Origin of the sequence: Flavobacterium sp. ABG (assembly GCF_001027725.1) — a bacterium.
GTDB classification, from domain to species: Bacteria; Bacteroidota; Bacteroidia; order Flavobacteriales; family Flavobacteriaceae; genus Flavobacterium; species Flavobacterium cupriresistens.
The window spans coordinates 230687-288357 of the sequence record NZ_LEKS01000006.1 but is presented as its reverse complement, the minus strand read 5'-3'; the positions used below and the strand labels follow the sequence as shown (position 1 = coordinate 288357).

General features: G+C 34.7%; 44 protein-coding genes (2 of these 44 running past the window's edge). 23 read left to right on the top strand and 21 right to left on the bottom strand.

The annotated features are described in order from the left end of the window. From AB674_RS08860 to AB674_RS08845, 3 genes are all read left to right on the top strand, one after another. Positions 1-1080: the final stretch of a glycoside hydrolase domain-containing protein gene (locus AB674_RS08860; protein WP_240478072.1), read on the top strand. It extends 1929 nt beyond the left edge of the window; only the last 1080 of its 3009 coding nucleotides appear in the window; its start codon lies off the left edge, out of view; it ends in the stop codon at positions 1078-1080. 802 nt (positions 1081-1882) lie between these two features. Further along, a complete protein-coding gene (locus AB674_RS08850) occupies positions 1883-4978 on the top strand; it encodes a DUF5107 domain-containing protein (RefSeq protein WP_047775740.1) in 3096 nt (1031 codons plus the stop codon). A 26-nt stretch (positions 4979-5004) separates the two neighbouring features. After that, on the top strand, positions 5005-7191 hold the full coding sequence (locus tag AB674_RS08845) for a M1 family metallopeptidase (RefSeq protein ID WP_047775738.1): 2187 nt from the start codon (positions 5005-5007) through the stop codon (positions 7189-7191). A gap of 368 nt (positions 7192-7559) precedes the next feature. On the opposite strand, the gene AB674_RS08840 is transcribed toward AB674_RS08845, so the two are convergent. The 10 genes from AB674_RS08840 to AB674_RS23210 form a co-directional block, all read right to left on the bottom strand. Continuing rightward, positions 7560-8210: a sugar-binding protein gene (locus AB674_RS08840; protein ID WP_047775736.1), complete on the bottom strand. Its 651-nt coding sequence runs from the start codon at positions 8208-8210 to the stop codon at positions 7560-7562. A gap of 158 nt (positions 8211-8368) precedes the next feature. Then, entirely contained in the window at positions 8369-9442 is a 1074-nt protein-coding gene (locus AB674_RS08835; protein ID WP_047775734.1) for a glycosyltransferase, read from the bottom strand. Between the two features lie 66 nt (positions 9443-9508). Then, positions 9509-10804 (bottom strand): HlyD family secretion protein, encoded by a 1296-nt coding sequence (locus AB674_RS08830; protein ID WP_047775733.1) that lies wholly within the window; start codon positions 10802-10804, stop codon positions 9509-9511. A gap of 2 nt (positions 10805-10806) precedes the next feature. Next, positions 10807-12996 (bottom strand): peptidase domain-containing ABC transporter, encoded by a 2190-nt coding sequence (locus AB674_RS08825; protein WP_047775731.1) that lies wholly within the window; start codon positions 12994-12996, stop codon positions 10807-10809. A 1-nt stretch (position 12997) separates the two neighbouring features. Continuing rightward, positions 12998-13879, bottom strand: coding sequence for a thiopeptide-type bacteriocin biosynthesis protein (locus AB674_RS08820; RefSeq protein WP_047775730.1), 882 nt, complete (start codon positions 13877-13879; stop codon positions 12998-13000). A 6-nt stretch (positions 13880-13885) separates the two neighbouring features. Then, positions 13886-16111, bottom strand: a complete 2226-nt coding sequence (locus AB674_RS08815; RefSeq protein WP_047775728.1) for a lantibiotic dehydratase family protein — start codon at positions 16109-16111, stop codon at positions 13886-13888. Continuing rightward, entirely contained in the window at positions 16108-17349 is a 1242-nt protein-coding gene (locus tag AB674_RS08810) for a lanthionine synthetase LanC family protein (RefSeq protein ID WP_047775727.1), read from the bottom strand. Before AB674_RS08810 ends, AB674_RS08815 begins: the two co-directional genes overlap by 4 nt. 194 nt (positions 17350-17543) lie before the next feature. Continuing rightward, complete coding sequence (locus AB674_RS08805; protein ID WP_047775725.1) at positions 17544-19193, bottom strand: S41 family peptidase; 1650 nt, start codon at positions 19191-19193, stop codon at positions 17544-17546. Positions 19194-19414: 221 nt separating this feature from the next. Then, entirely contained in the window at positions 19415-19618 is a 204-nt protein-coding gene (locus AB674_RS08800; protein ID WP_047775724.1) for a hypothetical protein, read from the bottom strand. Positions 19619-19745: 127 nt separating this feature from the next. After that, on the bottom strand, positions 19746-19949 hold the full coding sequence (locus AB674_RS23210; protein WP_047775722.1) for a hypothetical protein: 204 nt from the start codon (positions 19947-19949) through the stop codon (positions 19746-19748). A gap of 326 nt (positions 19950-20275) precedes the next feature. Between AB674_RS23210 and AB674_RS08790 the strand changes: the two genes are divergently transcribed. The 5 genes from AB674_RS08790 (at position 20276) to AB674_RS08770 (ending at position 29324) form a co-directional block, all read left to right on the top strand. Next, positions 20276-20602: a helix-turn-helix transcriptional regulator gene (locus AB674_RS08790; protein ID WP_047775721.1), complete on the top strand. Its 327-nt coding sequence runs from the start codon at positions 20276-20278 to the stop codon at positions 20600-20602. A 1004-nt stretch (positions 20603-21606) separates the two neighbouring features. Beyond that, a complete protein-coding gene (locus AB674_RS08785; RefSeq protein ID WP_053004227.1) occupies positions 21607-24702 on the top strand; it encodes a SusC/RagA family TonB-linked outer membrane protein in 3096 nt (1031 codons plus the stop codon). 10 nt (positions 24703-24712) lie between these two features. Then, the gene (locus AB674_RS08780) at positions 24713-26410 is read left to right on the top strand and encodes a RagB/SusD family nutrient uptake outer membrane protein (RefSeq protein ID WP_047775719.1); all 1698 of its coding nucleotides are present in this window, start codon (positions 24713-24715) and stop codon (positions 26408-26410) included. A gap of 109 nt (positions 26411-26519) precedes the next feature. Continuing rightward, positions 26520-27860, top strand: coding sequence for a DUF3472 domain-containing protein (locus AB674_RS08775; RefSeq protein WP_047775717.1), 1341 nt, complete (start codon positions 26520-26522; stop codon positions 27858-27860). Positions 27861-27944: 84 nt separating this feature from the next. After that, entirely contained in the window at positions 27945-29324 is a 1380-nt protein-coding gene (locus tag AB674_RS08770) for a Gfo/Idh/MocA family protein (RefSeq protein WP_047775715.1), read from the top strand. Positions 29325-29897: 573 nt separating this feature from the next. Here the strand turns inward: AB674_RS08770 and AB674_RS08765 are convergent. From AB674_RS08765 to AB674_RS08750, 4 genes are all read right to left on the bottom strand, one after another. Beyond that, positions 29898-30299: an OsmC family protein gene (locus tag AB674_RS08765; RefSeq protein ID WP_047775713.1), complete on the bottom strand. Its 402-nt coding sequence runs from the start codon at positions 30297-30299 to the stop codon at positions 29898-29900. Next, positions 30299-32401, bottom strand: coding sequence for a LysM peptidoglycan-binding domain-containing protein (locus tag AB674_RS08760; protein WP_047775711.1), 2103 nt, complete (start codon positions 32399-32401; stop codon positions 30299-30301). Before AB674_RS08760 ends, AB674_RS08765 begins: the two co-directional genes overlap by 1 nt. A gap of 263 nt (positions 32402-32664) precedes the next feature. Beyond that, positions 32665-34194, bottom strand: coding sequence for a glutamine-hydrolyzing GMP synthase (gene guaA / locus AB674_RS08755; protein ID WP_047775709.1), 1530 nt, complete (start codon positions 34192-34194; stop codon positions 32665-32667). A gap of 181 nt (positions 34195-34375) precedes the next feature. Further along, complete coding sequence (locus AB674_RS08750; RefSeq protein ID WP_047775708.1) at positions 34376-35116, bottom strand: hypothetical protein; 741 nt, start codon at positions 35114-35116, stop codon at positions 34376-34378. A gap of 303 nt (positions 35117-35419) precedes the next feature. On the opposite strand from AB674_RS08750, the gene AB674_RS08745 reads away from it, so the two are divergent. From AB674_RS08745 to AB674_RS08675, 15 genes are all read left to right on the top strand, one after another. Then, entirely contained in the window at positions 35420-36337 is a 918-nt protein-coding gene (locus AB674_RS08745) for a DnaJ C-terminal domain-containing protein (protein WP_047775706.1), read from the top strand. Beyond that, a complete protein-coding gene (locus tag AB674_RS08740; protein WP_053004226.1) occupies positions 36327-36632 on the top strand; it encodes a chaperone modulator CbpM in 306 nt (101 codons plus the stop codon). The genes AB674_RS08745 and AB674_RS08740 overlap by 11 nt, the downstream gene beginning before the upstream one ends. Positions 36633-36798: 166 nt before the next feature. Then, positions 36799-37182 (top strand): RidA family protein, encoded by a 384-nt coding sequence (locus tag AB674_RS08735; RefSeq protein ID WP_047775703.1) that lies wholly within the window; start codon positions 36799-36801, stop codon positions 37180-37182. A 160-nt stretch (positions 37183-37342) separates the two neighbouring features. Continuing rightward, positions 37343-38578: a voltage-gated chloride channel family protein gene (locus AB674_RS08730; RefSeq protein WP_047775701.1), complete on the top strand. Its 1236-nt coding sequence runs from the start codon at positions 37343-37345 to the stop codon at positions 38576-38578. Positions 38579-38740: 162 nt separating this feature from the next. Continuing rightward, a complete protein-coding gene (locus AB674_RS08725) occupies positions 38741-39745 on the top strand; it encodes a DHH family phosphoesterase (RefSeq protein ID WP_047775699.1) in 1005 nt (334 codons plus the stop codon). A gap of 6 nt (positions 39746-39751) precedes the next feature. Then, positions 39752-40393 carry a gliding motility-associated peptidyl-prolyl isomerase GldI gene (gene gldI, locus AB674_RS08720; protein ID WP_047775698.1) on the top strand — a complete coding sequence of 214 codons (642 nt, stop codon included), beginning with the start codon at positions 39752-39754 and terminating at the stop codon, positions 40391-40393. Between the two features lie 15 nt (positions 40394-40408). After that, positions 40409-41485 carry a peptidylprolyl isomerase gene (locus tag AB674_RS08715; protein ID WP_047775696.1) on the top strand — a complete coding sequence of 359 codons (1077 nt, stop codon included), beginning with the start codon at positions 40409-40411 and terminating at the stop codon, positions 41483-41485. A 27-nt stretch (positions 41486-41512) separates the two neighbouring features. Then, positions 41513-42652 (top strand): peptidylprolyl isomerase, encoded by a 1140-nt coding sequence (locus tag AB674_RS08710; protein ID WP_047775695.1) that lies wholly within the window; start codon positions 41513-41515, stop codon positions 42650-42652. Between the two features lie 292 nt (positions 42653-42944). Further along, positions 42945-43841, top strand: coding sequence for an EamA family transporter (locus AB674_RS08705; protein WP_047775693.1), 897 nt, complete (start codon positions 42945-42947; stop codon positions 43839-43841). 84 nt (positions 43842-43925) lie between these two features. Next, entirely contained in the window at positions 43926-44282 is a 357-nt protein-coding gene (locus tag AB674_RS08700; RefSeq protein ID WP_047775692.1) for a DoxX family protein, read from the top strand. A 29-nt stretch (positions 44283-44311) separates the two neighbouring features. After that, complete coding sequence (gene aqpZ, locus AB674_RS08695) at positions 44312-45019, top strand: aquaporin Z (RefSeq protein WP_047775690.1); 708 nt, start codon at positions 44312-44314, stop codon at positions 45017-45019. A 44-nt stretch (positions 45020-45063) separates the two neighbouring features. Beyond that, the gene (locus tag AB674_RS08690; protein ID WP_047775688.1) at positions 45064-45306 is read left to right on the top strand and encodes a GlsB/YeaQ/YmgE family stress response membrane protein; all 243 of its coding nucleotides are present in this window, start codon (positions 45064-45066) and stop codon (positions 45304-45306) included. 381 nt (positions 45307-45687) lie between these two features. Continuing rightward, positions 45688-46515: a sterol desaturase family protein gene (locus AB674_RS08685; RefSeq protein ID WP_047775686.1), complete on the top strand. Its 828-nt coding sequence runs from the start codon at positions 45688-45690 to the stop codon at positions 46513-46515. A 120-nt stretch (positions 46516-46635) separates the two neighbouring features. Beyond that, entirely contained in the window at positions 46636-46914 is a 279-nt protein-coding gene (locus AB674_RS08680; RefSeq protein ID WP_047775685.1) for a DUF2805 domain-containing protein, read from the top strand. A gap of 111 nt (positions 46915-47025) precedes the next feature. Beyond that, the gene (locus tag AB674_RS08675) at positions 47026-48885 is read left to right on the top strand and encodes a peptidase M61 (protein ID WP_047775683.1); all 1860 of its coding nucleotides are present in this window, start codon (positions 47026-47028) and stop codon (positions 48883-48885) included. A gap of 286 nt (positions 48886-49171) precedes the next feature. On the opposite strand, the gene AB674_RS08670 is transcribed toward AB674_RS08675, so the two are convergent. From AB674_RS08670 to AB674_RS08640, 7 genes are all read right to left on the bottom strand, one after another. Beyond that, positions 49172-49486, bottom strand: a complete 315-nt coding sequence (locus AB674_RS08670) for a GIY-YIG nuclease family protein (protein WP_047775682.1) — start codon at positions 49484-49486, stop codon at positions 49172-49174. Positions 49487-50050: 564 nt separating this feature from the next. Then, a complete protein-coding gene (locus AB674_RS08665; RefSeq protein WP_047775680.1) occupies positions 50051-50494 on the bottom strand; it encodes a hypothetical protein in 444 nt (147 codons plus the stop codon). Between the two features lie 273 nt (positions 50495-50767). Beyond that, positions 50768-53122 (bottom strand): GH92 family glycosyl hydrolase, encoded by a 2355-nt coding sequence (locus AB674_RS08660; protein ID WP_047775678.1) that lies wholly within the window; start codon positions 53120-53122, stop codon positions 50768-50770. 815 nt (positions 53123-53937) lie between these two features. Further along, positions 53938-54534: a GNAT family N-acetyltransferase gene (locus AB674_RS08655; RefSeq protein ID WP_047775676.1), complete on the bottom strand. Its 597-nt coding sequence runs from the start codon at positions 54532-54534 to the stop codon at positions 53938-53940. A gap of 50 nt (positions 54535-54584) precedes the next feature. Further along, positions 54585-54941 carry a hypothetical protein gene (locus AB674_RS08650; RefSeq protein WP_047775675.1) on the bottom strand — a complete coding sequence of 119 codons (357 nt, stop codon included), beginning with the start codon at positions 54939-54941 and terminating at the stop codon, positions 54585-54587. 229 nt (positions 54942-55170) lie between these two features. Further along, the gene (locus tag AB674_RS08645; RefSeq protein WP_047775801.1) at positions 55171-56349 is read right to left on the bottom strand and encodes an AIR synthase related protein; all 1179 of its coding nucleotides are present in this window, start codon (positions 56347-56349) and stop codon (positions 55171-55173) included. A 156-nt stretch (positions 56350-56505) separates the two neighbouring features. Continuing rightward, positions 56506-57671, bottom strand: partial view of a carboxypeptidase regulatory-like domain-containing protein gene (locus tag AB674_RS08640; protein ID WP_047775673.1) — the 3' portion only. The gene runs 319 nt beyond the window's last position; only the last 1166 of its 1485 coding nucleotides appear in the window; its start codon lies beyond the right edge, outside the window — the gene reads right to left on this strand; the stop codon is at positions 56506-56508.

Here is a 57671-nt window from a genome sequence, read left to right as displayed (position 1 = left end):
GCCCAAACGGGAGCAACGGTAGTCAATATACACCATGCCAATGCCATTAATCCGTACATTAATTATCCTTTTATTGAATTCAAAAAAATGAAAGAGTACATTGATGAAGCACATCAAAAAGGATTAAAAGTAAAAATTTACAACACCGTAAGAGAGGTTTCTAATAAAGCTTATGAAACTTTTGCTTTAAGAAGTTTGGGTCACGAAATTTATTCTCCGGGTAAAGGAGGCGGATTCTCTTGGCTTCAAGAACATGTGGGTGATGATTATATCGCAGCCTGGTTTGTTCCCGAAATAAAAGATGCCGCCATTGTAAACAGCGGTATGAATCGTTGGCATAATTATTATGTAGAAGGAATGAATTGGCTGACTCAAAACGTTGGTATCGATGGTGTTTATCTTGACGATGTGGCTTTTGATAGAATTACCATGAAACGTATCAAAAGAGTGCTTACCAAAGACGGTCACCCCGGAATCATCGATTTGCACAGTGCCAATCAATACAATAAAAGTGATGGTTTTAATAATAGTGCCAATTTGTATATGGAGCACTTTCCATACATCAATAAACTGTGGTTTGGAGAGTATTTTGACTATGAAAAAAACAATCCTGACTTTTTCTTAACTGAAGTGAGCGGTATTCCTTTTGGATTAATGGGAGAAATGCTGCAAGATGGAGGAAATCCATGGAGAGGAATGGTTTACGGAATGACCAACAGAATGCCTTGGAGTCACAATGCAGACCCAAGACCAATTTGGAAATTATGGGATACTTTCGGCATTAAAGGTTCTGAAATGATTGGTTATTGGAGCGAAAACTGTCCGGTAAAAACAACTAACGAAAAAGTATTGGCAACGGTTTACAAAAAGAACGGTACAGCCTTAATTTCAATCGCAAGCTGGGCAGATGCTGATGTAAAAGTAAAATTAAACATCGACTGGAAAAAACTGGGAATCAATCCTGCCAAAGCGACAATTACAGCATTGGAAGTAGCTAATTTTCAGCCTGCGCAGACTTTTACGGCAAAGGATGAAATTCCGGTTGCTAAAGGTAAAGGGTGGTTGCTTATTGTTAAGTAATGCTTTATCCAGATTGAAACACGAATTGCACGAATTAACACAAATTGAAAATGGTTTTTTGCCACTGATTTCACAGATTGACCGCCCAGTTTGTCATTCTGAGGAACGAAGAATCTTCACCAGCAGCTCGACAAAGATTGTCGAGTTTCTTTCGGAGATTTCTCACCCGTAGAAATTGACAAGATTGCAAAAAATCTTTTTTAATCTTGTTATCCTGATAGCAATCGGAAATGACAATGCAAAAGTAAAAATTAAACACGAATTGCACGAATTAACACAAATTGAAAATGGTTTTTTGCCACTGATTTCACAGATTGACCGCCCAGTTTGTCATTCTGAGGAACGAAGAATCTTCACCAGCAGCTCGACAAAGATTGTCGAGTTTCTTTCGGAGATTTCTCACCATCGAAATTGACAATGTAAAAGCAAAACTTAAACACGAATTACACGAATTAACACAAATTGAAAATGTTTTCTTGCCACTGATTTCAAAGATTGACCGCCCAGTTTGTCATTCTGAGGAACGAAGAATCTTCACAAGCAGCTCGACAAAGATTGTGGAGTTTGTTTCGGAGATTTCTCACCCGTAGAAATTGACAAGATTGCAAAAAATCCTTTTTAATCTGTGAAATCTGTGGCAAAAGCAAAATCGTTTTTAGCACAGATGAAAAGATAAAATAACACGCAAATTTTGCAGATGCTAAAAAAAAATCTGCCAAATCTGCGTGAAAAACAAAAAAAAAATCTTTTTTAATCCTTTTAATCTGTGGCAAAAAAAACACGAAACAATAAATCGCTCCCTATGAAACTTAAACTATTCGTTCCCTTTCTGCTCTTCGGAAGCCTTATTTCAAATGCTCAAAACCAACCAACAATAAAAGAGTACCAAAAAGTATTCACCACCTATCCATTCTCAGATCCGGATCCGATTCCGAAACCGGATACCAAAATTTATCCGTACTTCCGTTTTGATGGTTTTACTGACAAACCGATCCAAAAAGAATGGAAGGTAATTGAATTGGAGAATGACTATATCAAATTAATGATTCTGCCCGAAGTAGGCGGAAAAGTTTGGTCAGCCGTAGAAAAAGCTACTGGAAAAGACTTCGTTTACAACAACCATGTAATCAAATTCAGAGATATCGCCATGCGTGGACCTTGGACAAGCGGTGGTGTAGAAGGCAATTATGGAATTATTGGACATACTCCCAATTGTGCTACTCCCGTTGATTTTATAACCATTAACAGAGCAGACGGAAGCGTGAGTTGTGTGATTCAGGTTTTAGATTTACTGACCCGTACGTCGTGGAAACTGGATATTAATCTGCCAAAAGACAAGGCTTATTTTACCACCAATTCGTTTTGGTTTAATTCAACCGAATTCGAACAGCCTTATTACACCTGGATGAATACGGGAATCAAAGCCGCCGGAAATCTGCAGTTTATTTATCCAGGCACTACCTACCTGGGGCATGACGGTGAGCACAATGCCTGGCCTATCAACAAACAAAATGGCAAGGAGGTCTCTTTCTATAAAAACAACGATTTTGGCGGTTATAAATCTTATCATGTTTTTGGAAAATATACTGATTTCTTTGGTGGTTATTGGCATGACGAAGATTTCGGAATGGGAAGATACAGCACTCACGATGATAAAGCAGGTAAAAAAATATGGATTTGGGGACTGTCACATCAAGGAATGATCTGGGAAAAATTATTGACCGATACCGACGGACAATATGTAGAAGTACAAAGCGGAAGATTGTTCAATCAGGCAAGCGAAAACAGTAGCTTCACTCCTTTTAAACAACGCTCTTTTGCACCCTACCAAACAGATTCCTGGACCGAATACTGGTTTCCTGTAAAGCAGACCAAAGGTTTCGTAAAAGCAAACAACTATGGTTCTGTAAATGTAAAAAATGAAAACGGCTGGCTGAAAATTTATTTTTCGCCACTTCAAAAAATAAAAGACAAACTGGAAGTTTTTGATAATGACAAGAAAATTTATTCTAAAGACATTTCGCTTTCGACCTTAGAAACCTTCAAAGACTCTGTTCAAGTTTCGGTTAATCCAAATAAAATAAGACTTACGCTTGGCGAAAATAAATTAGTCTGGAATTCAGATCCTGAAGACGGAAATCTAAGTCGCCCTTTAGAAACACCAAAAGACTTTGACAATAATTCTCTTTACGGATTGTATCTTCAAGGAAAAAATTACATTAGTTTTAAAGATTACATAAAAGCAGAAGAAAAATTATCAGCTTGCCTGAAAATAGATCCGAACTACGCTCCTGCTCTATCCGATCTGGCTTCTTTACAAATTAGAAAACTGCAATACAAGGAAGCAGTTGCAACCGCAAGTAAAGCTTTGGCAATAAATACTTACGATCCTGCTGCAAACTATTATTATGCTTTAGCGAATTTACATTTAGGAAATAATACGGATGCTAAGGATGGTTTTGACATTGCAGCCTCAAGTGTCGAATACCGCTCTGCCGCTTACACGCAATTGAGTAAACTTTATTTCAACGAAAATCAACAAGCAAAAGCAATCGAATACGCGGAAAAAAGTCTGCTAAACAATCCATATAATTTAGAAGGTTTACAATTGCTGGCTGTGATTTATCGCTTGCAAAACAATTCCGAAAGAGCCACAGCTTTATTAAATCAAATAAACTCCATTGATCCGTTGAATCATTTTGCAGGATTTGAAAAATATCTTTGGGAAAAATCAGCGGCTTCAAAAGTACATTTTACTTCACTTATTCGAAATGAAATGCCGGAACAAACTTATTTGGAATTAGGGATTTGGTATCAACAATTGAATCGCAAAGAGGAAGCTTTAAAAGTTTTTGCTCTTGCCGTTCCAAATGCTGAAATTATCTATTGGATGGCTTTTTTAGAAAATAAAGCCGTTGATTTAAGTAAAATACAACCCGGAACCAGTTTTCCTTTCCGTCCCGAAACTGCAGAAATTTTAGAGAAATTAATTCAAACCAACGGGCAATGGCAATTGAAATATCATTTGGCTTTAATAGAATGGAATCGCAATACGCTTTCAAAAGCTAAAGAATTATTTCTACAATGCGGCAGCCAACCAGCAGATCCGGCTTTTTATGCGGCAAAAGCGGCTTTAATGAAAGAAGACGCTCCATTGGTCGTATCGAGCCTGCAACAGGCAATTAAATTAGATAATCAGAGCTGGAGATATCCTAAATTACTGGCAGAGCATTATATCAATCAAAAACAATATGACAAAGCGCTGGCTATCGCAGCTCCTTTTTACAAACAGCATTCCACGAATTATATCATGGGAATGTTATACGCCAAAACTTTATTGTTAAACAAAAAATATGCAGAAGCAGATACCTTCTTAACCAAACTCGAAATTCTTCCGTTTGAAGGAGCAACTATAGGACGACAACTTTATCACGAAGCCAAACTCATGCAGGCACTAAACCAAATAAAAAACAAACAGTACAAAAAAGCTTTACAATTTATCGCCGATGCCAAGTTGTGGCCTCAAAATCTGGGTGTTGGAAAACCATATGAGGAAGATATTGATGAAAGACTTGAAAACTGGTTAGATTATCACTGTTATACTAGTCTTAATAATTTGGATTCAGCAAAACAATCCTTAGAAAAAATTCTTACTTTTAATCCAAAAATAGACAATACCGTTATGAATTTTTTACCGGCAAATCAGCTTGTGTCCGCTTGGGCAATTGAGAAAACTTCTTCAGCAGAAAAAGCAACAGCATGGTTAAAAAATCAAGCTTCGTTATATCCTTCCAACAAAATTATTCAATGGACCTTACAAGTATATACTAAAAAGCAATCAACTCCTTTGACCGAGGATGAAAAAGACGGTGAGGTTCGAATTATTGAAAAACTATAAAAACTACCCATATAAATTAAAATACCATGAATAAACATTTTTTAAAATACACCTTTTTTAGCATTGTCTTGTTGGGCTGCCAAAATATAGAGGCACAAAATACAGATCAGAACAAAAGCGATCTGTCGATTTACAGAGTTACACCGTTAAAAGTTCACGATATATTACACACCAAACTAGAAGTGTCTTTTGATTATGGAAAACGTTTTTTGTATGGAAAAGAATGGCTTACGCTAAAACCTCATTTTTACGAAACCGATGCGCTTACGCTAGATGCCAAAGGAATGGACATCAAAGAAATTGCAGTTATTGACGGAAAAAAAAGTATTCCTTTAAAATACAGCTATAATAACGAACAACTTTTTATTACGCTAAACAGAAAATACAAAAGCACAGAAAATTATACTATTTACATCGATTATACGGCAAAACCGGATCAATTGAAAGCCAAAGGAAGCAATGCCATCACAGATGCAAGAGGATTGTACTTTATAAATCCGGACGGAAAAGGAGACAAACCCGTTCAAATCTGGACACAAGGTGAAACAGAAGCCTCTTCGGCCTGGTTTCCTACTATTGACAAACCCAACCAGAAAACAACTTCTGAAATCGCTATGACGGTTGAGGGCAAATACACCACCTTATCCAACGGGAAATTAACCGCCCAAAAAGTAAATAAAGACGGAACGCGTACTGATACCTGGAAAATGGAATTACCGCATTCTCCTTATTTATTTATGATGGCTGTTGGTGATTTTAAAGTTTATAAAGACACTCCCTATAAAGGAAAAGAAGTAAGTTATTATCTGGAGCCAAAGTATGCGCCTTACGCCAAACAAATTTTTGGAAAAACACCTGATATGATGGCGTTTTACAGCAAAATGTTGGGCGTGGAATATCCTTGGGCAAAATATTCACAAGTAGTAGCCAGAGATTTTGTTTCGGGAGCAATGGAAAATACATCTGCCACTTTACATGGCGAATACGTACAAAAAACAGAAAGAGAATTATTAGACGATAACCAGGAGAGTACCATTGCTCATGAACTTTTTCACCAATGGTTTGGAGATTATGTAACCGCTGAATCCTGGTCAAACTTAACCATGAATGAATCTTTTGCCACTTTTGGTGAGGTACTTTGGCACGGACATGATGCAGGACAAGACGCAGAAGATAAATCTCGTTATGAAAAATTACAAAATTACCTGCGCTCTCAAAAAAATGGAGACAGTCCTGTTTTAGCTCGTTTTCATTATCAAAACCAAGACGATATGTTTGATAATATTAGCTATTCTAAAGGATCGATTATCTTGTATGCGCTAAAAAATCAAATGGGTGATGAAGCCTTTTTTAAATCCTTAAATCATTATTTAACGACAAATGCTTATAAATCGGGAGAATCACACCAACTGCGTTTAGCTATGGAAGAGGTTACCGGAAAAGACTGGAGTCCTTATTTTAATCAATGGTATTACCAAGGCGGAAACCCAATTTTAAATGTTGAATACGGATATGCTGACGGAAAAGCTACCATTGCCGTAAAACAAATACAAGACAACTCGGTTCAGACATTCAGCTTACCGCTAAAAGTAGATTTTTATGTGAATGGAACTAAAATTAGAAAAGAAATTTTGATTGACAAAAAAGAGCAAACTTTTAGTTTTGATGTACCGGCACAGCCCAATTTTACAGACCTGGATCCGGATAAAATCTTAGTTGGTAAAATTATTGACAACAAAAAAATAGCCGATTATCTTTTTCAATATAAAAATGCTCCCTCCTATTTTAACAGAATCGAAGCCGTAAAATTTGCTACTGCAGATAAAAGTCAGGATGCACAGCTTGTTTTGTTGGCAGGATTAGAAGACCAACAAGACGATGTGCGCGTTTTAAGTATTAAAGCAATTAGTTTAGAAGACAATCAGACTAAAAATGCAGCCTTAAAAAGCTTGCTTAACATTGCCAAAAACGACAAAAAGACAATTGCCAGAGCAGCTGCGATTATAAAACTTGCAAGCACCGTCAATCCGGAGTACAAAGGATTGATGCAGGAAAGTATCAAAAATCAATCCTACAACGTAATTGCGGCCGGTATCTGCGGACTAACTAAATTCTCAGCTGATGAGGCAGATAAAGCACTAAATTCTTTAGACGAGGATACTAAGAACCATGTAACTCCGCTAATCAAAAGGTTTAACAGTCAGAAATACTAAAAAACGACAGCAAAGAAATTAAAACCTAAGTAAGCGATCTTATTTAGTATTGTTTGTTTTTGAAGAGATTATCTCGCAATCCGTGAGATAATCTCTTTTTTTATAAAGTTTTTCCCCATCTGTCAGGCTGAGCGAAGCCGAAGCCCCCTTTACCTATCCAGCCTTCGACTTCGCTCAGGGTGACAATCGTACAGAAAAGAGAGTAGTATCAAAACGATACTCTTTAACAAATGCCTTTAACCGTAAAAGACGCAAACATTTGTTCTCCCCTTCGCGAAAAAACCTTGCGTAAGCCCTAGCACCCTTTCTGTTAAACTTGAAACCTGAAACTTGAAACCTGAAACCTGAAACTTAAAACAATCCACACCTTACCCCACCAAAACAAACCTCCCAAAAGAAGAAGCAATATGAAAATTAGGCGTTTCAGTATTAGGATTCACCCACGAAATCCAGGTGGCTTCATATTGTGAATTCACTTTTTCAGAAAATTTAGCTCTAAAAACACCGGTCTCAATTGTATTATTATGAATTAAATCTAAAGCTTTTAAAGACGCCATACTGATCTTGCCCTGCACGGTAAAAAAACCATCCTCTTTTGATGCTTCGAGCTTTAAATCGGTTCTAGACCAATTCCACTTAAAATCAAAATTGTGATTGGGAAAGGCTTCAAAATCCATTATTCTGGCCGCTGTATCCATCTCCAAACAATAATACGGGCTCATCGCTTCATTTTTCCTGAAAAATAGCTCTACCCTATCCGAATTTCCAATACTATCGATACTATCATCTTTTTGATCGATATGAATATCACCATCAAAAACCTTAAAATTAAAATACAGATTATCGAAATCCCACAGCGCTCGAAATTCGATTTTTGAAAAGGGATCTGTATTCCAAGGCGAACAAAAATCGGTTAGACAATTGGCTTTTTCCCAGCACTGAAAATCCAAATCTGAAGCATTTATTTTTACGTTTTGATTGGTAAATTTTACTTGATATTCTTTTAAAATTGTGCTCATATTTTTTTAGATTTTCAACTATCCGCTAACACCAATCACCTTTGTTGTTTTTTAAAATTTAAAGGCTTTAAAAAAGACACTTTAATTTCGTTTTTAAAACACTAATATAAGGCAAACTTTCGTTAAAATTAAAGCTGTTTTTCACGTTATTTTCAAGCTCAAAATTTAGAAAAAGATTGTAAATTATTATTTTTAAAGTAGTCCAACCATTCATGACCAATCTTATCCAATGAGAATTGCTCAACACTTTCTAAAGCGTTTTCCTTACATTTAAAATAAATTTCTTTATTGATAAACAAATGATTCATTGCTTCTTTAAGTTTTTCAAAATTTTGATCTTCTACTAATAAACCATTGTGGCCATGAGTTATAATTTCGCTGGGGCCTGTAAAACAATCAAACGAAATAACAGGTGTGCTGCAAGCAAGGGATTCTATTAGAACATTAGGAAATCCCTCATTTCTACTACATAAAACAGAAAAATAAGCATTCTTATAATACGGAAAAGGGTTTTCCAGGAAACCTTTAAATTCAACTAAATCTTCCACTTCTAATTCTGAACATAACCCTTTATATTTTGCTTCCTCAGTACCACTTCCAATAATTATAAATTTAACCCCTTCTTTACGCAAAATGGATTTTGAATAAGCAATTATTAATTGATCAAATTGTTTTATTCCGTTTAATCTGCCTACCGCTAAAATATAATCTGTACCCGCTTCCTCAATCAAATCGTATTTCAATTTATTAATTGATTCAATATTTACAGGATTATAGATATAATCAACCTTTTTACTTATTTTTCGTTGTAAAAGAGCCTCTTTTATATCCTTAGAAACTCCAACAATATTTTTATTTCCATATATCAATTTGGATAAAAAAAAGGATTTGGGAAAATAATAATCTATTAGTCCGCTATGCACCGTATAAACTACATTTTTCGGATACAGAAATCTTGACATAAAAAATTCTGCTAAATAATCAGATCTTAATCTAAAATCAATAATATAATCGAACTTGTTTTTCTTTATAAGTTTCCTCAATTCACCCGTACTTTCAATGATTGTTACTGAACCGGAATAATCATAGGTTATGAAATCCCATAGTAGAATATTATGCACCTCGATTCCTTTATTTTCAAAAAAAATCGACAATAAAGCATGTATTTTTTCAACACCACTGCTTCCTAAAGTATGACCAATAAGGGCAATTTTCTGTTTTTTTACTATCATATTGATGTTTTTTTTGCGTCATGTCCTCTGACAATATCATTGTTTTATGCCAAGAATTCGAAATTTCTAAACCTGCTTAAAAATACTCTTAAGCTGATTTAAAATCCGTTCCAGTAATCGCAAATCTTCGGTCACAATCTCAGCGCTCCCTCTCATTTCCTGTTGAAACACGATTTGCTTTTTGTATGAAGTCTTTAAGCCGTTTGGTAAGGAAACATCAATTAACAAATTACCTTCCTTATCAGGAACCAAAGAAATATTTTGAACTTTACCTCTCAAAACACCAAACTCCCGGTCCGGAAAATTAGCCAGCCGAATATTTACTTTCTGACCTGTTTTAATTTTTCCGGAATTAACAGGTGATGCTTTAACTTTTCCAACAAAAGTATTTTTTGCATGGGGAATAATCGAAAAGATATTGTCTCCCATATTAATTGTTTGATTCTCGTTCCAAACTTGTAAAAAGGTTATTATACCGTTAACTGATGATCTTAAGGTAAAATTTAGTTCCCAGTCTTTTATACTTTTTTTAAGTTGATAAAATGATTGTATGGTGTTTCGATCTAAATTAATTTCTTCTTTTGTACTGTTGATCTGAGAATTTTGTCCTAATTTTCTATTCTCAATCAAAGTAGACTTTAATTGAGAAATGGCGGTTAAAAGGCTTTTATAATTCTTTTGTGCCTGAAGATAGCTCAGCTTTTTAGTTTCTATTTCCTGAATAGAAACAATCCCTTTACTAAATAAAGTTTCAAATCTGGTAACTTCGTTTTTTTGAAGTTGTAGCTCATTTTCATTAATACTTTTTTGCTGCCCCAGAATTTTTAATCGTTCTTTTATCTGAATATTTTCAGAACTCTGTGCTCTGCTTTCTACTTCAAATGGATGCAAATTATCACTTAATTCCCTGACCTGATAATCTTTCTGAAAAACTGCAAAAGCGTTTTCAATTTCTCCTAATTGCGCATTTTTCATTAACCTAAAAGGAAATACTACTCCTAAGTCATTTATATCATGGTTCTCTATAATCTTTTTTAATAAAAAGACATCTTTATAATTGGCTGTATTTTCGATAATGGCAATCGTTTTATTTTTTGAGATTAACTCTTTGTCTTTTACCAGAATTGCTTCAATACGACCCGAGGATTTAGAAACAATTTTTTCGGGTGGAATAGTAGTTGTAATTACTATTTCAGAAGTTATTATGTCAGGATATTTTACAAACCAAGACACAAAAAAAAGCACTAAAATAATTACAAATATCAAGACAGTTCCCCAGCGAATCATCCAGTGAGGTACTTTACTCAGAATATCCTGTACTTCTTCGCTTCTTAATTCAAGTATTACATTACTATCTGTCATAATTAATTTGCTAACTGTAATTGATTGCGTACTAAATCAAAATAACTTCCCCTATACTGTACTAGCTCTTTATGGTTTCCAACTTCTATAATTTTTCCTTTATCCAAAACCACAATTTGATCGGCATTCATGACAGTACTTAATCGATGCGCTATCACAATTACTGTTTTATTTTTAAAGAAAATATCAAGTTTTTGCATAATTGCTTTTTCATTATTACTATCCAGTGCAGATGTTGCTTCATCAAAAAACAATATTTCAGGATTTTTGTAAACAGCTCTTGCGATCAATAATCTTTGTTTCTGTCCTGTACTCATCCCTAAACCTTCCGTACCAATTTTCGTATTATATCCAAGAGGCAATTCACCGATATATTCTTTAATATTAGCGACATCAGCGGCATAAATCAGCTTTTCTCTGTCCACTTTATCCACTCCAATGGCAATATTGTTAGCAATAGTATCGCTAAAAATAAATCCTTCTTGCATTACAGCTCCAATATTACCACGCCATGCTTTTTGCGAAATATCTTTAAGAGCAGAACTCCCAATATTTACCTCTCCTTTCTCAGGTTCATAAAATTTAAGTAATAATTTCATTAAAGTGGTCTTCCCGCTTCCGCTGGTACCTACTATTGCTGTTACTTTATTAGCCGGAATAATAAGATTAAGATTTTCCAGAACTGAAATATCAGAACCGATATAGCGAAACGAAAGATTTTTTATTTCGATATCCACATTATACGGAACATCATTGGTTTGATTAGCCTCTTGCTGCGTTTCGTCCTCTTTACTATGAATTTCAGATAATCTCGACAATGATATTTTAGCATCTTGCAATTCCCGAACAAAATTAATAAGCTGCATAATAGGTCCGTTTAAACTTCCAACAATCGAACTTATGGCCAACATCATTCCTAATGTAATTTCTCCATCAATAACCAATTTAGCTGAAAGAAACAGGATCAAAATATTCTTTAATTCATTGATAAAAGAAGAACCTATCATTTGAGTTTGCTCTAAAATCAGCCCTTTTATTGAAACTCTAAACAATCTTGCCTGTACATACTCCCATCCCCAACGTTTTTGTTTTTCGGCATTGTGAAGTTTGATTTCCTGCATTCCGTTAATAAGTTCCATTACTTTACTTTGTTCATTTGAAACCTCAGCAAAACGTTTGTAATCTATAACCTCTCTCCTTTTGAGAAAAAGTGTAATCCACCCAAAATAAAGAATGCTTCCTGCAAAAAACACCAAAAAAATCTGACTGTTAAAATGCAGCAGAACACCTCCCATGACAATTATATTAAGTGCCGAGAACAAAACGTTAAGCGATGATGATGTTAATATTTGTTCTATTCTTTTATGATCGTTAATACGCTGCATAATGTCTCCTGTCATTCGAACATCAAAAAACGAAATGGGTAAATTCATTAATTTGATAAAAAAATCTGAAATAAGCGATACGTTTATTCTGGTCGAAAGATGCAATAAGATCCAGCTTCGTATCAACTCTAAACTCATTCTTCCTGCAAACACAAACAATTGCGCGAAAAGAATCAGATAAATAAAATGAATATTTTGATTTTGAATTCCAACATCAACAATACTTTGGGTTAAAAACGGAAAAATAAGCTGTAATAAACTACTCGCTAAAAGTCCTATTATTAACTGCACCAGAAAAGATTTATATCGTAGAACATACTGAGCCAGCATTTCAAAACCTAATGCTTTACTATCTGTTGTATTGAATTCAGATTGAAAGAACTTAGGAGTAGGTTCCATCAATAACACAATCCCTTCCTCAGTCGTTTCATCTGAATTATTCCCAATCCAAAATTTAAGAAAATCCTGTTTATTATATTCAATTAATCCAAAAGCCGGATCTGAGATGTAATAAATACCTCTTTTAACCTTATATAGAACGACATAATGATTCTTATTCCAATGCAAAATGCAAGGCAGAGGAACCTCTTCTAGTCTGTCAAGACTAATTTTTGCACTCAAATTTCTGAAACCTACTTTATCAGCAGCGTCACTCAAAAAAAGCAAATTACTTCCTTCTCGAGTTGTCTGGCTAAAATCTCTTAGTTTCTGAATATGAATCGTTTTGTCATAATGTTTTGCAATAATTTTTAAACATGTTGGACCACAATCTTTATTATCGGCTTGTACGTAATTAGGAAAACTCATTTTAAATATTAATTCCTTTCGCTTTACAAGTTTTATAATATTTCAATAGAAAATCATATACTACGACTTCGTGTAGTCTGTTTTTTGATTTAAAAAGTCTAACCATCGACATATGTATATAACTGCTCACCAAAGAATTAAAATTGACTTGTAATTTCCCCTCTTCTTTTAGCTGTAAAATAAAAGCTGTAAGATGGCTGGTTCTTGCATTAAAATTTTCAAAAAAGGTATAAAAGTATACTTCTCTTTCTGTTTTAGGTTGCATTAAATTATCAATTTCGGTTCTGAAATTACGATACTTATTATCTAATTGTTTGGTTAAAAATTTATCCATATTTATTTCAGAAGCAAATCCATTACGAAGATTTACCATAAATTGTAATTTATCTTCCATTGTATATTTAAAACCGGATAGGATATTGTTAATTAACACTAGTCCTATTTGCCATCTTAAATTTTCATCCTCTTCAATAACATTTTCAAGCAAATCAATAATCAAATTACTATCATGAAAAAAAAAGTCTTCGGCTATTTCTATAGTGTTTTCTCCATATCTTTCTAGTTCTCTCTGATATGTATCCAACTGGATTTTCCATACTAAATCATCTTCTTTTAATTTACTTAATTGTGCGGAGAACTTTTCTAAAACAATGTGAATATTCGTAATCTCTTTTAAATGTAACCTCAGTCGAATATGTGGTTGCGGATCACTATATCTGATAAAAAACCATTTATCAATAATGTCTTTTACTAATAATGAATTTACAGCTGGCTTAATAATTTCTTTAAGCATTGATTCTGTAATTTTCGAACCGCAATAAATTTTATAGTATACCCAACTTTCACCTACAATAAAATCTCTTTTTATTAAATTATTTTCCATTTGGGGTTAAGATTTGTAAAAGGATAAAATCAATTGGTTCGCAAAATGTTTCTTCGAATCTACATTTTGTACTACTCCTGAATTTGAATACAAGAATTCTTTAAGTTGAAATATTGGCATTTTTTTTACTGTTGTCAAGAACATTCTTATTGTAGATAAATTTTCCATATTAATAAGCAACTCATGATCAGATTGAATTAAGAGTACAAATTGAGGCATAGCAGTCTGTTTTCTTAAAGTCCTCACTTCTTCTAATAAGTCATCGTCTTTATCAAATACCTTATACAATAATGAAATAGCCTCTATTTTAACATTCCAAACTGCTTCTGCTAAAATTAAATCTTTGTACTCAATTCGGGGAATAAACTTATATTCACTACTATGTGGTCCTCTGTAAATGCTTATACTTGGCCTTTTATTCTGGGTTTGCATCTCAGCTAAAAATTGATAAATAGGCAGTGAATTGTCAACATAATTGTGTGCATTAGTCAATCGAGGCTCAATTTGTTTATTGAGCTTTTTTGATCGTAAAAAAATTGTATCAGACTTTACTGAAATCATCAAATCATTTATTTTGATTTGATTTGCAGAAGGCAATACTGATTTAGCTAAATATGGTATTTCAAACTCTCTGAGTCTTGGTCGCATCACTACATTACCAATTCTTGATTCCGGTAAATGTATTATTTCGGCTACTATTTTACCTTTATTGGTAGTAGCCTCATGAGCAACAATTTTATTGACATAATTTTCTATAGCAATATCTGCATGGCAAAATCTCGCTAGCAGATTTGCAGCACTTGAGTCTCCACACCCCCCTAATACTATTTTTTCCTGTCCATCTATAACGAGAAGTTCCGTCCAACAGGAAAAAGTATCTGGAATGTCATCCCAATTCTCCTCAAAACTAGCAACTTCATCATCTTCAAAAACTATTGAATACGCTTTATTGGCATAAGATTCAATTAACTTTTCCTGAAAAATAGTATTAAACAAAGACCACTTTATTTCTTTTTGCTCGTTATTTATACCTTTTGGAGCAATACGCAAATCATCAATTAACGGATTAATATCCGGAGAATTTTGATTTTGTTTGTAACCAATCCCCGATTCAACATCCAAAACCTTTTCTAAGGCTACCTCTCTCTCTTCGTATCTTTCAATAAAACTCTCTTTAAATTTTTTTAAACTAGTTTCTTTGGGAACAGGGGTAATTTTGTTTAGAAAAGACATTCCCTCTTTTATTTTGACAACAAATGAATCTGATAAATTATTTACAGGTGTTGTTACAATTAGATCCGTTTGAAAAAGATATTTTATATCAAAATCCGTTTCTAATCCTTCTAGAATAGTACTGATTTCGATGTAAGAAGATGGCGGATTTCCAATAGTGGTATCTATTAGTGCCAATTTCTCTTTTACACTTTTTAATATTTTTATTTCATTCCCGGTATCATTGATTTTAGATAAAACTGACAGGATATAATCTAAAAAATCTGTACCGGAAACGGACGGTTCCAGTTCGCTTATAAAAATCTGACTGTCAATTAAATCATCTACAAATTCCTTAACAACTTCAAAAGAATTGTCCTCGTCAATCAACAGGTTGATTAAATCGTTGTACAAAATTCCATTTTCTCCATGTTTTAATGCTTCTTCAAGATAAATAGAATCATCTACTCCAATAATATGATGGTTTCTTAAACTATTTACATATTCATATTCAACATATCTGACCTGATTATTCAGTTTATAAATACTTGAATTAGGGTAAAACAGTAACTGCTCCTTAATTTTTGTGTTCTTTGATAGATTTTGAGACAATGAAACCAAATAGTTCATGTCAAGACGTGTATGTCTTTTATGTGATTTTAGATCAGCCAGTTCAATTTGTGTATTCGTACTGATTTTACCAACAGAACAACCTGCAAACAACCCGAATGGTGTGCTTCTTGAGGACATTCTTGCCACATATTTTAGCAAAGAATTTCTTAATCGATCTATTTTCTTTTCGTCAATCATTTTTCCACTTACCCATTTTTCCAATTCATTATAAAGAATAGGGCTGGCTAAGAATAATGCCTCTTTAATAACTGAATATTCAAATGTTTTTTTCAAGTTTTCATCAGAAACTATACGGTCTGCTGTTAGATCTTTGTAAAAATCAACACAAAGCAAAGGCGTTCGCAAAATATAATTCTCAAAAGCCTCATATGCTGTTTTTTTTATCATATGTCGTAGTTTTTTAAATTCGAAGTGACATCAAGAAGAAAAAAATTATCCCAGCCATAATCTTGCGGTCCCAGTAAATAATCTAATAGAACCATCCCTACTCCAATAGTCCCGTCCAGCATTCCAACAGCCTCTTTAAATCCCTCAATAGAAAATTTAGGAAATCCTTCATGCTTTTCTCCAAAATCTAAAATATTTGAGATATACTTTTCGTATTCTTTATAAAACAAATCATCTCCTGTTATGGCAAACCATTTCTTGTGTATATAGGCTACACTGGCTAAACCATGACAAAATCCTGAGTCATAAGAGGAATACGGAAAAATTCGATCTAAAGAATTCCTGTTCACATTTCTGTAAGCCAGACTGATTGCTTTTTCTTTTAAACTATTATCCTGCAAAATAACAGAAGCTTTATATAAACCCAGAGAAATGCTTTGATCTCCATAACACCAACCTAATGCAATGTCATATTGGGCAGTAATTTGATTTACAGCTATGCTTGGGAAAGTTGCAAACGTATTTTGATCTGTGCTTTCAAACTTCAACAAACAAGAAACAGATCTCTTCAACACCTCTTTTATCAAATCATTTTCAGGATATATTTCAAGAAATTTAGAGAAGATAATTATGTAAGCTGTATGTCCGTGAGCCAAACCACAATTTGTTTTGTGCATCAAATCGTCAACGACTACCTCATTTTCTACTTTGGAAGCATTTGTAATATCTTCATTCACAATATTTGCTAAACGCTCAAACAATTTGACAACACTTTCTTTAAAGATTGGATCTGAATTATATGGTAGCCGCTCTAACAAATAAAATGCGGTACCGAAACTTCCATGCAAAAAATCAACATCATCTATTGTTTTGGTATTGCTAAGCGTGATTTCAGATATTAACTCATCAATATCCAGAAGAGCTTCTTTTAAATCTTCTGTCGCCTCTTTATCTAAAATCTCTTTTCTTAAAATGTAATCAAACATTTTTGCAAGTCCAGCCAAACCACTGCAATAATTAGGATGTACTTCTGTTTCATTGAGCTGATTTATGAACTTATTTAATGATACATGTATTTCCTCAATAATTTTAGGGTCGTTAGTACACTTGTATTTTAAATATTTAAGTACCGGTAATGCTCCTATTCCCGTAAATAGCGAAAGATCTTCACTATTTTTTTTATCATCTTCTATATTTTCTATAATGCCATTTACTGCATTAAAAACTTTTCCAACCATAATTCTCTATCTTTTTTCAATTTAAATGAGCAGTTTACCTCTTTTTAGTATTTTTAATTCAGTACTGCAGCATTATGATGTGCAAACAACAGTTTTCCATACTATTTTTGCCAAGGAAGTATATTGCTCAAAATTCTTTTTTGAACAACAAAACGTTATAAATAAGCTGATTTGTATTTTATGAATTTATCCGGCTAATCCTTAATTAGCGCTATTCCTTTAAGAAGAACTTCGTCTAAACCAGCCTGAATTCCTTTTACAGTAGGGTTGACTTCCATATCTATCTTCACCCCTTTTCTTTGTGTTTCTGTTCCGTCTGGATAAAAAATACCGGTTCCTGTCAGCAACGATTTCGTACCCAGAAAGTATATATCAAATACATTTCCATCAGCTCCTGCGGTTTGGCTTCCTACTGTAATAACATTATCGCCCGTTTGCAATAACATTGTACTATATTCAGCTCTACTCTGTGTATTTTCATCAACTAACAAAACAACTTTCCCTTTAAAATACTTTTTTGAAGGTTTGATTTCATTTCTTTTTCGATATTGAAATCTCCCTGGGAAAGACAAATCAGGCTCTACAATACTAACAAACTCTTTATTTTCTTTTATAAATCTTCTTGCCAAACTATAAGGAATAAACCTCGGATAATTCCGAATATCAATAATTAATCCTTTCAAATTTTGGAATTGATCCATCATTTTATCAACATCCTTCATTTCTAGATGTGCCATATCAATGAATCCAATGCTATCTTGTAAAATTTTATATTTTGTTTTCTGTACTGTATTTAAATAAACTAAATCATAAGGATATCTGTTTACCTTTTTTTGCAGTTCATGAAAATTTCTCGACAATAGTATCTCAACATTATTGTTAGTACCATTTGCTAAATACATATAAGTAGACCTAAGTTTACCTTTACTGTTAGATCCATTTAGATACTTCAATTTATTTTTTATGATCGTTGAGATATCTTCTCCATTTATTTTTTCAATAATATCTCCAATTTTTAAATCATTAATTTTTGATAACGAATCATTCGGGAGACTTGTTACAATTGCTTTCCCTTCAATTATCTTTACTTCTGCTGGAAAAAAAAACGTCCCAAAAAAGTTCACGGTATTATTTGTTTTATAATAAGCATGTCCATCATCTGTTTTTACCGCAGTCTCTAACATTGCAAGATCATAATCTAATTCATTCTTTGCTGAAATAAATTTGCCTATCATTTCAGGCAATACTTCATCCCATTTTTGATCTGTTTTGTATTTGTAAGGAAAAAAATACTCTACTGCATTCCAGAACCTGGAAAGACCTAAAACTCTCATCGATATATCAGGGTACAGTTCCTTTTTATGTTCGATTTCATTAATCATCAAAACATTACCAGTTCCTTCTTTATCTACATAAAAAGGCTTCCCCTGATATCGATTTTCTTTAATAAATTTTAATTTTTCTGCGACGGCCAAGCCAAAATATTCTTTATTCTCAAGCCATTCGAGATTCAAATTTTGAGTAAAATATTTTGATTCATCTGTCATCTTGGAAATGTTCGTCTTTTTCACATCTCCAAGGCTATTAATCCAATTCAGATAAACAGCTCCTCTTTCTTCTTTGTTATTGGCTTTTTGTATTAAAGGTAATTGTACTAAAAATTGTTCGTCCCAATTAAACTTACCACTGGCTACATTGGGGTGATAGTATTTTAAAAAACCCCAAACTTTAACAAAAAAAGCTTCATTTTGAAATGAAATTGATTCTATTTCGGTTGTATTTTTCTGACCAAATAAATTATTGATAAATAAAAAACAACAGATAATTATTATTTTGATACGCATACTTTCTTATTTTATAAACTAACTCGTTGAGTACAAAAAAGTGTAAGCTAATGCTACTAATTGCCTCATGTAATTTTTACCTTAAAATTTTATCCCGCATAGAAAAACATTTCCTAAAACTTCATCAAATTGGTCTTTTATTCCTTTTTTATACTTAAAAATGTTCTAATCGATGGTATTAATAAGTACGTCCTACAGATTAAACTACGAAAACATCCTGATTAAAAACCGGGGCTTACCGGCACAGTCGTATTACAAACTCTATCAGCAGGCAATGTAGACGGGCATCCTACATTTGTTGGACCACTACCTGTACACCAGCAACAGGTAAAGTTTTTTTGTGTACTTTCACCTGTACCACCTCCGTTGACTGACATCGCCTGATTGTCTGATAAACGTGCAATTTTTATTTTATTTAATTTCATATTCTATTATTTAAAAGTATGTAGTACTAAATCTTTAATTCAACTATTTTTATCTTTTGATTTGTTGTAACACAAATTAAGCTAACAATTAAAATAGGGTTAATTTCTAACCCTATTCATCAAAATATTAAAAACCAGGACTCACAGGCTTCGTTCCATTACAGGCCGGATCACTCTGATTACTTGCTGTAGGGCAGTGAAAAGAAGTCTCGCCGCTAGAACACCAACAACATGTAAAATTTTTCTGTGTACTCTCTCCTGTACCTCCACCATTAATGGATTTTGCCTGACTATCTGATAAACGGGCAATTTTGATTTTGTTTAATTTCATTTTTTAAAAATTTAAATTGTTTAATTAAGCTTTTCAAATATTATAAATTCTTTAAATCACGTGCACTTGATTTTAAATTCATTTTATTAAAAAGTTTTATAAACTTAAAGGCTTTTTAGAAAGACTCTTATGCAGATTTATGCGAATTTTATGCGTTTTATTTTAATTCATATCTGCATTCAATAAAACTGTGTTCGAACACATTTTTTACTAATTTCCTTGCAAAACAAAAAAAGTATCAGTATTTTCGTCTCTATTCTAATGCTAACCAAACGTATTTTCAATCAAAAAAATAAAAGAATACTTACTCGAAAACACCAAAACCAATGAAAAAAAAATTGCTCCAAACAAGATTAAACAAGGGGATCTCACAAGAAGAATTAGCAGATTTACTAGGGATGTCACAACCCAACTATTCCAGAAGGGAAAAAGGACTAAAAAACATATCTGAAAATGAATGGCTTAAGATAGCAAAACACTTAAATGTAAAAAAAGAAGAAATTTACGAAATTGATACTCCTCTAACTAATCAAGTAGACTATTCCATTAAAGAGGAAACTTTTACAATTCCTAAATTCATCATCGAACATATAGAATTATTGAAAGAAAAAAACAAAGAATTAAAAGAGAAATTAAAAAAGTATGAAAATTAAGTACTTTATAGCACAGAAAAAAGTAAAGTGCAAGTTTTAAAATTATATATCCTTATTAATTAATTTCAAAAAATCCCTTTTTATATCCTTTAAAAAATAATTAACCTATTTCCTTTTCGTCAGACATAAGAATCTAAAACATCTCTTTCTGCCATTTTTATCCAAAAGATTATTCTGAAAATCTTTCAGGGCGACACTACTATCTTCTTATTTTTGAACTTTGTATGAACTAAAGCCGATTTCTGTTTTTCTAAATTTTAGCAGTCAAAAAAATGTACTCTTCTACGATCGCTTTTAAACTCCATAACTAATTATTTGCTGTCGTCTGTCAAAAATATGTTGAGCAAGAAATTACCAACCGAAAAAACAAATTTACTTTAATTCCTATTCGCACTATTAATTTACAAATCTAATAATCACTTCAAATTGTTACAATCAAAAATGATCCTTAAAATATACTTTTATAATAATTTCAAAGAGCTTATTTTAATCTTTAGTAGATGCTGGTAGCTTTATATAATTAGCAATTTTTGCTACACGAAATCTATTTTCTTTTAGAAGGTTATTATCATTTTATCATTAGTATAAATACAAAAATTTAGCATATTCTTATTTATAGAAATCAAATAATTACTATTCGTTAAAAACAAAATATTTAGTCAAAGATTCCTATTAAATACAAAAACTCCTTGTTTTATACAATATTTTAAAAAAGTCTAATCTTTTTATATCTAAAAACGCATTTTTGATATTTTCATGTGCTCGAGAACACGAATTTTGTGTGTTCGAGCACATTTTTCACATTTTTTCTTGTTTAATAAAAATATAATCGATAGTTTCGTCGAATAATTAAAATTTAGTGGTCTTTTTTTAGTTCAATTTCACTCTTTTTTTTGTGAATTAAAACGATCCTAATGACCTTATTAAAAACTAAATTTTGACTGTAAAAAAGAAAAACCTACTAAACAAAAGATTCAATTTATTAATCAAAACCAAACCAGAGTATGAAAAAAGTATTTGCAAAAAAACCTGGAAATTCAGGTCTGCATAGTGTACTTGAAAAAAGCTTAAAAGCGACTTTAGTTTCACTTTTGTCATTAAGCTTTCAGACAGCCGATGCTGCTGCTCCTGCTAATGAAAAAGCTTTGAACAAAATCAGTTTATTAGCATTCCAAAAAATAGTAAAAGGAAAAGTTGTAGACGAAAAAGGGGTTCCAATCCCCGGCGTAAATGTTATTATAAAAGGGTCCAAAACAGGTGTTCAGACTGATATGGACGGTAGTTTTGCTATAGATGTGCCAAATGCTTCTACAATATTAGTATTCTCTTTTCTGGGAATGCAGGAAATAGAAGCCCCTGCTGGAAACGGTGGTCTGAAAATTACAATGAAAGAAGCCGGACAACAAATGGACGAAGTAGTTGTTGTTGGATACAGCAAAATTAAGAAAGAGAGTTTAACCGGAGCTTTACAAACGCTGAACAGTAAAAAGCTTATTGACGCTACAACTCCATCTGTAGAAAACTTACTAGCCGGTAAAGCGACAGGGGTATATGTAAGCTCGGGATCCGGTCAGCCTGGTGATGTTGGAAAAATAGTTATTCGTGGTAAAACAACTGTTAACGGTAGTACAGATCCTTTATGGGTTATTGATGGTGTTATTGTGGGTAGCAACTCAGGAAATATGAACCCGGCCGATATTGAAACTTTAACGGTTCTTAAAGATGCGGCATCTACAGCTATGTATGGTTCACAAGGAGCAAATGGTGTTATTGTTGTTACTACAAAAAGTGGAAAAAATGGCAAAGCATCCATTAATGCCTCTATCAAAACTGCCGCGACTAGTGTAAATAATGGTAATTTTAGCGTCATGAATGGGCAGGAATTATATGATTTGTATGATTCTTTTGCAAACAAACAGGATTTTAGCAATGCGTGGTGGTGGAAACCAGAATTGCGAAACAAAAATTATGATTGGTGGAAAAATGCAACACGAACTGGTCTTGCAAGAGATTTTAACTTATCTGTAAATGGTGGAAGTGACATCTTTAAAAGTTATGTTTCTCTTGGTATCTACGATGAAACAGGAGCTATAAAAGGATACGACTATACACGTTACAACTTACTTCTCAAGTTTAGCTACAAAGTAAACAGCTGGCTGACCATACGCCCTCAGGTAAATGTTACACGTACAGGAACAGAAGATAAACAACATGATGTAGGCGCTATGTATCGCAATATGCCATGGGACAGTCCTTATTTAGAAGATGGAACTTTGGTAGGAAACCAACCAAATCCAACTTGGGTTAATACGACCGGATCTAACTATTTGTATGATTTACAATGGAATTACGGAGAATCAAAAAGCTACAATGTACGAAGTAACTTAGACTTTGATATCAAATTTACGCCATGGTTAACTTTTACCTCTACAAATAACTACATTTTTTCAAATAAAGATTCCATGTACTATACTGACCCCAGATCCTCAGGAGGATTATCTGTAAAAGGAAGAGTTCAGAATAATCACGACGGTTATACCCGTTTCTTTAGCAACCAATTATTAACATTCAACAAGTCCTTCGGAGCACATGCTATAAATGCAGTTGCAGCTTACGAATGGAATGAATATGACGCAAAAGAATCAGAAGGAATTGCCACAGGTATTGCACCCGGGTTTGTAATTCCCGATGTGGCTGCCATTCCTGAAAAAGTAGGCGGTACCAGAAGACAATCTGCAATACAATCGATGTTAGCAAACATTAACTATACCTACGATGACCGATATATGGCGCAATTCTCATTACGTCGAGACGGAGCTTCCAATTTTGGAGAAAACGCTAGGTACGGTAACTTCTTTTCGATCAGTGGTGGTTGGAACATTCACAAAGAAAACTTCTTCCATGCTGATTATGTTACGAACTTAAAACTTAGAGCCAGTTACGGATCGGGAGGAAACAGACCTAACAGTCTATACCCCCACTTGCCTTTATACGCATTAGCATCATCAACAAAATCATATAGTTATAATGGTAATTCCGGAGCATTAATTTCTCAAATTGGAAACCCTGATTTAAGTTGGGAAAAAACATATACAACCGGTATTGGTTTGGATGTCAGTTTCTTTAAAAGAATTAATTTGACATTAGATTATTATGACAAAGACACTTCGGGTTTATTATACCAGGTCCCTTTGCCGGGAGTAATCGGAGTGACCAGTATCTGGAGAAATGTCGGAGCGGTAAACAACCGAGGATTCGAAGCCTCTATTAATGCCGATATTGTTAAAACTGAAAATTGGAGATGGAATGTTGACTTTAATATCGGTACAAACAAAAACAAAGTAACAAGCCTTTACGGAACAAGAAAAGAAATTATTGTTGGTGACGGAACTGGTATTGCAGGTTCAGCAGATAAACTATTAAAACCAGGAATCGATGTTGACACTTGGTACCTTACGGAATGGGCCGGTGTAGATCCTGAAAATGGAAAACCACAATGGTTTAAAACGGATGCCACAACAGGAGAACGTGTTAAAACCTATAGCTATTCAGAAGCTTCAAAAAATCGTGTTGCTATTGACGCTTACACACCATCGTATTTTGGAGGATTTTCGACTACTTTAAATTATAAAAATTTCGACTTTGGAGCAACATTCAGTTATTCAGTAGGTGGTAAAATTTACAATTATGCACGTGCAGAATTTGATTCAGATGGAGCTTATACAGACCGTAATCAAATGAACCTTCAAAAAGGATGGAGCCGTTGGGAAAAACCGGGCGATATTGCCACACACCCGCAAGCCATATACAATAATCCTAGTAACTCGAATAAAGCCTCGTCGCGTTTCTTAGAAGACGGATCATATTTAAAAATGAGAAGCATTTCATTTGGATATAATCTAAACATTGAGCGTTTGAACATATCAAACCTTAGAATATTTGTAGCTGGCGAAAACTTGTTTACGATAACTGATTTCTCAGGTGTTGATCCAGAGATACCACCATCTGAACGAAATGGCGTAAGATCAATAACTGGAGTTGCAACCTCGGTATACCCTCAAACCCGCAGATTTGTATTAGGCCTTAATCTTTCTCTTTAAAAACAAAATCATGAAAAATATATTCATACTATTTATTGCGCTTAGTTTTCTATCTTCATGTGAACTGGAGCGAGAACCATTTAATGCTTACACAAAAGATAAAATTCTACAAGATAAAGAAGCTGCCGTAGATGTACTTCTTAACGGGTGTTATGCACAACTTAGAGACTGGTCGGATGTTATGCACCGCGTGGGAGAATATCCGGGAGACAACATCATGATCAGAGGAACCTCTACTGATTCCTTCTACTCTTTTATATCCTATCAACATATTCCGAATAATGACAGGTTGGCTACTTTCTGGAACAATAGTTACAAAATTATCTCACAGTCAAGTGATTTAATGAAAATGATTGCTGAAGGAGAAAACCCCGTATTAGATCAAAAATTAGGAGAAGCCTATTATTTAAGAGGAATGCTTTATTTTTATTTAGGCAAAACATATGGCAGACCTTATGCACAATCTCCGGAAACTAATTTGGGCGTACCAATTGTAAATGGATTACCGGAAGACATCGCTAACATAAGCCTACCAGACAGAGCTACCGTAAAAGCAACCTATGAGCAGGCCATTAGCGATCTTAAAAAAGGAGAAGCTTTAATGAGCGAAAACAGAACTGCAGCGTATGCAACCAAAGAAGCGGCACAAGCAATGCTTTCAAGAGTATATTTATATATGAGTGGAACTTACGAAACACCAAATCAAGAATACGCTACTTTATCTATTGATTATGCTAAAAAAGTTATTTTGAGTGGTCGCTATAATTTACTTAGCAGAGCCGATTTTATGAAATATAATACTTTTGCACCAGATGCAAGCGGACAAACCGAAACGATCTTTGCCGTTAAACGTGTAGCATCTGAGTTCTCAGGTTATGATCACTATTATGGTATTGGCGGTATGTATGCAAATCTTCAGGGTCAAGGCTGGGGAGAAATGTACGCTAGTGCAGAATATCTTGATTTATTGCGAAAATCAGGGCTGAAAAAAGATGCAAGATGGGCATTTATTGAACCTCAATATGCTTTAGATGCTTCTAATAATAAAACAGTAGCTTTCCGCTTTATAACTGATGCATTTAATGCAGCGGGGACACAAACTGGATTCAACTATATCCAACAACCTCTTAAAACTAAAACTGACGGTTCTTATTATATTACTATAGCAAACGTAGATTACAATCTTACTGTCGTAAATGCTGCCGAAAATAACTATTCAATTTCGTATGCAGGTAAAACTTATGTAGGCGAAAAAGATTATATGATGCTATTAAATCGTGTATATCCTATGTTCTACATTACAAAATGTTCGTTACAGGATAATGATTCACACTTGCACTCGCCTATTATTTCGAGATTGGCAGAAATGTATCTGAACATGGCTGAAGCTTATGCTAAAAAAGGAGATTATGGAAATGCTTTGACTAATTTAAATGTCATCCGTGAAAGAGCAATTGTTGGAGGCGGATATACTTCATTAAACAGTACTAATGCTGCGCAACTCATCGATGAAGAACGTCAATTAGAGTTAGCTTTTGAAGCACAACGTGGTTATGATGTTTACAGAAACGGACAAACCATGACACGTCGCTATCCTGGTCCTCATCTGCCATTAATAGATGTACCTGCAACTAGTCTTCGTGTAGTACAATATATTCCACAATCAGAAATAAACGCATATCCGGGGACTTTAACCCAGAATCCGTAATCATTTTAAATATTTGTTTTTTGTTTGTTTATTACCTCTCTAATTAAAAAAGATTAGAGAGGTTGTTTTAAAAATAGTTGAATAAATTCTAATCCAATAACCTCAAATTATGAAAAATATATTTTACTTGTTTTTTGCAGCTTCTTTAGTATCATTTTCATGCGCCAGCAATAATAATGATGATACCCAGCAGGATACACCACCGAAAAATGAAACAATTCAAAACCCAAAAACAACAATTTCTCTGCCACTCGGAGGAAATGCCTATAGTTCTAAACATTTAGACGGAAACAATACGATTACAGACAATGGAATAGAAAACTGGACTGATTCCAACGAATTTTTTACTGCTTATTTTAAAATTTCGACTCCTGGAACATTTCAAATTACTGTTGAAGAATCTGTTGAAGTGAATGGAAAATCAGAAGTAGAATTTTCGATAAACAACGAGTCTAAAAAAGTAAATTTTACCACCACAAAAAAAGCAGTTATCGCAGGAACCTGGACGATTAAACAAGCCGGTTATGTAGCTGTTAAAATAAAAGGAATCAGCAAAACAGGCGATCGTTTTCCGTCTATTAGTCGTTTAACGATTGCCAGTGCTGATTATGATGGTAAAATAGCCTATGTCCCTAATAACGAAGGTAGTTTCTATCACTGGGGAAGACGTGGTCCATCTGTTCACTTAAATTATCAAGTACAGGAAAGCATCAATGCCGAATGGTATTACAACGAATTGACAATCCCTGAAAACGAAGACAAAATCGGTTCTTATTTTATGGCAAATGGTTTTGGTGAAGGTTATTTCGGAATTCAGGTAAACTCATCGACAGAAAGAAGAGTTTTATTCTCTGTATGGAGTCCGTTTACTACTGATGATCCAAACAGTATTCCTGATTCTCATAAAATTAAAATGTTGAAAAAAGGAGAAAATGTATATACAGGCGAATTCGGAAATGAAGGTTCAGGCGGACAGAGTTATCTAAAATACAACTGGAAAGCCGGTACAACCTACAAGTTTTTACTACGCGGACTTCCAGCCGGAAATAATACCACTACGTACACTGCTTATTTCTTCGCTCCTGAAGTAAACAAATGGTTGTTAATTGCGAGTTTTAATCGCCCTGAAACCAATACTTATTTAAAAAGATTTCATTCTTTCTTAGAAAATTTCGTTCCGGAACAAGGAGATTTCTCGCGTAAAGTGTTATTCAACAATCAATGGATTTGCGATGATAAAGGTGCTTGGTCAGAAATTAATACCGCTCGATTTACAAACGACAATACGGGTGCAAAAGAATACAGAATGGATTTTGCCGGTGGTGCAGAAAATGGTTCTTTTTTCCTGAAAAATGGTGGTTTTTTTAATGATTTTACAACTCCAAAAACTACATTTACAAGACCATTAACGAATAAAAAACCGGAAATAAATTTCACTACTTTACCGTAGATAATCTTTAATAAAAACAAAAACTACTTATATTATCGATAATCGATCTAGTAGATTATCAAATCATTTAAAATCAAATTAATTATGAAAACTAGTAATTTAAAATTCATTTTAACCGTTTGCATTTTGTTTTGTGGAGCAATTGTATCGGCGCAAATGATCAAAACCAAAACCCCATCACGCGCAAAAGGTCAAACTGACGTTTTACGTTTGGCAGCAACACCACTACCAACCGTACGTGTTGCCTTTATAGGTCTTGGAATGCGCGGCCCCGGAGCAGTAGAACGCATGACTCATATACCTGGTGTTGAAATTGTCGCTTTATGTGATATGACACAGGAAAATACTTCTAAAGCAAACGAAATCTTAACCAAACAAGGACTTGCAAAAGCACAGGAATTTTATGGTGATGAAAATGCATGGAAAAAAGTTACAGCATTACCAAATGTAGATTTAGTATACATCGCAACAGACTGGAAACACCACGCTATGATTGGTGTTCAGGCTATGAAAGATGGTAAACACGTTGCAATAGAAGTTCCTGGAGCAATGACAATGAAAGAAATCTGGGAACTGATCGATACTTCTGAAAAAACACGTAAACACTGTATGCAGCTTGAAAACTGTGTGTATGATTTCTTTGAACTTACGACATTAAACATGGCACAACAAGGTCTATTTGGAGAAATTCTTCATGCAGAAGGATCTTATATTCATGGTTTACAACCTTTCTGGGGTGAGTATTGGAACAACTGGAGAATGGATTACAATATCAAACATCGTGGTGATATTTATGCTACTCACGGTATGGGACCGGCTTGTCAGGCACTTAATATTCACCGTGGCGATAAAATGAATTTCTTAGTTTCTATGGATACAAAAGCTGTTGGAAACCCGGCTTACATCAAAGAAAAATCTGGAAAGGAAATTAAAGATTTCAGAAATGGAGATCATACAATGACGATGATTCGTACTGAAAACGGAAAAACTATTCAAATTCAACACGACGTTACTTCTCCTCGTCCATACAGCAGAATGTATCAATTGAGCGGAACTAAAGGTTTTGCTAATAAATATCCAATGGAAGGTTATGCTTTAGACGGTAAAGAATTAGGGGATGATGTAAAACCAAATCACGAAAAATTAAGCGCTCACTCTTTTGTTCCTGCAGAAGTTAAAAAAGCGTTGATGGAAAAATACAAACACCCAATTGTAAAAGATATCGAAGAGCAAGCTAAAAAAGTAGGCGGTCACGGCGGAATGGATTTCGTAATGGACTACCGATTGATTTACTGTCTTCAAAAAGGATTGCCATTAGATATGGACGTTTACGATTTAGCAGAATGGTCTTGCTTAGGTCCGTTAACAGAAATTTCTCTTGACAACAATTCAGCTCCTGTAGAAATTCCTGATTTCACACGTGGGGGTTGGAACAAACTACAAAAATTAGAGTTTTCAAATTAAATATTTCTTGGTTAGTTAGTGAGAAAGGGCATCTTAAATCTATTAGATGCCCTTTTTTCAATTTTAATATTTATTATTGTTGCGCTTATTTTACCGCTAAAGGCGCAGAGAAAAAACGTAAGCTCCCCAAAACTTAGTTATGGCTTTGTGAACTTTGCGAAAAAAAACTTAGCGTGAGGTTAGACTTCACAAAGCATGCAAAGGGCACTATTAAAAGAGTTTAAAAAAAATATGCACGCAGATTCGGCGGATTTTAACGGAAGATCACAGAAAAAATCTGCCAAATCTGCCAAATCTGCGTGCAAATCTTATTTCCCTTCAATCAATTTCTCCAACTTTTCCATCATCCCATCTTTTTCCCTCAACATACTTTATAGGGAGCGATCTTTTCATCGTGAAGCTGAATGATCTTTTCGATTGGATAAAAAGTGTAATTTTCGTTTTTCTGATAACTGGGTTATATGGAGTCTCGTAGCATAAGAAAAAAAGCCGTTTTGGGGCTTATTAATGAAAAAAGAGGCTGCTACACTAATGCAACGACCTCTTTTTCTTTATTTTAAAAAACACAAATTACTACTTCCAATTAAAAGTAATTCGTTTTTCAATCTCACTGTTTAAACTCAAAAACACCGGACAAGTCATCGCGGCACGCTCTAAGATTGTTTTGCTTTTTTCGTCTGTTGTACCTTTCATTTCAAAAACAATTTCGATTGCTCCGATGCGTCTTGGTTCAGCGTTCATTATTTTAGTTACTTCGGCTGTAGAATCATTGATATTGATTTCCATATCACGAGCTTTGATTCCCATAATCGTCATCATACAACTTGCTAAAGCGTTTGCTACGGTGTCTGTTGGAGAAAATGCTTCTCCTTTTCCGTTATTATCTATTGGTGCATCTGAAATGATTTCACTTCCGGATTGCACGTGGATTGATTTTGTTCTTAAATCCCCTAAGTAGGTTACTTTTGATGTCATTAATTGGCTACTTTTAAAGTTAAATCTGAATCGTAATATAAAATGTAAACACCTTTGTTTGCGTGTCCGCCATCTTCTTTTTTGTAATATTGAAATTTATTGTCCGCTTGTTCAGTCGTCATTAAATCTGCTGTTTCCTGATAGGTTTTACCCTGAACCAAACGCATCATAGTATCAAAAGTTACATCGAAACCACGAGTCGCATACGTATTTGGATTTATTTTGTTTTTCAATCGATATTCTTTTTTAAAGATTGAAACACCAGGTTCATCACTTTCACGAGTTACTGACGGATACATTAATTTCAATTTTACTAAATTTTCAAAACTAATTTCGTCTGTATCTAAAGTACTGTTTGGTTCTAAAATCACCAATTGCACCTGACAAGTTTTTTGTGCGTCAATCAATGCTTTAATTGTTGCTTTTACCATAGCGGTATTAGCCGTTTCCATTACCACATAATTCATTCGGTTAGGCAATAACAAGCTTTTTAAGTTTGCTGCATCTAAACCTCCGGTCTCTGTTAAAGCAGCAAAAACAACTCCTTTTTGATTTTGCTTAATATAGGTAACAACCGATTCCTTTTTCTTATCTACTACCGCAACAATGTTTCCGTTTTTAGCACGCATATAGTCAAAAACTGCATTTTTAACGACATCGTTTGTTGGAATAGACTGGTACAAATTATCAATTGGATTGGCCGCATCTTTTGATAGTGGAGAAATTACCGGTACATTGTACGAATGCAATGCATTAGCGGTACTTTCTGCATTACCTTGATAAAAAGGTCCTACCACTGCATCGGCATCCTGCAATTTATTCTGTGCGATTAAACTCAATACATTGGAAGTACTTTTTGTTTCTTGCGAATCGTAAATCGACACATCAATTGGTAATTTTAAGGTCTTCGCCGAGTCAATTGCCATCATCGCTCCTGAATAAAAATCAAGAGTCATGTTCAAAAATTTATCGCTTTTAATTCTATTTGCAGTACTTACGGTATCAGTCTGCATTTTTGCCAAATTAAAAGGCATTAATAAAACTAATTTTTTACGCTCACCTTGTCCTCTTTTTTTAGTCAACTCAACTATTTCAGGATTCGCAGAAGTCGTTTCCGATTTTACTTTTTCAACAATTTTTATTGCTCCTGAACCGGAATTATCAACTGGCTTTTCTACTGCTTTTTCAGTTGGTTGGTGCTGAACAATAATTGGAGTTGGTGCAAGGAATCCAGATGGCACTTTTAAAACCATTCCTTCTTTCACTCCTTCAGAAAGAGAAGGGTTCAATTCTGTTAATTCTGCCTGAGTTAATTGAAATGTTCTTGACAAACTATAAAGTGTTTCTTTTGGTTTCACTTGATAATCCATATAAGTTGTGCCTTTTTTTGAAGACTCATCAACTTTTTTAGTTTCAACCGGTTTTACAACTTTAGCAACAACCGGGGTAGCCACTTCTGTTTTTGGAGCGGTTCCTTTAATCGTTACTCGGTGTCCAACTTCTAAATTTGCTACAATATCCGGATTACGTTTCTCTAAATCTTCAACCGTTGTATTGTATTGTTTTGCAATAGAATATTTGGTCTCTTTTGGCACAACATCATGATATATGTATTTTTCAGGAGCTGGTGTTTTAGTGGCTTTAGGACTTACTGCGGCAGTAGTTTTAACTGCAGCTCCTTTTGATGGAATAGTAAGCGTCTGACCAATTTGCAAACCATTAGTCACTAAAAATGGATTGGCGGCTTTTAATGCTTCATCCGAAATACCGTATTTTTTTTCGATCCCAAAAAGTGTTTCTTTAGGCTGTACTTCATGCACAATTGTTTTTCCTGATGTATTTGGCTTCGTTGAAGTTACTTCCGTTTTAGCAGGTGTTGATTTATCTCCTTTAGTCGGAATTAACAGTACGGTCTTAGGAGCTAAAGCTTTTCTGGCATCCGGATTTAACTGATAAATATCGTAAGGAGTTACCTTAAATTTTTGAGCAATCTGATTAATTGTTTCTCCGCTCGAAACTGTATATTTCACTACCTTTTCCTGAGAAAAAGCAGAACAGGTTACTAAAAAAACGAGAGACAATAATGTAAAATAATATTTCATAATGGGGCTTAAAACAATTTAATTTTTAATTCAAAAAACAAGATACTAATTTTTGCTTAAAGCAGGATTCGCACGGCTTGTTTTTTTTTGATTATTGTCTTCAGTCCATTCCGATCTTAACAATAATCCTTTACTTATATAACTCCTGTTCTTCCTTTTTCTTGCATTTATTCGCATAAAAATTCATCCGTATTTTTGATATACGTACCGGAGTTAAGAAAATAAGGCGTTACAAATTGTAACGCCTTACTATAAAAATAATACTATTCCCACTCAATTGTTGCAGGTGGTTTAGAACTTATATCGTATACCACACGATTTACTCCTTTTACTTTATTGATAATATCATTTGATACTTTCATTAAGAAATCATAAGGTAAATGTACCCAGTCGGCAGTCATACCGTCGGTAGATTCTACGGCTCTAAGCGCTACTACTTTTTCGTAAGTACGCTCATCTCCCATTACACCAACACTATTTACAGGAAGCAGGATCGCTCCGGCTTGCCACACTTTGTCGTATAATCCCCAAGATTTTAATCCATCGATGAAAACAGCGTCAACATCTTGTAAAATCTGAACTTTCTCAGGAGTGATATCTCCTAAAATTCTAATGGATAATCCTGGTCCCGGAAAAGGGTGTCTTCCCAATAATTCAGGATCTATTCCTAAAGTAGCTCCAACTCTTCTTACTTCATCTTTGAAAAGCATTCTAAGTGGTTCTACAATTTTCAATTTCATATAGTCCGGTAATCCACCAACATTGTGGTGTGATTTAATTGTAGCCGATGGTCCTTTTACAGAAACCGACTCAATTACGTCAGGGTAAATAGTCCCCTGAGCCAACCATTTTACGTCTTCGATTAAATGTGATTCATCATCAAAAACTTCAATGAATACACGACCAATTGTTTTACGTTTGGTTTCAGGATCACTGATTCCGGCTAATTCGCCAAGAAAACGATCTCCTGCATCTACTCCTTTTACATTCAATCCCATTCCTTTGTATTGATCTAATACATTTTGGAATTCGTTTTTACGAAGTAAACCGTTATTTACGAAAATACAGTACAGGTTTTTACCAATTGCCTGGTGTAATAAAACTGCCGCTACAGTAGAATCTACTCCTCCTGACAATCCTAAAACAACTTTATCATCACCTAATTTCTCTTTTAATTCTGCCACCATTTCTTCTACGAAAGCACCTGGCGTAAAGTTTTGAGGAACTTCAGCAATGTTAACTAAAAAGTTTTCTAACATTTTTGATCCGTCAGTAGAGTGAAAAACCTCCGGATGGTATTGAATCGCGTAAGTTGTCTCGCCTTCAATTTTATAAGCTGCATATTCTACATCATGAGTACTTGCCAATTTTACTGCATTTGTCGGCAAAGCTTTGATACTATCGCTGTGACTCATCCAAACCTGGCTGTTTTCTGAAACGCCGTTAAAGAAAACTTCATTCTCCTTAATATAAGACAAATTAGCTCTACCGTATTCTCTGGTATTAGAAGCAGCTACTTCTCCACCACTAAAATGCGCTAAATATTGTGCTCCGTAACAAACTGCCAACATTGGAAGTTTACCTCGAATTTGAGACAAATCAGGATGTGGAGCATCTTCTGCACGAACAGAAAATGGGCTTCCTCCTAAAATTACAGCTTTATAAGGTGATAAATCACTTGGAAAGTGATTGTAAGGGAAAATTTCGCAGAATATATTTAATTCGCGAACTCTACGCGCAATAAGTTGAGTATATTGCGATCCGAAATCTAAAATAAGTACGTTGTGTTGCATGCGCAAAAATACTTTTTATATTCGAATTTGAAAAATCAGAACAATGAAAAAACTAATATTTTTTTCATTGTTCTGATTTTAGCTACAAAGATTCGAAGTTACAAAGGTTTATAAGGTGTAAAAAAACAAATAGCAACCCGCTTTTCCTTTTATACCTTTTAAATTTTATGTCTTTTTGAAATTATTTTGCAGCTTTTGTAAGAAGCTTTTTCTGTTTTACGATAACAAATTTCGCTTTAAATCCTGTATCCAGGTTGTTCCAATAATCAGATAAGATCAGATTACCTTCGGCATCGTAGATTTCAAATCCACCTGTATTTCCTCCAAGGCTTCCGATATTAAGTGCTTCTAATTCGAAAGTATTAAAACCTTCATTAAAAGTTATTTTAAATTCCTGATAGTCGGACTCTAACACCATTCTCTTTACTACAACATCTTCATTAAAAACTGCTTTTATCATATCACCATCGATTGCTCCGGCATCACGACATTTTATAATAAAATAAGTAGAACTTGTATAAATATCACCAAATTCAAGATTTTTTCTAACTAATGGTCCTCTGCCTTCTTTTAATCCCGCTTCTTTTACGGCCTTATCCAAATCCTTTTCCATTTTCCCAACATAACGATCTCCGGGATTGGCAAAATCAGTTTCGGTTGACATTGTAAAAGTGCTTTTCTGCTCTCCTACTTGAAATTTAGACTTAGGAGTAATACTGGTATTATCAAAAACGTTAGGTGTTTTTATACTTGGAACATCTAAGTTAGTTCCCGCAGGATTTTTGATTTCCGGAGACGGGATCTTTTTAGGTTTCGCACTAAATTTTGGAGCCGGAATCGACTTAAATTTTGTACTGAATTCAGTTTGAGCTGATACAGTTACAGCAGTAAAAAATAATATGAAAAATAGAATTTGCTTCATTGAAAAAGTATTATCGAATAGGCTTTTATAATTTTTATAAAATCAAGTGTAGCTTCACAAAAATAGCATAATTTAATTAGGCACTACAACTTTAAGACTTTTATAACAATATATTAGGCTAATTTTTGGAAACAAAAAACCTGCCAAAAAATCAAAAAACTAAATTTTCAATACCACAAAAATATACCGATGCTATTTTACGCCTTAGTTAAATTCTTCTTTTAAAAAAATATATCATTTTGATAATTAACAACTTATTCCTAATTTCAATGTTTTAATCTACCTTTATTAAAAACTAGAAAAATGGATTATATCGACTACTATAAAACATTAGAAATAACAAAGTCTGCTACTGACGCCGAAATAAAAAAAGCCTATCGAAAAGCGGCTCGAAAGTACCATCCAGATTTGAATCCAAACGATAAAGAAGCGGAGAAAAAGTTCAAAGAAATCAACGAAGCCAATGAAGTCCTAAGTAATCCCGAAAACCGAAAAAAATACGACAAATACGGAAAAGACTGGAAACATGCGGACGAATTTGAAAAAGCAGGTTACAATCCTAATCAACAACAGCAAACCAAGCAACAAAGCAGTTCTGATTATAATGACTTTTCAGGAGGTGATTTCTCCGGTAGTGATTTTTCTGAATTTTTCAATTCCATGTACGGTTCAACTGGCGGCAACAAAAGGCAATCCAAATACAGGGGCCAGGATTATAATGCCGAACTACAATTAGATTTGGATTCCGCGTACACCACGCACAAACAAAATCTGACGGTAAATGGTAAAAATATCCGGATTACGATTCCGGCTGGAGTGGAAAACGGTCAAATCATAAAAATTCCGGGACATGGCGGACCAGGAGCAAATGGAGGCCCCGGCGGTGATCTGTACATTACCTTCACCATAGAAAACAATTCTAATTTTAAACGCGAAGGCAATAATTTATACGCCGATGTTGCTCTCGATTTATACACCGCTATTCTGGGAGGTGAGATTTTCGTTAACACTTTTGACGGAAAAGTAAAAATAAAAGTCCCCGAAGAAACACAGCCCGGAACAAAAGTCAAATTAAAAGGAAAAGGTTTTCCGGTCTACAAAAAAGAAGGTCAGTTTGGAGATTTATACATTACTTATACTTTAAAACTCCCCACAAAATTATCCCAAAAGGAAAAAGGATTATTTGAAGAATTATCTAAAATAAGCAATCATGAGCAATAAAAATCTAATCCAGATCAAACAATTTTGCACGTATCACGAAATTGAATACACCTTTATAACCGAATTAAATAATTACGGATTGGTAGAAATTATTGTTCAGGAAGATGACGAATACCTGCACCTTAAACACTTGCCTGCCATAGAAAAAATGATCCGGTTGCATTATGATCTGAAAATTAATTTTGAAGGAATTGATGCCATAGCGCATTTATTAAGTAAGATTGAAACGTTACAACAAAACTTAACGATAACTCAAAATAAACTTCGACTTTTCGAACACCATCAAACCAAGTAGATCTTAAAAAACGATTTCTTAAAATATCACAAAAAAGCTTGATTTTGAAAGTGATTTCAAATAAAATTTGCGCTTTTCAGTTTCCTATTTTATAAATTGCAGCCTAATTAACTAACCGGGATTTGTTTTAAAAAAGGAATAAAACAATTCAATAAAATACTACCAAATGAAAAGAGAAAACATCTTAACAGGATCACCTTGGGAAGACAAAATGGGATATTGTCGCGCTGTACGCATTGGCAATATCATTGAAGTTTCAGGAACTGTGGCAATTGTTGATGGCGACAAAGTAAAAGCTGACGATGCGTATGCACAGACTTTTAACATTCTCGAACGTGTAGAAAAAGTGCTGGAAGATTTGAATGTTGGAATGAAAGATGTAATCAGAACCCGTATTTTCACAACCGATATTACCACTTTTGAAGAGGTTGCCAGAGCGCATTCTTCTTTTTTTAAAGATGTAAAACCGACAACGGGTTTTTATGAAATCAGTAAATTGGTTGCTCCAGAATATTTAGTTGAAATTGAATTTACGGCTGTAGTTCAGTAATTTTTTTTCCACGAATTAAACTAATTGCGCTAATTACTTTGCCACAGATTAAAGGATTAAAATAATTAAACAATCTGTGCGAATCTTTTTAATCTGTGGCAAAAAAAATAAAATTCGTGTACATTTGTGAAATTCGTGTTTAAAAAAACTAAACCTACAAATGGCTCTACCTGATTCTAAAACTACACTCCTGACAGTCCTTAAATGGATTCTCATTTGTCTTTTAATAGGCTTTTTTTCAGGATCGGCTTCAGCATTTTTTTTAGTTTCGTTAGAATGGATTACACAATTTAGAATCCACCACAACTGGATCATCTGGTTTTTACCCATTGGTGGATTACTTGTTGGATTGAGTTACTATTACTGGGGAGAATCGGTTGTAAAAGGCAATAATCTATTGTTGGAAGAATACGAAACCCCAAAGAAAACCATTCCGTTCAAGATGGCTCCTTTGGTCCTTGCGGGAACCTTACTCACCCATTTATTTGGTGGTTCTGCCGGACGCGAAGGTACAGCAGTACAAATGGGAGGCGCTATTGCCGATCAGTTTACAAAACTTTTTAAACTAGAGCAATCAGAGCGAAAAATTCTGATTATTCTCGGGATCAGTGCGGGTTTTGCATCTGTTTTCGGAACACCTTTGGCGGGAGCAATTTTTGCTTTGGAAGTACTGTACTTTAGTAAAATCAACTTTAAAAGTATTATTTTATCCTTCTTAGTGGCTTACGCCGCTTATTTTACGGTTGAATTCTGGCAGGTCAAACACACGCATTACAGCATTCCCGATGTGCCCGAAATCAATCTTACGAACTTATTTTATACCATTCTAATTAGCCTCTTATTTGGCATTGCAGCTTTGCTGTTCTCGAGAACTACTCATTTTTGGAGTTCTTTATTTTCAAAAAACATTAAGTATCCGCCATTGCGTCCATTTGTAGGAGGAATCGTTTTGGCCATTGCCATTGCAGGTTTCGGATTTACTAAATTTGCTGGTTTGGGTGTCCCTGTCATTGTGGATTCCTTTTCAAATGTAAATCCGTGGTATGACTTTTTACTCAAAATTCTATTTACGGGATTCACGTTAGGAGCTGGTTTTAAAGGCGGAGAAGTAACTCCGTTATTTTTTGTCGGAGCTACTTTAGGAAGCGCACTTTCTCTTGTCGTTCCTATGCCAATAGCCCTTTTGGCCGGAATGGGTTTTGTAGCCGTGTTTTCGGGTGCTACCCACACTCCCATTGCCTGCACCATTATGGGAATGGAGTTGTTTGGAATTCAACCCGGGCTATTTATTGCGATCGCCTGTACCATTGCTTATTTTTCTTCAGGCTCGGTAGGGATTTATAAATCGCAGATTGTCAAGGGTGCTAAATATAAGTTGTATCAGAAGTGGCTTTGATTTTTTTTGTAGTTCAAGATCAAAATTGTGAAATGTGAAATGTGAATTGAAAACTGAGACTGAGACTGAAAACTAAGAACTGAAACCACGGCTATAAACTGAAACCCAAGAATCTCTAAAATCTTTTCAGCATTACATTAAAAAAATGTAAATTCGCACACTATGAAAATACAAGATATTCAAGCGATACAATTGTTGCTCGCAACCCCAAAGAAAATCGCTATAATCCCGCATAGAGGTCCAGATGGTGATGCCATGGGATCTACGTTGGGTTTATACCATTTTTTATTAAAAAACAATCATCAGCCAACGGTGATTGCACCTAATGATTTCCCTGATTTCTTAGCTTGGTTACCAGGTTCGGAAACCGTAAAAATATTTGAAAAAGACACCGAAAACTGTACTAAAATATTAGAAGAAGCAGAGATCGTATTTACACTTGATTTTAATGCTTTTCATCGCACGGGTGAAATGGAACATACTTTAGCCAAGCTAAAAGCTCCGTTTATTATGATCGATCATCATCAAAGACCTGATGATTATGCGACTTATATGTACTCTGATACTACTTTTGGTTCTACTTGTGAAATGGTTTACAATTTCATTTCCTTTTTAGATAAAAAAGAAGATTTAGACCAAACCATTGCTACCTGTATTTATACCGGAATCCTAACCGATTCAGGTTCTTTTCGCTTTCCCGGAACTACCGGAAATACACACCGCATTATAGCCGAATTAATTGATTTGGGTGTCGAAAATACGCAGATTCCAGTACTTTTATTTGATAATAGCTCGTACAGCCGTTTACAATTGTTAGGTCGTGCTTTGCAAAACATGAAAGTATTTGAAGAGCATAAAACCTCTTATACAACGCTTACACAGGACGAATTAGATTCTTTTAACTACATAAAAGGCGATACAGAAGGAATCGTTAATTATGGATTAAGCATCAAAGGAATTAATTTTACGGCTATTTTTATAGAAAACAGAGACGAGAAAATCATCAAAATATCATTTCGTTCGCAAGGAGGATTTGATGTAAATCAGTTTGCCAGAGATCATTTTAATGGTGGAGGTCACAGCAATGCCGCTGGTGGAAGATCTGATGTTTCTATGGAAGAGACCATCAAAAAATTTGAAGATTTAGTAACTAAACTAAAAATATAACCCCATATGAACTACTTAAAACTAAGCAGCTGTGCCCTACTTTTTGCCGTTTTATTGGTAGGCTGTAAACAACACGAAGAAGCCAGAAGACCTATTTCAAGAACTTCGGGTACTTTCATGAAAAAATCAGCTGATCGGAACAAAAAATTAGTTGCCAGTGAAGAAGATATCATCAAAAAAATAATCAAAAGCAATCCCAAAGTAAAGTATTTTGCTTCACAAAAAGGCTATTGGTATGCTTATGAGGAACAAAATCTGATTGATACGTTACGTCCAAAAAGAGGAGATATAGCTTATTATAATCTGGAAATAAAAGACATACAAGGTAAAATTATCTATCCCGAAGCTGAACTTGGCCCGCAAATCTATCATGTAGACAAACAAGAAATCATGATGGGATTGCGTGATGGAATTAAATTGATGCGCAAAAACGAAACTGTAAACTTCTTATTTCCATCACATATCGCCTATGGTTACCATGGAGACAATAAAAAAATAGGAACCAATCAATCCTTAATTTGTACCGTTACCCTTAAAAATTTCACACCTGAAGAAGCTCCAAAAGCAACGACACCGAGTACACAAACTCCAAAACCGGTTGCTCCAAAGCCAGTAGTTCAGACTAAAAAAGACACTTTAAACCCATAAAACAACATTTAAAAAATGAAAAAGAGTATTTTAATATTACTATTAGCCGCTACCTCGTTTTATTCTTGTAAAGACAAACACAGTGACTTACCGGATGGTTTATACGCTGAAATTGAAACTAATAAAGGAAGCATTATTGTTGAGTTAGATTATAAAAAAGCACCTATAACAGTTGCCAATTTTGTAACGTTAGCAGAAGGCAAAAATGAATTTGTAACGGATGAAAATCTTAAAAAGAAACCATTTTTTAACGGATTAAAATTCCACCGTGTTATTGAGAATTTTATGATCCAGACCGGAGATCCTTTAGGTACAGGTTCTGGCGATACCGGATACAAATTTAAAGACGAGTTCACTGATTTAAAATTTGACAAAAGTGGTGTTTTGGCCATGGCAAATAATGGTCCGGGAACAAACAGCAGCCAATTTTTCATCACACATGTTGAAACACCATGGTTAGACGGAAAACATACTATTTTTGGTCATGTAGTGGACAAAGGAATGGATGTCGTTAATAAAGTAGTTCAAAACGATAACATCACCACTGTTACTATTATCAGAAATGGTGAAGCTGCAAAAAAGTTTGATGCTGTAAAAGTATTTCACGACTATTTTTCAGAAATAGCAAAAGAAAAAGGTAAATACGCAGAAGTTCAGAAAGAAAAAGTAGCTTATTATGCTTCTTTAAAACCAAAAGCTACCAAAACAAGCACTGGTTTAGAATATGTTATTACTGAAAAAGGTACAGGTAAAAAACCGGCGATCGGAACACAACTGTACATTCATTATGCAGGATTTTTAGAAGACGGAACTTTATTTGACAGTAGTATCGAAGAGGTTTGCAAAACTTTCGGAAAATTTGATGCTGCAAGAGCTGAAGCAAAAGGTTACCAGCCAATTCCATTTCAGGCAGGTCGTAAAGACGGTATGATTCCGGGATTTATTGAAGGAATCGAGAAACTTTCTTTTGGAGACAAAGCGGTTCTTTTTATTCCGGCACACTTAGCTTACGGAGAAGCCGGAGCTGGAGGAGTTATTCCACCAAATGCGAATATCATTTTTGAAGTTCAATTATTAGAGAAACCACAATAATTAACATAGACTTAAATTCTAAATACAATGAAATTTAAACTTCTATTCTTATTTTGCCTGGCAGTAGTCAATATTCAGGCACAAGCAACCAAAAAACCGGCTGCAAAACCGGCCGCAAAAACAACTACAACAAAAGTAGCTCCGAAAGCAACAAATCCCGCTGAAGGAATTTTTGCAACAATTGTTACAACTAAAGGAACCATTGTTTTGTCTTTAGAGTATGTAAAAGCGCCTGTAACAGTAGCCAACTTTATCACTTTAGCTGAAGGAAAAAACCCTAATGTAAAAGTGGAAAAATTAAAAGGAAAGCCATTTTACGACGGATTAAAATTCCATAGAGTTATCAATGATTTTATGATTCAGGGTGGTGATCCGGACGGAAACGGTTCGGGAGGTCCTGGATTCTCTTTTAAAGATGAATTTGTACCAGATTTAAAATTTGAAAAAGGTGGTGTTTTAGCTATGGCCAATTCAGGTCCGGCTACCAATGGAAGTCAATTTTTTATCACACATAAAGATACGCCTTGGTTGAATGGCAAACATACTATTTTTGGTCACGTAGTTTCAGGAATGGATGTTGTGAATAAAATTGTTCAGGACGATGTGATGACCAAAATTACCATTACACGTAAAGGTGCTGCTGCTAAGAAATTTGATGCTTTAAAAGTGATCAGTGATGATGCTAAAAAAGGAGAAGCTAAAAAAGCCGAAAGTCAAAAAGTGGTCACCGAAAAAGCAGCTTACTTTGCCGCTACTAAAGCTACCGCAACTGCAACGGCTTCCGGTTTAAAATATAAAATCACTCAAAAAGGCTCCGGAGTAAAATTAGCGGAAGGAAGTAATATCTATTTCCACTATGCAGGTTATTTTGAAGATGGAAATCTTTTTGACAGTAGCATTGCCAATGTAGCAAAAGCATATGGTAAATATGATGCGAACAGAGATGCGCAAAAAGGATATCAGGCTTTTCCGTTTGCAGTTGGTAAAAAAGACGGAATGATTCCGGGTTTTATCGAAGCATTAGACATGATGACCGACGGAGAAAAAGCAATCTTTTTTCTTCCTTCTAATTTAGCTTATGGAGAAAAAGGTGCCGGAGGAGTGATTCCACCAAACGCAACTTTAGTTTTCGAAATCGAAACTTACAATACGCAACCTGTGAAATAATTATTTCAGACTTCGGTTGTTACTTAAAAATTAAACCATCAGAAATTATTTTCTGATGGTTTTTTTATTGGCTAAAACTTAAACCTTGTCTGCCAACATTTAACATATCTTCTTATCTCCTGCAAGCTCTTTTTTTCTCTCTATCGCCATTTCAACGAACGAGAAATCACACTAAGAAAGAACTAAACCCTGATACTTAAGGGCTAACAAGTTTATCACAGTTTTAACATTAAATCCTAAACAAAATAGCTTACCTTTGCCGGCTTTAATTTTTTAAACTAAACAAGTCAGAATGTCACAAAACAATGTATTAAAAGGAGTATTTTTAGTTGCTTTAGGCGCTACAACTTTCGGAATGTTAGCCACTTTTGTAAAAATGGCCTATTCAGAAGGATATACCACAGCCGAGGTAACAACATCTCAATTTGTACTTGGAATTGCAGGGATTTTATTAATCAATGCCTTTCAGAAAATAAGAAATAAAAATCAAGTAGTAAAAGCTACTCCTAAAAATATCATTAGCTTAATGACAGCAGGAACTTCTCTGGGAATGACCAGTTTGTTCTACTACCTGGCTGTAAAGTTTATTCCGGTTTCAATTGGTATTGTTTTATTAATGCAAACCGTTTGGATGGGGGTTTTACTTGAAATGATTTTAGAGAAAAAATTACCTTCTAAACAAAAAGTGATCGCCGTATTTATTGTACTCGTGGGAACTGTACTGGCAACCAATATCATTCAAAATGATGTAGTCCTTGATTGGAGAGGTATCGCCTGGGGGGTTATGGCTGCAGCTTCTTTTACAACAACAATGTTTACTGCTAATCGTGTTGCAACCGAAATTTCATCGGCACAACGTAGTTTGTACATGCTATTGGGTGGTGCTGTAATTGTGTTTTCTTTTGCTTTTTTTACTCAAGTAACGCCTTTTAACCTTGCTATTTTCCTGAAATGGGGAATTGTATTGTCATTATTCGGAACGATCATCCCTCCAATGCTTATGAATGCTGGTTTTCCTTTAACCGGAATTGGTTTAGGAAGTATCGTTTCAGCACTTGAACTTCCGGTTTCGGTAATGATGGCTTACTTTTTACTGAATGAAAAAGTAATCTTTTTACAATGGGTTGGAATTATCCTAATCATTCTGGCTATCATTATAATGAATGTAAATTTTAAAGGCAAAAAATAATCTATTTTATATAGTTCCAAAAAAAAGAGCTTAATAATACAATATTTGTTAATTTTTTTATAAATTCGTGATAAACAAGATATCATGAATTTACCTTGGCATTTATATTTAATGGCTTTTCTATATATAATTGCCGGAATCAATCATTTTAAAAACCCGGGAATGTACATCAGAATCATTCCCCCTTATTTTCAGAATCCCAAATTATTAAATAGTTTAAGTGGAGCTGCCGAAATTATTCTAGGCATCCTCCTCACCCTTCCTTTTTCGAGAGTTATTGCTGCTTGGGGAATTATAGCTTTGTTGATTGCTGTATTTCCTGCCAATTGGTATATGTTTCAAAAGAGCAAAAAGGGTTTTTCTTTGTTAAATATCATTCTATTAGTACGCTTGCCCTTACAAGTCGCATTGATTTTATGGGCGTATCTATATACCCGTTAACAACTAAATATTAATTAAAATTATTTACTATGAAAAAATTATTTGCAGAGTTCTTTGGAACTTATTGGCTAGTTTTTGGAGGTTGTGGTAGTGCAATTTTTGCAGCAGGAATTCCTGATTTAGGAATTGGTTTTGCCGGTGTAGCACTTGCTTTTGGTCTTACGGTTCTGACAATGGCTTACGCTGTCGGGCATATCTCAGGCGGACATTTTAATCCCGCTGTATCATTTGGTTTATGGGCCGGAGGCAGATTTCCTGCAAAAGACCTGATTCCCTATATCATTGCACAATGCGTTGGAGCTATAGCAGCCGCTGGTACTTTGTTTACTATTGCATCCGGAAAAGCGGGTTTTGCAATCGACAATACCAAAGCCGGAGCCTTTGCCTCAAACGGATTCGGAGCTTTTTCTCCTGATGGTTATTCTTTACAATCTGCCTTTATAGCTGAATTTGTTCTGACTTTATTTTTCCTATTGGTAATTTTGGGTGCTACAGATAAATTTGCCAACGGAAAATTCGCCGGAGTTGCAATTGGTTTGGCATTGACCTTAATTCATTTAATTAGTATTCCAATCACAAATACTTCTGTAAATCCTGCAAGATCTTTATCTCAGGCTGTTTTCACTGGCGGAGAACCATTATCACAAGTTTGGTTATTCTGGGTGGCACCGATCTTAGGGGCTATAGTCGCAGGGTTTATATACAAAACCTTACTGCAGAATCACGACGAAGCGTAAAACGAAGATTCAAAATCAATTAATAACTTATAAAACATAAACTTATGGGCTTTTTATATTTTTTACTTATTGGAGCAATCTCAGGATGGCTAGCAGGTCAATTATGGAAAGGTGGTGGTTTTGGCCTTTTTGGTAATATTATTGTTGGAATAATTGGTGGAATCTTTGGCGGATGGCTGGCAGCTAAACTTGGCATTGGCGGTGGCGGACTGTTATGGCAGATTATTATAGCCGCTGGAGGTGCATGGGTTTTGTTGTTTATTATCAGCCTCATAAAAAAATCATAATCCCGAAATAAGTAGACATACAGTACTACTACAATCGCAAAAAAGAGAAAAGTGAAGTAACCCCTTCGCTTTTCTCTTTTTTTATGTTTAACTACTAACGAACATCATATAAAGCGAAACAAGTTCAAAAGTTACAGGACGTAAAAATCTCGCAAAGTCGCAAAATCGCAAAGTTTTAATGAAAAAGCAGAAAAAAAAACTTTGAGACTCCATGACATTTCGAGAAACTAAAAGTGGAAAACAAAAAGGTAAAGCTTAAAAATAAGTAGAAAAAACTTAGCGGCTTAGCGACTTTGCGAGATCGTAAAAGCTAAACAATCACTTCTTTTGTCCCTACATTTCATTAAATTACTTAAATTTGATAAAATCCTTTATAGAATCATGAACGAAATAATAGCCTATTTTAGCACGATTCCCTCTTCCCACCGAAGTTTAATTCTGATTGGAGGAATAACCCTTTTTTGGTTAATTGAGAATGCCTTTCCCCTATTTCAAATGAAATATAAAAAATGGAATCATGCAGGTCTCAATTTCTTTTTCACTTTTACGACGATTATTGTCAATTTTATTCTGGCTTTTATTTTGATTCAAACTGCCAATTGGACTACGGAACATCATTTTGGAATTTTAAATTGGCTACCGGAAATCCCGATTGCATTATACACCATTATCGGATTATTGCTTTTAGACTTAATTGGCGCTTATTTGGTCCATTTTGTACAGCACAAAGTAAAATTCATGTGGCGCTTTCACCTAATACATCACACCGATACCTGGATAGACACCACAAGTGCCAATAGACATCATCCCGGAGAAAGTGTCATTCGTTTTGTATTTACTACACTTGGGGTTTTACTGGTTGGAAGTCCGATGTGGATGGTGTTTTTGTACCAATCCTTATCCGTAATAGCTTCTCAGTTCAATCATGCGAATATTTCGCTGCCTGTAAAGCTAGATGCTTTTTTGAGTTATTTTCTCGTTTCTCCCAATATGCATAAAGTGCACCATCATTATGTTTTGCCCTATACAGACAGTAATTATGGAAATATATTCTCGATTTGGGACCGTCTTTTCGGAACTTTTACCTCGCTTCCGAAAGAACACATCGTTTATGGTGTAGACACTCATATGGAGCCTGAAGAAAACAATAAATTAAAAAATCTACTTCATATTCCCTTTCAGGAATCAAGATCAGCAAAAAACAGTTAAAAACACAAAAAAAATATACTCGATCGAACCAACTAATTATTTTTTTTATTAATATTGATATATAAATTGAAAATCAATCTACTAATCATTAACCCCTATTTTTGAATTAATTTTCACGAGATGAAAAAGAGTAACCGCAAAGAATTGAATTGGGAGCAAACGGAAAAACTTGTTTCGTTAGCCCTGGAAGAAAAGAATCCATTTGAAATTATCAAAAAAGAATTTGGATTGGCAGAAAAAGAAGTACTGGAAATCTTGAAGAAGAAGATGCCTCTTGAAAAATTTGAGATGTGGAAAAAGAAAGCTTTAGCAAATAAACCAAAACCAAAACCCGTTAAAATTGATGATTTTGATGAAGATTTGGATGGCAAATATTATATAAAGAACAAACTAGACTAAAATAAAGCTCCTGTGAATCAGGAGTTTTTTTTTATTTTTAAAAGTTTCCTGACAATTCTGTAACAATTTTACATTTTGTCAGTCCAACACAGATAACTAAACTCAAACATAATGAAAAAAATAATTTACACTTTAGCGCTCGCCATAACATTATGGAGCTGTAAAACCGGTACTTCTTCCGGAGCTGCAAAATCAAATACGGTCGACGTTAACATTAACCTTACAGATGTTAAAGACGATAAGGTTTTAGTAACCGTTACACCTCCACAAATCAAGACAGACGAGGTAATTTACAGTATTCCTAAAACAGTACCGGGGACTTATTCTACTGATAATTACGGTAAATATTCTGATGATTTCAAAGCTTTTGACGCTAAAGGAAATGCATTAACAGTAAAAAGAATTGACGATAATTCATGGTCAATCTCAAATGCTAAAACATTAAAAAAAATCACCTATTTAGTTGGTGATACTTTTGATACTGAAAAAGGAACCGGATTTGGTAATGACGATGTTTTCTCACCAGCCGGAACTAATATCAACGCGGGAGTGAACTTCATGGTCAATACACACGGTTTTGTTGGGTATTTTAAAGATAAGTTAGATGTTCCTTATAAAGTTACCATCACACACCCTGAAGCACTTTGGGGAGCAACGTCAATGACAGACGAAGACGCAAGCAAAACAAGTGATGTGTTTTCTACGCCACGTTATGCCGTTTTGGTTGAGAATCCGATTATGTATTCTAAACCGGATTACACTACGTTTAATGTAAACGGAATGGATATTTTGATTGCGGTATATTCTCCGACAGGAAAATTTACGGCTGAAAGTATCACTCCGGAAATGAAAACGATGATGACCGCTCAGAAGAACTTTTTAGGAAAAGTAAATGCTACAAAAAAATACACGGTTTTGTTGTATTTATCAAGCATGGCTAAAGATGACGCGCATGGTTTTGGAGCTTTAGAGCATCCTACTGCTACAACGGTAGTTTTACCGGAATCTATGCCAAAAGAAAAGTTGGTAGAATCTATGAAAGATGTGGTTTCTCACGAGTTTTTCCATATCGTAACACCATTAACGATCCATTCAAAAGAAATTCAATATTTTGATTATAACGCACCAAAAATGTCTGAGCATTTATGGATGTACGAAGGGGTAACAGAATATTTTGCGAATCTTTTTCAAATCAATCAAGGTTTAATTGATGAAGCTGAATTCTACACTCGTATTGCTGATAAAATCGAACAAGCTAAACGTTTAAACGACACAATGTCTTTTACGGTAATGAGTGCGAATGTTTTAGAGCAACCTTATAAAGATCAATACCTAAACGTATATCAAAAAGGAGCTTTAATTGGTATGTGTATTGACATCATCATCAGAGAAAAAAGCAACGGAGAAAGAGGAATCCTTGATCTAATGCATAAATTATCTAATGAATATGGTATAGACAAACCGTTTAACGACAATGAACTTTTTGCAAAAATCACAGAATTGACGTATCCTGAAGTGGGTGAATTCCTAAAAACATATGTACAAGGTACTACTCCAATTCCTTATGACACCTATTTAGCTAAAGTTGGTGTAACAAAAGCAACAGAGAAAAAACCGGGTTCAATTTTCTTAAAAGGTCAAACTCCTTATATCACAATTGACAAACAAACCAAAGAGATTGCGGTTCGTTCGGATATTGAGCCAAATGATTTTTTCAAAAATCTAAACTTAAAAGGTGGTGATATCATTGTATCTGTAAACAATAAACCATACTCATTAACGAACATCTATGAGTTAATTACAGAAAGTGAAAACTGGAAAGAAAATGATGCTATCACGCTTCAAATTAAACGTGATGGTGCAGCGCAAACTATAAAAGGAACTGTAAAATTACCGTATGAAGAGACAGAAACTTTTAAAGCTACCGATGCTTCAAAAGAGAAACTTAAAAATGCTTGGTTAAAAGGATAATCTTTTTAATCTGAATACGAGAAAACCGACAAGTGATTGTCGGTTTTTTTTATGAAAATATGTTTTATGGAAAAATTGCCATTCGAATAAAGAATCTTTACAAGTAACTCGACATTTTAAGAATGCATAACCTATTTTTTGAGAAGATTTCTAACATAGGTATGACCATTTAAGGCAACAAAACAAGAAAAAAAGACAAAGATTAACCGCAATCTTGTCATCCTGACGAAGGAAGGATCTTCGTAAGTAGCTCTACAAAGAATTAAAACACGAAATCTCTAAAGCTTTAAACAAATAAATAATTCAAAAAATCCAAATCGGGATTAATTGTTTTAATCAGTTCCATTTTCTTGTCCCTTCGCCAACCTTTTATTTCTTTTTCCCGACTAATCGCTTCTTGAATCCAAGTAAATTTTTCATAGTAAAGCAGAAACTCTACTTTGTATCTTGACGCAAAAGTTATTTTACCCGTTATGCAGTTTTCACTGTGCTGATGCAAACGAGTCTTTAAACTGTTGGTTACTCCAGTATATAAAACAGTCTTTGATTTGTTCGTAATTATATAAATGTAGTAAGTATGATATCCTTCTTGTAATTTCATAAAGCTAAAGTAGTAGTTTTAATTTGTTTTTGAAATAAAAAAAGAAAGATTTTTCTTATTTAAGTAATGAAAAAATATAATACTCATCTCTTTAAATAATCCTTTGTGGAGTTACTTACTAAGATCCTTCCTTCGTCAGGATGACAAGATTGCGTTTTTTTTTTGACGATGATCCTGAAATGACAGGCTATATTTACAGATTTTTTTGTTATTTGAAATGAGAAATAATATCCGCAGCCACCGCCTAGTGTTTCATTCTGAGGAACGAAGAATCTTCGTTCGCTGAATCGATTGTCATGAATTTTGCTTTTCGGAGTTTCTTGCGAGGATTCTTCGTTCCTTAGAATGAAAAGATTGCGGACGGAGTTTCTTGCGAGGATTCTTCGTTCCTCAGAATGACAAGATTGCGGAAAAAGTTAGCGGAGTTTCTCGTGTGATTTCTCGGACAACGAAAATGGCAAAAAAATCCCAAGAACAACCGAATTCACGAGCTACATCTTTAGAATAACAACCTTCCCAAAACAACAAAGGCTTTCAGTTTTACTAAAAGCCTTTGTTTTAAAATTATTTTTTTACCGGGAATTTCCAGTCAAATTCGTCTTTGTCGTTGATAATTGCTCCAACTTCAAATTTTACTACTTCATCAAATTCGGTTTGAAGAATAAACCAGTTGTCTTCGTTGAAGTAATTCTCGAAAGTATCAAAGGTTTCCTGATTGTATTTTGTGATTCCTTTTGTTGCCAAATCTTTCTTTACATCAGCAATTTTTCTTCCGATTAGTTTGAATCCAAAAACTTCTAAATCATTGGCTGAAGCTACTAAATAACCTAACCTCATGTCTTCTTCCTGATAAAAAGTCAATCTTATTTTTTGGGCATTATATACGAAAATTACATTATCATCTTCGTCATTGTAATTTTTATCCGGTTTTCCTAAAGCTGCCGTTACATCATTTTGCTTCATTCCGAAAAGCAATTTATCAATTCCCGATTTTAGATTTATTTTCATAGTGATTGTAATTTTATTTGAAAGGCAAATTTCGTGAAGTTTTTTGCAAACTCCATTATGTTTGTCTTTTTTGTTTGCAATGTTTTTTTAGCCACGAATTGCGCTAATTTTCGCAAATTTCAATACTACCCCATTGTCAGGCTGAGCGAAGTCGAAGCCCTGTTCGTTTTAAAAGCCCTTCGACTTCGCTCAGGGGGACATTAACTTATGAGGAAATCTGACAGGTCTTAAAAACCTGTCAGATTAAAAATTCTTCTTTATTGAGTTTGATGCTTATAACTTATAACTCTTATTAGGTTTGCTGCTCATATAAAACGTAATTTTTCCTCCGTTAATCACCTCTGAGTGTTTTAAGAAAGGTTTTGAAAGTAATTTTCCGTTTAGAAGAACTTTGCTCACAAACACATTTTTATCTGATTGGTTTACCGTTTCTACTTCGAAATTTTTACCGCTTTCCAGATTAAAAATCGCATTTTTTACTAATGGACTTCCTAAAGCATATTCGTCAGAACCGGGGGCTACAGGGTAAAATCCTAAACTACTAAAAATATACCAGGCGCTCATTTGTCCGAAATCATCATTTCCTCCTAAACCGTCTGCTCCGTTACGGTACATTTTTTTCAAAATCATTCTAATCTTGTCTTGCGCCTTCCACGGTGAATTGGTCCAGTTGTACAGATAAACTACGTGGTGTGATGGCTCGTTTCCGTGAACATAATTCCCGATGATTCCTTCTCTTGTAATGTCTTCTGTATTTTCGAAATATTTCTCCGGCAGATGCATATTAAATAAAGAATCTAAACGAACCTTAAATTTATCATTACCCCCCATTAATTTTATCATTTCAGCCGGGTCGTGCGGTACATACAAACTGTAATTCCATGAATTTCCTTCAATAAAACCTTGTCCGTGTGTATCTAAAGGATCAAATTCTTTTTTGAAAGTTCCGTCATTTAATTTCGGGCGCATGAAACCTGTTTTGGCATCATACACGTTTTTATAGTTTTTTGACCTTTCAATAAATTCATTATAAATTTCGGTTTTGCCTAATTTTTTAGCGGCCTGAGCAATTGCCCAGTCGTCATAAGCATATTCTAAAGTTTTAGAAACCGAAGCTCCGTTTTTGTCTTCCGGAACGTACCCTTTTTTCATATAAAATTCTAAACCGTCGTAATACGGAACTTTAGCGGTATTTACACAAGCCTGAAGTGCCTTTTCGGGATCAAAATTGGTATTTCCTTTTACAATAGCATCTGCAATTACCGAAACGGAATGATAACCGATCATACACCAATTTTCGTTGGCATAATGCGACCAGATCGGAAGCATTTTATGTACACTTTGATCTGAATGTGCCAGCATAGAACTGATCATATCTGAATTTCTTGCCGGTTGTACAATATTAAACAACGGGTGCAAAGCTCTATAGGTATCCCATAAAGAATAACTGGTATAATTACGAAAATTATCGGCTTTGTGTACATTCATATCCAAACCTTTGTACGTACCATCAAGATCCATGTATTCTGTTGGCCCTAAAAACGAATGATACATCGCGGTATAAAAGTTAACCAGATCTTCTTTTTGTAAGGCTTCGATTTGAATTTTATTCAACTCTTTGTTCCAAACTTCCTGACTTTGTTTTTTAACACGTTCGAAATCCCAGTCTGGAATTTCTTTCTTCATGTTTTCAAGAGCACCGGCGGAACTCACAGGAGATAAAGCCATTTTAATTTTGATTTTTTCGCCTTCCTGAGTATCAAAATCAAAAAATAATTTCAGGTCACGTCCCGCCATTTCAGGAAAATTCTTTGTTTGATCAAATCTTCCCCAAAAACCTCTGTACACACTTTTTTCAAGAGCACCTTGTCCGTAACTCTTAATAGGTTTACTGAAAGACATGGCAAAATAAACCGTTCTGGTTCTTGCCCATCCACTGGTTTGGCGATATCCTGTTATTAAAGTATCGTTTTCTACGCGAACAAAAGTCCAAACATTCTTTTTATCATAGTTGTAAATTCCTGAAGTTAGATCGAGAATAATATGTGCCTCATCTGACTTAGGGAAAGTATACTGATGCATTCCGACACGCGTTGTAGCCGTGAGTTCTGCTTTGATTTTATGATCTTCCAGAAGAACACTGTAATAGGCCGCTTCTGCTTTTTCTGTTGCATGTGAAAAGGCAGATCGATAGCCTGACAAAGGCTTGGAAGCTGTTCCGGGATTCAATTGCAATTTTCCCGTTGTAGGCATGATCAAAAAATCTCCCAAATCAGAATGTCCTGTTCCACTAAAATGGGTGTGGCTGAAACCTACGATTGTTTTGTCTTCGTATTGGTAACCGGCACAATATTTATAAACTTCGCCATTGTACTTCCCGTTTGAAGCGTAAGCAATTGTATCGGTTTCGGGGCTTAACTGTACACTTCCAAACGGAACCGTGGCACCCGGATAGGTATGCCCCATTTTGGCTGTCCCAATCATTGGATCAACGTACTGAATCAGATCTTTTAAATCTGTCTTTTTTTTCTGTGCTTCGATAGTGTAAGAACCTGCGATCATCAAAAATGATGATAACAAAAGGGTTTTACGATACTTCACAGCTTTTAAAATGCTTGGTTTAATCATTCTTTTGGTTTTATTATTCGTTAGAAAGTTAATACTCCTCCATAGAGGTTGTTTGTGCATATATTCGAAATATTAATTAGAGTCACTTTCAATTAAAGAATTAATAAATCGACCGGTTCCTAAAATGCGATTACAGCACTCTATTTTACGCCCAAAAAACAATCCATTAACCTACTGAAAATCAATTACAAAATCGATTTAGTAACTCAGTCTTAAAGTTTTAATTTCCGGGTAGAAAAATACAATAAAATTGGTTTCTAAAAAATTAAAATGACAGTAAATTAAATCCCTTTTGAATATCTTGGTTTAGCATCAAGTCAAATAGTAAGAGTTAGGTAGGATTTTTTAGCCACGAATTACACTAATTTACACTAATTTCTTTCTGAGCTACAGCATTGACCTAATCATTTTAATCCTTTAATCAGTGGCGAAAAATTCCCCACAAAGAATATCAATAATTAATTCGTAAAAATTCGTGTAATTCGTGTCCAGCCTTTTTTCGCCACGAATTACACTAATTTACACTAATTTCTTTGTGAGCTACAGCATTGGCCTAATCATTTTAATCCTTTAATCAGTGGCAAAAAATTCCCCACAAAGAATATCAATAATTAATTCGTGAAAATTCGTGCAATTCGTGTTCAACCTTTTTTCGTCACGAATTACACAAATTTGCACTAATTTCTTTGTGAACTGTGCATTGGCTAAATCATTTTAATTCTTTAATCAGTGGCAAAAAATTCCCCACAAAGAATGTCAATAATTAATTCGTGAAAATTCGTGCAATTCGTGTTCAACTTTAATTACACCTAAAATTACAATTTTTGCTTTAAATTTTCTTTTACCTCATCAAACCATTCGTTTCTTAGAATACTCAAAACAATAGAATCACGACGGATTTCACTATTGGCTGTTGGCATGTGGCTGCGTAAAACACCTTCGACTTTACAGCCGATACTTTTCATGGCGGCAATACTTCTTTGGTTATTATTATCGGCACGAAATTCAACGCGCTCCATACCCAGCGTTTCGAAAGCGAATTGTAGCAGTAAAAATTTACAATGTTTGTTAAGTCCTGTTCCTCTAAAGGCAGAACCGTACCAGGTATATCCTAATTGTAGGGTTTTATAGTCCAGGCTCATATCGTAAAAACGAGTTGAACCTGCATATTTCTGAGATTTTTTATCGAAAACAATAAAAGGAAATTCCTTTTGATTTTCTCTTGCTTTTATAGCAGACTGAATATAGTTAATCAGATTTTCTTTCCCATCGGCACCTACCAAAGAATATTTCCAGGTTTCAGGTTCATTAATAGAAATTTCCAGTAAATTTTCTACATCTGATTCCTGTAGCGGACGCAGTAGAACGGAGTCATCTTCGAGTACTATGGTGGAGGTAAAACTAAAATTCATTGCAGTATTTATTTTAGAAAATCGTTCTTTTTTAATTTAATGAAATCCGATTACTCACTCATTTCATCATAACGTTCCGGTACTTGTGGGTCGTACAACGGGCATTTGAATTCTTCCATCAGGCTTACCAACTGATTCATTGTTTTGCCTTCGGTTCCGTAACAATCGATTCGTATGCTTTGTGGAGTGGTGATTACTTGAAATGCTCCTTTTCCTTTTGGATTTTTCCAACTGTTTTCATCGACTTTTTCCCATTGAGAAAACACCGATTTGATTCGGTTCATAATTACGTCTACCGGAAGTTTTTCAAGTCCATTTACCTCTTCGTTCTCCACAAGAGCTTCATAAACTTCATGATGGTTCAGGTAAATTTCGTCTAAATATCTCCAAAAAAGTAATTCGTACATAATCTAGTGTTTTTTTTAAACCATATAAGTTATGTAAGTTCATTTAAATTGTTGGCGTTGTGCCCGGATGAACTTACATAGCTTATCGGATTACTATTTTTTTTTTAGCTCCTATAGAAGCGTAACTGTTTAATTAGAAAGCTCTCAGTCGCAGTCTCAGTTTTCAGTCTCATCTGTGCGAACAAATCTCAGAAACTTAGAAACTTTGCAACTCAGAACCTTAAAAAAATTAATATTCGAAAGTACCGTACTCGCTGGTAATCGTCAATTTTTTAGCATCAGCAGCTTCTACTCTACCAACAATTTGAGCTTCTACATTGAATGCTTTTGAAATTGCGATAATATCCTGTGCGATGTCTTCCGGTACATAGATTTCCATACGGTGACCGCAATTGAAAACCTGATACATTTCTTTCCAGTCTGTTTTTGATTGCTCCTGAATTAACTTGAACAATGGTGGAACCGGAAATAAATTGTCTTTTATAATGTGTAAATTCTGAACGAAATGTAAAATTTTAGTTTGTGCTCCACCGCTGCAATGCACCATTCCGTGAATTTCGTTTGGTGTATAGGTGTCTAAAATTTTCTTGATAATTGGCGCGTAAGTTCTTGTTGGAGAAAGTACCAACTGACCTGCGTTTATCGGGCTGTTTTCTACCGCATCTGTTAAATTAACCTGTCCGGAATAAATCAATTCTTCGGGAACTGCAGCATCGTAACTTTCCGGATATTTGGCAGCCAAATATTTCCCGAAAACATCGTGACGTGCAGAAGTAAGTCCGTTACTTCCCATACCGCCATTGTAACTTTTCTCGTAAGTTGCCTGACCAAAAGAAGCCAAACCAACAATTACATCACCTGCTTTGATGTTTGCATTATCGACAACATCACTGCGTTTCATACGTGCCGTTACGGTAGAATCTACAATAATGGTACGAACAACATCACCAACATCTGCGGTTTCTCCTCCTGTTGAATGAATAGTCACGCCAAAAGATTTTAATTCGTTGATTAATTCTTCTGTTCCGTTGATAATCGCCGAAAGCACTTCACCGGGGATTAAGTTTTTGTTTCTTCCAATTGTGGAAGAAAGTAAAATATTATCGGTTGCACCAACACATAATAAATCATCTATATTCATGATTAAAGCGTCCTGAGCAATTCCTTTCCAAACCGAAATATCTCCTGTTTCTTTCCAATACATATAGGCCAAAGACGATTTTGTACCGGCTCCGTCTGCGTGCATGATTAGGCAATAGTCTGAATCCTGAGTTAAATAATCAGGAACAATTTTACAAAATGCTTGTGGAAATAAACCTTTATCAATATTTTTTATGGCGTTGTGTACGTCTTCTTTTGATGCCGAAACACCTCTTTGTGCGTACCTTTTGCTAGAATCTGAACTCATGAAAATTAGTTTGTGTTGATGTGGTGCAAAGATAATCAGTTTTTTTAATTCTTTGGTTGATTCAATTGTTTGATTCGCAAAAAAATTCGGCATGTTTTTAGGCAATGCCGAATTCTGCTATTAAATCTGGTTTTGAAACTTTTAGCATTCCTTAAATCATTCCCAATCGGGCATCGAACTTCCCGAAAACAATACCTGTCTGGAATTGGCAATACCGATACTGGTTTTTAAAATATTTTTCGCCGAAATACCATCATTAGACGTGTTCGTGAAAATTAATTCGGATTCATTAGGCGAATAGCGAACGTCTAAATCATTTGTTCCCGATACCTTCTCCGTTACAATCTGGGTCGAAGTCGACGTTAGAAAACTATATTCAAAAATTCTGGTATCTAACTGTCGGTAGGTTGAATTTTCAAATCCTGAAACATCTTTGGTATAAACGAGTTTTTGTCCGGTAACTGAAAAATTCACACTGCCCAACGCTCCGTCTTCTCCCGAAGCAATTGATGTTGTTAGTACTCCCGACAAATTAATGACATAAATTCCAGCACCGTAACCATCTGAATCATTTACTTTTAAAGCAATTTTCTTTCCGTCAGCACTCCAATCACATTCTGATATAAACTTACCTGTTGGCGTTTGGTATATTTTTGTGAGACCACTTCCGTCACTGCTTATTTTGTACAATTTATCAAAGTTGGGGTAAATCAGTTCGCTACCGGAAGTATTCCAAGAGAAACCTATATAATTTGAATTGAAACCCGCAATTGGAACCGAACTGGTTACTTTTTTTACTCCTGTTCCGTCTAAATTCATCGTATAAATATCATTTTGAGAGCCATTTGTTGCAATATAAGCGATTTTATTGGCCTGATTATTTCTCCTTGGACGCCAGCTGTTTTTGTCAGAACTTGTTAGTTGGTATTGTTTTCCGGCATCATCGGCAGCATAAATCACATTATTATCACCTACCTTTTTAACCAATAAATAGCGTGCCGTTGGAAATGCCATTGTCGTAAAGCTACTTAAAGCACTTAAAACGGGGGTATTTACACCATCTGTTACCTCAACTTGCCAATAGTATTTTACACCGTAGAGCAGATCAGTCAAGGTTAATTTTTTCTCTTTTACGGCGTCATAGATTTTTACGTCGCTGTTTTTATTGTTCCTTACTGTTATTTTAAAAGTCAGTTCGTCTGCATCGGGATCGGTTACGGTCCAAGTCAAATCTAATGGAATCACCTGCCCTGTACTATTATCTGTCGGTGCTGTCAATACCGGAACGGTTGGCGGTTTGTTGTTTGCTGTTGATTTTTTAA

Excerpts from the sequence above, each read along its gene's own strand:
- AB674_RS08740 (WP_053004226.1), top strand. The coding sequence starts at position 36,327 with ATGAGCAATAAAAATCTAATCCAGATCAAACAATTTTGCACGTATCAC.
- AB674_RS08845 (WP_047775738.1), top strand. The coding sequence starts at position 5,005 with ATGAATAAACATTTTTTAAAATACACCTTTTTTAGCATTGTCTTGTTG.
- aqpZ (WP_047775690.1), top strand. The coding sequence starts at position 44,312 with ATGAAAAAATTATTTGCAGAGTTCTTTGGAACTTATTGGCTAGTTTTT.
- AB674_RS08800 (WP_047775724.1), bottom strand. The coding sequence starts at position 19,618 with ATGAAATTAAATAAAATAAAAATTGCACGTTTATCAGACAATCAGGCG.
- AB674_RS08790 (WP_047775721.1), top strand. The coding sequence starts at position 20,276 with ATGAAAAAAAAATTGCTCCAAACAAGATTAAACAAGGGGATCTCACAA.
- AB674_RS08805 (WP_047775725.1), bottom strand. The coding sequence starts at position 19,193 with ATGCGTATCAAAATAATAATTATCTGTTGTTTTTTATTTATCAATAAT.
- AB674_RS08730 (WP_047775701.1), top strand. The coding sequence starts at position 37,343 with ATGGCTCTACCTGATTCTAAAACTACACTCCTGACAGTCCTTAAATGG.
- AB674_RS08810 (WP_047775727.1), bottom strand. The coding sequence starts at position 17,349 with ATGGTTGGAAAAGTTTTTAATGCAGTAAATGGCATTATAGAAAATATA.
- AB674_RS08675 (WP_047775683.1), top strand. The coding sequence starts at position 47,026 with ATGAAAAAAATAATTTACACTTTAGCGCTCGCCATAACATTATGGAGC.
- AB674_RS08840 (WP_047775736.1), bottom strand. The coding sequence starts at position 8,210 with ATGAGCACAATTTTAAAAGAATATCAAGTAAAATTTACCAATCAAAAC.
- AB674_RS08775 (WP_047775717.1), top strand. The coding sequence starts at position 26,520 with ATGAAAAATATATTTTACTTGTTTTTTGCAGCTTCTTTAGTATCATTT.
- AB674_RS08710 (WP_047775695.1), top strand. The coding sequence starts at position 41,513 with ATGAAATTTAAACTTCTATTCTTATTTTGCCTGGCAGTAGTCAATATT.
- AB674_RS08765 (WP_047775713.1), bottom strand. The coding sequence starts at position 30,299 with ATGACATCAAAAGTAACCTACTTAGGGGATTTAAGAACAAAATCAATC.
- AB674_RS08830 (WP_047775733.1), bottom strand. The coding sequence starts at position 10,804 with ATGACAGATAGTAATGTAATACTTGAATTAAGAAGCGAAGAAGTACAG.
- AB674_RS08835 (WP_047775734.1), bottom strand. The coding sequence starts at position 9,442 with ATGATAGTAAAAAAACAGAAAATTGCCCTTATTGGTCATACTTTAGGA.
- AB674_RS08665 (WP_047775680.1), bottom strand. The coding sequence starts at position 50,494 with ATGAAAATAAATCTAAAATCGGGAATTGATAAATTGCTTTTCGGAATG.
- gldI (WP_047775698.1), top strand. The coding sequence starts at position 39,752 with ATGAACTACTTAAAACTAAGCAGCTGTGCCCTACTTTTTGCCGTTTTA.
- AB674_RS08815 (WP_047775728.1), bottom strand. The coding sequence starts at position 16,111 with ATGATAAAAAAAACAGCATATGAGGCTTTTGAGAATTATATTTTGCGA.
- AB674_RS23210 (WP_047775722.1), bottom strand. The coding sequence starts at position 19,949 with ATGAAATTAAACAAAATCAAAATTGCCCGTTTATCAGATAGTCAGGCA.
- AB674_RS08670 (WP_047775682.1), bottom strand. The coding sequence starts at position 49,486 with ATGAAATTACAAGAAGGATATCATACTTACTACATTTATATAATTACG.
- AB674_RS08685 (WP_047775686.1), top strand. The coding sequence starts at position 45,688 with ATGAACGAAATAATAGCCTATTTTAGCACGATTCCCTCTTCCCACCGA.
- AB674_RS08690 (WP_047775688.1), top strand. The coding sequence starts at position 45,064 with ATGGGCTTTTTATATTTTTTACTTATTGGAGCAATCTCAGGATGGCTA.
- AB674_RS08750 (WP_047775708.1), bottom strand. The coding sequence starts at position 35,116 with ATGAAGCAAATTCTATTTTTCATATTATTTTTTACTGCTGTAACTGTA.
- guaA (WP_047775709.1), bottom strand. The coding sequence starts at position 34,194 with ATGCAACACAACGTACTTATTTTAGATTTCGGATCGCAATATACTCAA.
- AB674_RS08650 (WP_047775675.1), bottom strand. The coding sequence starts at position 54,941 with ATGTACGAATTACTTTTTTGGAGATATTTAGACGAAATTTACCTGAAC.
- AB674_RS08745 (WP_047775706.1), top strand. The coding sequence starts at position 35,420 with ATGGATTATATCGACTACTATAAAACATTAGAAATAACAAAGTCTGCT.
- AB674_RS08785 (WP_053004227.1), top strand. The coding sequence starts at position 21,607 with ATGAAAAAAGTATTTGCAAAAAAACCTGGAAATTCAGGTCTGCATAGT.
- AB674_RS08735 (WP_047775703.1), top strand. The coding sequence starts at position 36,799 with ATGAAAAGAGAAAACATCTTAACAGGATCACCTTGGGAAGACAAAATG.
- AB674_RS08680 (WP_047775685.1), top strand. The coding sequence starts at position 46,636 with ATGAAAAAGAGTAACCGCAAAGAATTGAATTGGGAGCAAACGGAAAAA.
- AB674_RS08820 (WP_047775730.1), bottom strand. The coding sequence starts at position 13,879 with ATGGAAAATAATTTAATAAAAAGAGATTTTATTGTAGGTGAAAGTTGG.
- AB674_RS08715 (WP_047775696.1), top strand. The coding sequence starts at position 40,409 with ATGAAAAAGAGTATTTTAATATTACTATTAGCCGCTACCTCGTTTTAT.
- AB674_RS08655 (WP_047775676.1), bottom strand. The coding sequence starts at position 54,534 with ATGAATTTTAGTTTTACCTCCACCATAGTACTCGAAGATGACTCCGTT.
- AB674_RS08770 (WP_047775715.1), top strand. The coding sequence starts at position 27,945 with ATGAAAACTAGTAATTTAAAATTCATTTTAACCGTTTGCATTTTGTTT.
- AB674_RS08850 (WP_047775740.1), top strand. The coding sequence starts at position 1,883 with ATGAAACTTAAACTATTCGTTCCCTTTCTGCTCTTCGGAAGCCTTATT.
- AB674_RS08700 (WP_047775692.1), top strand. The coding sequence starts at position 43,926 with ATGAATTTACCTTGGCATTTATATTTAATGGCTTTTCTATATATAATT.
- AB674_RS08705 (WP_047775693.1), top strand. The coding sequence starts at position 42,945 with ATGTCACAAAACAATGTATTAAAAGGAGTATTTTTAGTTGCTTTAGGC.
- AB674_RS08825 (WP_047775731.1), bottom strand. The coding sequence starts at position 12,996 with ATGAGTTTTCCTAATTACGTACAAGCCGATAATAAAGATTGTGGTCCA.
- AB674_RS08660 (WP_047775678.1), bottom strand. The coding sequence starts at position 53,122 with ATGATTAAACCAAGCATTTTAAAAGCTGTGAAGTATCGTAAAACCCTT.
- AB674_RS08725 (WP_047775699.1), top strand. The coding sequence starts at position 38,741 with ATGAAAATACAAGATATTCAAGCGATACAATTGTTGCTCGCAACCCCA.
- AB674_RS08760 (WP_047775711.1), bottom strand. The coding sequence starts at position 32,401 with ATGAAATATTATTTTACATTATTGTCTCTCGTTTTTTTAGTAACCTGT.
- AB674_RS08780 (WP_047775719.1), top strand. The coding sequence starts at position 24,713 with ATGAAAAATATATTCATACTATTTATTGCGCTTAGTTTTCTATCTTCA.
- AB674_RS08645 (WP_047775801.1), bottom strand. The coding sequence starts at position 56,349 with ATGAGTTCAGATTCTAGCAAAAGGTACGCACAAAGAGGTGTTTCGGCA.